Annotated in this window: 51 protein-coding genes and 1 pseudogene (2 of these 52 cut by a window edge); 25 read left to right on the forward strand and 27 right to left on the reverse strand. The window is 54.8% G+C overall.

What is annotated here, in order from left to right; all coding sequences use genetic code 11:
• A protein-coding gene (locus INT84_RS22540; RefSeq protein ID WP_194208546.1) for an AzlC family ABC transporter permease crosses the window boundary here: on the reverse strand, nt 1-533 show its 5' portion. 130 nt of this gene lie to the left of the window's left edge; the window shows 533 of its 663 coding nt (coding positions 1-533); the start codon lies at nt 531-533; the stop codon falls past the left edge of the window.
• A gap of 103 nt (nt 534-636) precedes the next feature.
• On the opposite strand from INT84_RS22540, the gene INT84_RS22545 reads away from it, so the two are divergent.
• The 4 genes from INT84_RS22545 (at nt 637) to INT84_RS22560 (ending at nt 5784) form a co-directional block, all read left to right on the forward strand.
• Entirely contained in the window at nt 637-1185 is a 549-nt protein-coding gene (locus INT84_RS22545; RefSeq protein ID WP_194208547.1) for a helix-turn-helix domain-containing protein, read from the forward strand.
• A gap of 61 nt (nt 1186-1246) precedes the next feature.
• Entirely contained in the window at nt 1247-2242 is a 996-nt protein-coding gene (locus tag INT84_RS22550) for a substrate-binding domain-containing protein (RefSeq protein ID WP_194208548.1), read from the forward strand.
• Nucleotides 2243-2355: 113 nt separating this feature from the next.
• A complete protein-coding gene (locus INT84_RS22555; protein WP_194208549.1) occupies nt 2356-4479 on the forward strand; it encodes an alpha-galactosidase in 2124 nt (707 codons plus the stop codon).
• Nucleotides 4480-4521: 42 nt separating this feature from the next.
• Complete coding sequence (locus INT84_RS22560) at nt 4522-5784, forward strand: MFS transporter (protein WP_194208550.1); 1263 nt, start codon at nt 4522-4524, stop codon at nt 5782-5784.
• A gap of 6 nt (nt 5785-5790) precedes the next feature.
• Here INT84_RS22560 and INT84_RS22565 read toward each other — a convergent pair whose 3' ends face one another.
• From INT84_RS22565 to INT84_RS22575, 3 genes are all read right to left on the reverse strand, one after another.
• Nucleotides 5791-6519: a GntR family transcriptional regulator gene (locus INT84_RS22565; protein WP_194208551.1), complete on the reverse strand. Its 729-nt coding sequence runs from the start codon at nt 6517-6519 to the stop codon at nt 5791-5793.
• A gap of 168 nt (nt 6520-6687) precedes the next feature.
• Nucleotides 6688-7935, reverse strand: a complete 1248-nt coding sequence (locus INT84_RS22570) for a PTS sugar transporter subunit IIC (protein ID WP_194208552.1) — start codon at nt 7933-7935, stop codon at nt 6688-6690.
• Between the two features lie 36 nt (nt 7936-7971).
• The gene (locus tag INT84_RS22575) at nt 7972-9282 is read right to left on the reverse strand and encodes a 6-phospho-beta-glucosidase (RefSeq protein ID WP_194208553.1); all 1311 of its coding nucleotides are present in this window, start codon (nt 9280-9282) and stop codon (nt 7972-7974) included.
• A gap of 452 nt (nt 9283-9734) precedes the next feature.
• On the opposite strand from INT84_RS22575, the gene INT84_RS22580 reads away from it, so the two are divergent.
• Nucleotides 9735-11135 carry a carbohydrate porin gene (locus INT84_RS22580; protein ID WP_194208554.1) on the forward strand — a complete coding sequence of 467 codons (1401 nt, stop codon included), beginning with the start codon at nt 9735-9737 and terminating at the stop codon, nt 11133-11135.
• A 191-nt stretch (nt 11136-11326) separates the two neighbouring features.
• On the opposite strand, the gene rhaM is transcribed toward INT84_RS22580, so the two are convergent.
• From rhaM to rhaB, 5 genes are all read right to left on the reverse strand, one after another.
• The gene (rhaM, locus tag INT84_RS22585; RefSeq protein ID WP_194208555.1) at nt 11327-11641 is read right to left on the reverse strand and encodes an L-rhamnose mutarotase; all 315 of its coding nucleotides are present in this window, start codon (nt 11639-11641) and stop codon (nt 11327-11329) included.
• Complete coding sequence (gene fucO / locus INT84_RS22590; RefSeq protein WP_194208556.1) at nt 11638-12786, reverse strand: lactaldehyde reductase; 1149 nt, start codon at nt 12784-12786, stop codon at nt 11638-11640. The genes rhaM and fucO overlap by 4 nt, the downstream gene beginning before the upstream one ends.
• A 130-nt stretch (nt 12787-12916) precedes the next feature.
• On the reverse strand, nt 12917-13747 hold the full coding sequence (gene rhaD, locus INT84_RS22595; RefSeq protein ID WP_194208557.1) for a rhamnulose-1-phosphate aldolase: 831 nt from the start codon (nt 13745-13747) through the stop codon (nt 12917-12919).
• A gap of 225 nt (nt 13748-13972) precedes the next feature.
• Nucleotides 13973-15232, reverse strand: coding sequence for an L-rhamnose isomerase (rhaA, locus tag INT84_RS22600; RefSeq protein WP_194208558.1), 1260 nt, complete (start codon nt 15230-15232; stop codon nt 13973-13975).
• Nucleotides 15229-16698 carry a rhamnulokinase gene (gene rhaB / locus INT84_RS22605; RefSeq protein WP_194208559.1) on the reverse strand — a complete coding sequence of 490 codons (1470 nt, stop codon included), beginning with the start codon at nt 16696-16698 and terminating at the stop codon, nt 15229-15231. The genes rhaA and rhaB overlap by 4 nt, the downstream gene beginning before the upstream one ends.
• A gap of 289 nt (nt 16699-16987) precedes the next feature.
• Between rhaB and rhaS the strand changes: the two genes are divergently transcribed.
• The 8 genes from rhaS to INT84_RS22645 all read left to right on the forward strand — a co-directional run bounded on the left by rhaS (nt 16988) and on the right by INT84_RS22645 (nt 27178).
• Nucleotides 16988-17824, forward strand: a complete 837-nt coding sequence (rhaS, locus tag INT84_RS22610; RefSeq protein WP_194208560.1) for an HTH-type transcriptional activator RhaS — start codon at nt 16988-16990, stop codon at nt 17822-17824.
• Between the two features lie 75 nt (nt 17825-17899).
• Complete coding sequence (gene rhaR, locus INT84_RS22615; RefSeq protein WP_194208561.1) at nt 17900-18772, forward strand: HTH-type transcriptional activator RhaR; 873 nt, start codon at nt 17900-17902, stop codon at nt 18770-18772.
• A gap of 115 nt (nt 18773-18887) precedes the next feature.
• Nucleotides 18888-19340 (forward strand): hypothetical protein, encoded by a 453-nt coding sequence (locus tag INT84_RS22620; RefSeq protein ID WP_194208562.1) that lies wholly within the window; start codon nt 18888-18890, stop codon nt 19338-19340.
• 11 nt (nt 19341-19351) lie between these two features.
• The gene (locus INT84_RS22625; protein WP_194208606.1) at nt 19352-19666 is read left to right on the forward strand and encodes a PTS fructose transporter subunit IIB; all 315 of its coding nucleotides are present in this window, start codon (nt 19352-19354) and stop codon (nt 19664-19666) included.
• Nucleotides 19659-20777: a PTS fructose transporter subunit IIC gene (locus INT84_RS22630; protein WP_194208563.1), complete on the forward strand. Its 1119-nt coding sequence runs from the start codon at nt 19659-19661 to the stop codon at nt 20775-20777. The genes INT84_RS22625 and INT84_RS22630 overlap by 8 nt, the downstream gene beginning before the upstream one ends.
• A 97-nt stretch (nt 20778-20874) precedes the next feature.
• Nucleotides 20875-23484 (forward strand): glycoside hydrolase family 38 C-terminal domain-containing protein, encoded by a 2610-nt coding sequence (locus INT84_RS22635; RefSeq protein WP_194208564.1) that lies wholly within the window; start codon nt 20875-20877, stop codon nt 23482-23484.
• Nucleotides 23477-25948 (forward strand): phosphoenolpyruvate--protein phosphotransferase, encoded by a 2472-nt coding sequence (gene ptsP, locus INT84_RS22640; protein WP_194208565.1) that lies wholly within the window; start codon nt 23477-23479, stop codon nt 25946-25948. The genes INT84_RS22635 and ptsP overlap by 8 nt, the downstream gene beginning before the upstream one ends.
• A 51-nt stretch (nt 25949-25999) precedes the next feature.
• Entirely contained in the window at nt 26000-27178 is a 1179-nt protein-coding gene (locus INT84_RS22645; RefSeq protein WP_194208566.1) for an MFS transporter, read from the forward strand.
• 36 nt (nt 27179-27214) lie between these two features.
• Here INT84_RS22645 and rhaT read toward each other — a convergent pair whose 3' ends face one another.
• On the reverse strand, nt 27215-28249 hold the full coding sequence (rhaT, locus tag INT84_RS22650) for an L-rhamnose/proton symporter RhaT (protein ID WP_194208567.1): 1035 nt from the start codon (nt 28247-28249) through the stop codon (nt 27215-27217).
• A gap of 288 nt (nt 28250-28537) precedes the next feature.
• Between rhaT and sodA the strand changes: the two genes are divergently transcribed.
• Together sodA and kdgT are read left to right on the forward strand one after the other, a co-directional pair.
• The gene (gene sodA, locus INT84_RS22655) at nt 28538-29158 is read left to right on the forward strand and encodes a superoxide dismutase [Mn] (RefSeq protein ID WP_176919637.1); all 621 of its coding nucleotides are present in this window, start codon (nt 28538-28540) and stop codon (nt 29156-29158) included.
• A gap of 284 nt (nt 29159-29442) precedes the next feature.
• On the forward strand, nt 29443-30441 hold the full coding sequence (kdgT, locus tag INT84_RS22660; protein WP_194208568.1) for a 2-keto-3-deoxygluconate transporter: 999 nt from the start codon (nt 29443-29445) through the stop codon (nt 30439-30441).
• A 52-nt stretch (nt 30442-30493) separates the two neighbouring features.
• Here the strand turns inward: kdgT and INT84_RS22665 are convergent, their stop codons facing one another.
• On the reverse strand, nt 30494-31390 hold the full coding sequence (locus INT84_RS22665; RefSeq protein ID WP_194208569.1) for a dihydrodipicolinate synthase family protein: 897 nt from the start codon (nt 31388-31390) through the stop codon (nt 30494-30496).
• 149 nt (nt 31391-31539) lie between these two features.
• On the opposite strand from INT84_RS22665, the gene yiiM reads away from it, so the two are divergent.
• Nucleotides 31540-32214 (forward strand): 6-hydroxyaminopurine reductase, encoded by a 675-nt coding sequence (yiiM, locus tag INT84_RS22670; RefSeq protein ID WP_194208570.1) that lies wholly within the window; start codon nt 31540-31542, stop codon nt 32212-32214.
• Between the two features lie 30 nt (nt 32215-32244).
• Here the strand turns inward: yiiM and cpxA are convergent, their stop codons facing one another.
• Together cpxA and cpxR are read right to left on the reverse strand one after the other, a co-directional pair.
• Complete coding sequence (cpxA, locus tag INT84_RS22675; RefSeq protein WP_176919640.1) at nt 32245-33618, reverse strand: envelope stress sensor histidine kinase CpxA; 1374 nt, start codon at nt 33616-33618, stop codon at nt 32245-32247.
• Nucleotides 33615-34313 (reverse strand): envelope stress response regulator transcription factor CpxR, encoded by a 699-nt coding sequence (gene cpxR, locus INT84_RS22680; RefSeq protein ID WP_103676845.1) that lies wholly within the window; start codon nt 34311-34313, stop codon nt 33615-33617. Before cpxR ends, cpxA begins: the two co-directional genes overlap by 4 nt.
• Nucleotides 34314-34463: 150 nt before the next feature.
• Here cpxR and cpxP point away from each other — a divergent pair, with 150 nt between their 5' ends.
• The 3 genes from cpxP (at nt 34464) to pfkA (ending at nt 37196) form a co-directional block, all read left to right on the forward strand.
• Nucleotides 34464-34955, forward strand: a complete 492-nt coding sequence (gene cpxP, locus INT84_RS22685) for a cell-envelope stress modulator CpxP (RefSeq protein WP_194208571.1) — start codon at nt 34464-34466, stop codon at nt 34953-34955.
• 190 nt (nt 34956-35145) lie between these two features.
• Entirely contained in the window at nt 35146-36039 is an 894-nt protein-coding gene (gene fieF, locus INT84_RS22690) for a CDF family cation-efflux transporter FieF (protein ID WP_194208572.1), read from the forward strand.
• A gap of 194 nt (nt 36040-36233) precedes the next feature.
• Nucleotides 36234-37196, forward strand: coding sequence for a 6-phosphofructokinase (pfkA, locus tag INT84_RS22695; protein ID WP_194208573.1), 963 nt, complete (start codon nt 36234-36236; stop codon nt 37194-37196).
• Nucleotides 37197-37378: 182 nt separating this feature from the next.
• Here pfkA and INT84_RS22700 read toward each other — a convergent pair whose 3' ends face one another.
• The 9 genes from INT84_RS22700 to priA all read right to left on the reverse strand — a co-directional run bounded on the left by INT84_RS22700 (nt 37379) and on the right by priA (nt 46986).
• Nucleotides 37379-38089, reverse strand: a complete 711-nt coding sequence (locus tag INT84_RS22700) for a hypothetical protein (protein ID WP_194208574.1) — start codon at nt 38087-38089, stop codon at nt 37379-37381.
• A gap of 26 nt (nt 38090-38115) precedes the next feature.
• A complete protein-coding gene (locus tag INT84_RS22705; protein WP_194208575.1) occupies nt 38116-38832 on the reverse strand; it encodes a hypothetical protein in 717 nt (238 codons plus the stop codon).
• A gap of 59 nt (nt 38833-38891) precedes the next feature.
• Complete coding sequence (gene rraA / locus INT84_RS22710) at nt 38892-39377, reverse strand: ribonuclease E activity regulator RraA (RefSeq protein WP_194208576.1); 486 nt, start codon at nt 39375-39377, stop codon at nt 38892-38894.
• Nucleotides 39378-39469: 92 nt separating this feature from the next.
• Entirely contained in the window at nt 39470-40396 is a 927-nt protein-coding gene (menA, locus tag INT84_RS22715) for a 1,4-dihydroxy-2-naphthoate polyprenyltransferase (protein ID WP_194208577.1), read from the reverse strand.
• Between the two features lie 191 nt (nt 40397-40587).
• Nucleotides 40588-41919 (reverse strand): HslU--HslV peptidase ATPase subunit, encoded by a 1332-nt coding sequence (gene hslU / locus INT84_RS22720; RefSeq protein WP_194208578.1) that lies wholly within the window; start codon nt 41917-41919, stop codon nt 40588-40590.
• 9 nt (nt 41920-41928) lie between these two features.
• Nucleotides 41929-42459 (reverse strand): ATP-dependent protease subunit HslV, encoded by a 531-nt coding sequence (hslV, locus tag INT84_RS22725; protein WP_049839591.1) that lies wholly within the window; start codon nt 42457-42459, stop codon nt 41929-41931.
• 90 nt (nt 42460-42549) lie between these two features.
• Nucleotides 42550-43509, reverse strand: coding sequence for a cell division protein FtsN (gene ftsN, locus INT84_RS22730; protein WP_194208579.1), 960 nt, complete (start codon nt 43507-43509; stop codon nt 42550-42552).
• 93 nt (nt 43510-43602) lie between these two features.
• Nucleotides 43603-44631 carry a DNA-binding transcriptional regulator CytR gene (gene cytR / locus INT84_RS22735; protein ID WP_194208580.1) on the reverse strand — a complete coding sequence of 343 codons (1029 nt, stop codon included), beginning with the start codon at nt 44629-44631 and terminating at the stop codon, nt 43603-43605.
• Between the two features lie 156 nt (nt 44632-44787).
• Entirely contained in the window at nt 44788-46986 is a 2199-nt protein-coding gene (gene priA, locus INT84_RS22740) for a primosomal protein N' (protein ID WP_194208581.1), read from the reverse strand.
• A gap of 205 nt (nt 46987-47191) precedes the next feature.
• On the opposite strand from priA, the gene rpmE reads away from it, so the two are divergent.
• The 3 genes from rpmE (at nt 47192) to INT84_RS22755 (ending at nt 50077) form a co-directional block, all read left to right on the forward strand.
• Entirely contained in the window at nt 47192-47404 is a 213-nt protein-coding gene (rpmE, locus tag INT84_RS22745; RefSeq protein WP_176919650.1) for a 50S ribosomal protein L31, read from the forward strand.
• A 367-nt stretch (nt 47405-47771) separates the two neighbouring features.
• Complete coding sequence (locus INT84_RS22750; RefSeq protein ID WP_176919651.1) at nt 47772-48452, forward strand: oligogalacturonate-specific porin KdgM family protein; 681 nt, start codon at nt 47772-47774, stop codon at nt 48450-48452.
• Between the two features lie 83 nt (nt 48453-48535).
• Nucleotides 48536-50077, forward strand: coding sequence for an MFS transporter (locus tag INT84_RS22755; protein WP_194208582.1), 1542 nt, complete (start codon nt 48536-48538; stop codon nt 50075-50077).
• Between the two features lie 310 nt (nt 50078-50387).
• Here INT84_RS22755 and INT84_RS22760 read toward each other — a convergent pair.
• The 3 genes and pseudogenes from INT84_RS22760 to metJ all read right to left on the reverse strand — a co-directional run.
• Nucleotides 50388-50501: pseudogene (locus tag INT84_RS22760) on the reverse strand (TIGR02117 family protein); the annotation flags it as partial.
• Between the two features lie 110 nt (nt 50502-50611).
• Nucleotides 50612-51220, reverse strand: coding sequence for a YiiX family permuted papain-like enzyme (locus tag INT84_RS22765; protein ID WP_194208583.1), 609 nt, complete (start codon nt 51218-51220; stop codon nt 50612-50614).
• A 57-nt stretch (nt 51221-51277) separates the two neighbouring features.
• The gene (gene metJ / locus INT84_RS22770; RefSeq protein WP_049839584.1) at nt 51278-51595 is read right to left on the reverse strand and encodes a met regulon transcriptional regulator MetJ; all 318 of its coding nucleotides are present in this window, start codon (nt 51593-51595) and stop codon (nt 51278-51280) included.
• 262 nt (nt 51596-51857) lie between these two features.
• Here metJ and metB point away from each other — a divergent pair, with 262 nt between their 5' ends.
• A complete protein-coding gene (gene metB, locus INT84_RS22775) occupies nt 51858-53018 on the forward strand; it encodes a cystathionine gamma-synthase (RefSeq protein ID WP_194208584.1) in 1161 nt (386 codons plus the stop codon).
• A 2-nt stretch (nt 53019-53020) separates the two neighbouring features.
• The gene (gene metL / locus INT84_RS22780; protein ID WP_194208585.1) at nt 53021-55453 is read left to right on the forward strand and encodes a bifunctional aspartate kinase/homoserine dehydrogenase II; all 2433 of its coding nucleotides are present in this window, start codon (nt 53021-53023) and stop codon (nt 55451-55453) included.
• Here metL and INT84_RS22785 read toward each other — a convergent pair.
• A complete protein-coding gene (locus INT84_RS22785; RefSeq protein ID WP_194208586.1) occupies nt 55428-55682 on the reverse strand; it encodes a hypothetical protein in 255 nt (84 codons plus the stop codon). The two genes, metL and INT84_RS22785, sit on opposite strands and share 26 nt — an antisense overlap.
• Here INT84_RS22785 and metF point away from each other — a divergent pair.
• Complete coding sequence (metF, locus tag INT84_RS22790; protein ID WP_194208587.1) at nt 55668-56558, forward strand: methylenetetrahydrofolate reductase; 891 nt, start codon at nt 55668-55670, stop codon at nt 56556-56558. The genes INT84_RS22785 and metF overlap by 15 nt on opposite strands.
• A gap of 34 nt (nt 56559-56592) precedes the next feature.
• Here metF and INT84_RS22795 read toward each other — a convergent pair whose 3' ends face one another.
• Nucleotides 56593-57671, reverse strand: partial view of a serine dehydratase subunit alpha family protein gene (locus tag INT84_RS22795; RefSeq protein ID WP_194208588.1) — the 3' portion only. Its footprint extends 232 nt past the window's final position; 1079 of the gene's 1311 nt are visible here — the last part of the coding sequence; its start codon lies beyond the right edge, outside the window — the gene reads right to left on this strand; the stop codon is at nt 56593-56595.

The raw sequence follows: 57671 nt of genomic DNA on the forward strand, positions 1-57671 counted from the left end.
GCTGGCAGAACGAGCGCCAGCAGAATGGCGGGAAATACCGCGTCCAGGCCGATGGTTTCCGGCGCAGGCAGGAGCTTACCTACCGCCGCGCCCAACAGCGTACCGACCGGCCAGAACAGCGCGACGCCAATGCCGCACAGCCAGAAGGCGGCTTTACGTTGCTCCGGCGTAGGCTGGGACAGACCAAATACCACGCTCTCGTCATTCATAATGTGGCAACCAATCAGGCTCATCACGCCTTTGCCAACCAGATCGCGCACGGTAACGCCGAACGGAAAATGACGGGCATTGACCAGCAGTCCCGCGATGGCCGCCGCCAGCGGATTACCGCCGCTGGCCACAATGCCGATAAACATAAACTCCGAGGCCCCGGCCAGCACAACGACAGAAAGCAACAGCGGTAGCCACAGCGGAAAGCCGTAGGCCATCGCCAGCGAACCGTAGGAGGCACCGACGACACCGACGGCCAGACAAACCAGAAAAATGGCTTTTATGGTGTCGCTTTTCAGGCTGGAGAAGAACGAGAGAGACATACTATTATCGCCATAACGAACAGGTATCCATTATAATGAACACATCAATATCGTTTTTCAAGACGAACGTTTCGTTCGGTAAATAAAACAGTGGAGTGGCTTTATGACGCAGCCAATCAGCACCATTGCCAAAAGCCTGGTCCGTGAGCGCCTGAGAACCGGACTATCGCTGGCGGAAATCGCGCGTCGTGCCGGGATCGCCAAATCAACGCTTTCCCAGCTGGAATCGGGTAATGGTAATCCCAGCCTGGAAACGCTCTGGTCACTGTGCGTGGCGCTGGATATCCCCTTTGCCCGCCTGCTTGAACCGCAGCAGCATAAAACGCAGGTTATCCGGCGGGGCGAGGGCACCAAAGTGGTGGCGGAGCAGGCGCATTATCAGGCGGTGTTGCTGGCAACCTGCCCGCCGGGTGCGCGTCGCGATATCTATCTTCTGCTGACGCAGCCCGGTGCAGATCGTATCTCGCATCCGCATCCTTCCGGCTCGGTCGAGCATATTATCGTCACCCAGGGACGCGCGCTGGTCGGCTTAACCGAAGCCCCGGAAGAGTTAAACGAAGGCGACTACATCTGCTATCCGGGTGACCAGCCCCACGTATTTAAAGCGCTGGAACCGGACACCCAGGCCATTCTCGTCGCCGAACAGAACTGACGCTGGATCCCTTTTCCCGGTTGCGGGACACTATCATGCAAATCAGCCTGTGCAGGTACGTATGTCACTTAAAGCCATTGCGAAAGAATTGCAGCTCTCCGTCACCACGGTGAGTCGCGCGTTAAACGGATACGACGATGTTTCCCGGGAGACGCGCGCGCGCGTCGAAGCGGAAGCGCAGCGGCGTGGCTACCGTCCGAACACCTTTGCCCGCCGTTTGAAAATGGGCAAAATTGACGCGGTAGGGCTGGTGTTTCCCGTGCGTCCTGCGCCGCTGAGCAACAGCGTTTTTATGGAGATGGTCGGCGAAATCAGTCACGAACTGGCACGTTATGAAATCGACCTGCTGCTGATGGCCGATGACGACGAGGCCGATAAACATGGCTTCATGCGGATGGTGCAGAGTCGGCGCGTTGACACGCTGATCGTCGCACATACCCTGGACCACGATCCACGCCTTGAGCAGTTACAGCGTGCCGGATTCCCGTTTCTCGCGCTGGGCCGCAGCCAGCTTCCCCGGCCCTATGCCTGGTTTGACTTCGATAACTATGCCGGGACGTATCAGGCCACGCGCCACCTGATTGCGCAGGGCCATCAACGCATTGCGCTGCTAAGTGAACGTAATAATCAGGCCTTTATTACCCAGCGGCGCAACGGTTATCTGGATGCGTTGCGCGAAGCGGGCCTTTCTGACGCATGGCTACGCGTCGTGCCGCCTTCTCGTCGCGCGGGTTATAACGAAACGCAGGCACTGCTCGCGCTGCCTGAACCCCCTACCGCCATCCTCACCGACTGCAATACGCACGGCGATGGTGCTGCGATGGCGCTGTCCTATAGGGGAAGGCTGGAGGGTGACAACCGCGTGGCGCTTATCGTCTACGATGGCCTGCCACAGGACAGTATCGTGGAAACCGACGTTGCCGCCGTGATCCAGTCGACGCGACAAGGCGTGGGCAAGCAGATTGCGGCGATGGTCCGCCAGCTTATCGCCGGAGAAGATCTCTCTCAGTTGCAGGTGCTGTGGCAACCTGAATTCACGCCGGGCGTTACCGCCTGATTTTCCCTCTGTATGCGTAAAATTCTAACTTGATCACAGATCCGAAACGTTTTGGTTGTTGTCCGAAACGTTTCGGATCAACAGTAAGACATCCCGACGACAGGAGATGTCTGATGCAAGATTCGATTTTACGCCTTGAAAGCGCCACCGTAGATGTAGTGATAAAAACCCACCCCTTCGCCGAAATTCTCTACTGGGGAGCGCATCTTAAGCACTTTTCGCCGAAGGATGCCGCCAGTCTGGTTCGCCCTGTGGCGAATGGCAGGCTGGATGTGGATATTCCGTTAACCCTGATGGCAGAGCCAGGGCACGGTCTGTTCGGTACGCCGGGCATCGAAGGCCACCGACAGGGACTGGATGGCTCACCGATGTTTAAAACGGTGAACGTTGAGCGGCAGGGGCAGGCGCTGACGATCCTCGCCGAAGATGAGCTGGCGGGGCTGCGCCTGGTCAGTGAAATTAATCTCGATACCAGCGGTGTGCTGGTGGTGCGCCATGGGGTGACCAACCTGCGTACGCAGGCGTGGCAGGTGGACAGGCTGGCGGTAACGCTGCCGGTGGCCGAACGCGCCCGCGACGTGATGGCCTTTCACGGTCGCTGGATCCGCGAATTTCAGCCGCATCGCCTGACCCTTGAACATGACAGCTTCGTGCTGGAAAGCCGCCGGGGACGCAGCTCGCATGAACATTTCCCGGCGCTGATGACCGGCACGTCAGCGTTCAGCGAAATGCACGGCGACGTCTGGGGCGTACACCTCGGCTGGAGCGGCAATCACCGCCTGCGGGCAGAGGTAAAAACTGACGGCCGTCGTTACGTACAAGCCGAAGCGTTGTACCTGCCGGGCGAAATGGCGCTGGAAGAGGGGGAAACGCTGTGGACGCCACGGCTGTACGCCAGCTACTCCGCGCAGGGCCTTAACGGCATGAGCCAACAGTTCCACCGCTATCTGCGCGAGCACCTCATCCGCTTCCCGGATAATAAACCGCGCCCGGTGCATCTCAATACCTGGGAGGGGATCTACTTCGACCACGATCCGGCGTACATCATGAAAATGGCGGACGATGCCGCCGCGCTGGGCGTAGAGCGTTTTATTATCGACGATGGCTGGTTCAGGGGCCGTAATGATGATTACGCAGCGTTAGGCGACTGGTATCTGGATGAGAAGAAATATCCGCAGGGGCTGAAACCCGTTATCGACCACGTTAAGGCGCAGGGCATGGAGTTTGGCATCTGGGTGGAGCCTGAAATGGTTAACCCGGACTCAGATTTATACCGCGCGCATCCGGAGTGGGTGCTGGCGATGCCGGGGTATCCGCAGTTGCGTGGCCGTCATCAACTGGTGCTGAACCTGAATATTCCGCAGGTTTTTGATTACCTGCTTGAGCGCATGAGCTGGCTGCTCGGCGAGCACGAGATTGACTACGTGAAGTGGGATATGAACCGGGAAATCGTTCAGCCTGCGCATGAGGGCAAAGCGGCGGCCGATGCGCAAACCCGCCAGTATTACCGTCTGCTGGATACCCTGCGTGCCCGCTTCCTGCATATTGAATTTGAATCCTGCTCCTCCGGCGGCGGTCGTATCGACTACGAGGTGTTGACCCGCTGTCATCGCTTCTGGCCCTCGGACAATAACGACGCGCTGGAGCGTAATACCATTCAACGCGGCATGAGCTACTTCTTTCCGCCGGAGGTGATGGGCGCGCATATTGGCAACCGCCACTGTCACGCCACCTTCCGCCAGCACAGCATTGCGTTTCGCGGCCTGACCGCGCTGTTTGGGCACATGGGGCTGGAGCTGGACCCGGTCAGCGCCGATGCGCAGGAGCGTGAGGGCTACCGGCATTATGCCGCGCTTTACAAACAGTGGCGCGGGCTTATCCATAGCGGGACGCAGTGGCGGCTTGATATGCCGGACACGACCACGCTGGCGCAGGCGATAGTGGGGCAGGATCGGCGTCAGGCGCTGCTGCTGGTGAGTCAACTGGCGATGCCGGATTACACCCTGATGTCACCGCTGCGGATGGCGGGGCTGGACGCCGATGCACAGTACCGCATTACGCTGCTCGATCACCCGGATATCAGCATTACCGGTGAGGGCGGGCATACCATGCGCAAGCTGCCGGAGTGGATGCTGACGCCGCAAACCGTCAGCGGTGAATGGTTGATGCAGGCGGGAATATCGTTGCCGATTCTGGATCCCGAAAGTGCCATCCTGATTGGCTTCGAACGCGTGTAAGCGTGTAGGGTCGCGCAGGCGGCCCTTATCTGAGGAATAAAAATGAATACCACGATCTGTACCCACAAAAACAATCCGAATTTCTGGATTTTTGGCCTGTTCGTTTTTCTCTACTTTTTTATTATGGCCACCTGCTTTCCCTTTCTGCCGATCTGGCTGTCCGACATTATCGGCCTGACCAAAACGGACACCGGGATTGTGTTCTCCTGCGTCTCCCTGTTTGCGATTAGCTTCCAGCCGGTGCTCGGGGTGATTTCCGATCGGCTGGGGCTGAAAAAGAACCTGCTGTGGGTTATCGCGATTGCCCTTTTTCTGTTTGCGCCCTTTTTTCTCTACGTCTTTGCGCCGCTGCTGAAAACCAATATCTGGCTCGGTGCGCTGGCCGGAGGGATTTATATCGGTTTTGTTTTCTCTGCGGGGTCAGGCGCGATGGAAGCCTATGTGGAGCGTGTAAGCCGTAACAGCAATTTTGAATACGGCAAGGCGCGGATGTTTGGCTGCCTGGGCTGGGGGCTGTGCGCCTCAACGGCGGGAATGCTGTTCAGTATTAATCCTGAATGGGTGTTCTGGATGGGATCGGCGGCAGCGCTTCTGCTGATGCTACTGCTGCTGGTGGCGAAACCCCGGCAGAATCAGACCGCGCAGGTCATGGATGCCCTCGGCGCGAACCAGCCGCAAATCAACGCCAGAATGGTCTTTAGTCTGTTCCGCCAGCGTAAAATGTGGATGCTGGTGCTGTATGTCATTGGTGTCGCCTGTGTTTACGATGTTTTCGACCAGCAATTTGCGACCTTTTTTAAATCCTTTTTTACCACGCCGGAAGCGGGTACTCGCGCCTTTGGTTTCGCCACCACCGCAGGCGAGATCTGTAATGCGATAATTATGTTCTGCTCGCCGTGGATCATTAATCGCATCGGGGCAAAGAATACGCTACTAATTGCCGGACTGATTATGACGGTGCGTATTGTCGGCTCGTCATTCGCGACCACGGCAATGGAGGTCGTCGCGCTGAAGATGTTGCATGCGCTGGAAGTGCCGTTCCTGCTGGTGGGCGTGTTTAAATACATTACCGGGGTATTCGACACCCGGCTTTCCGCGACGATTTATCTGATTGGATTCCAGTTTGCCAAGCAGCTGGCCGCGATTTTCCTGTCCGCTTTTGCGGGAAATATGTATGACCGCATCGGCTTCCAGGATACCTACCTGATCCTCGGCTGCTTTGTGCTGGCGATGACGGTGCTGTCAGCGTTTACTTTATCCGGCACGCCGCTGATTAATCCGCTGAAAAACCGGGTTGCCCAGTAATGTCCGCTATTTCCCCACCCAGTTATTTTTGATTTTAAACTTATCGGCACGGTTATAACTAAACGAGTAGTTAAACGCCGTGCCATCCTCAAGTTTGGTCACGCCGGAGACTTTAAGCATCGGACGGCCCGGCTGAATGGAGAGAAGTGCCGCCAGTTCCTCGCCAAACAAATCGCCTTCAATCACCGAGCTATAAAACTTTATCTTCTTGCCCGTGGTGTGCTCGATATATTCGTAAAGCGAGCCTTCCTCGAGGATCCGCGAGGGAATAACAGGGATAACGCCGCGATTAATCCATGAGTCCTCTACCAGTACCGGCTCGTCATCAATCAGGCGAACGCGGCGGATAAAGTGCACCGGTTCGCCTTCGTTGATCTCAAGTTGGCGGGCAACGGTTTTATCGGCGGGAAGAAGCTGGTGGCAAACCAGACGGCTGGAGACTTTTGCCTGCTCCCGAAACTCCCGGGAAAAGCCCTGTACGGAATCGCTGGTGCCATCATTGAGCATGAAAACATCGTCTTCAATCGCACGGGTGACGAACATGCCTTTTCCGTGGATACGCTCGATAAACCCTTCCTGCTCAAGCATATGCATCGCTTTTTGCAGCGTAACCCTGGTAACGCCGTGCGTGACGGCCAGCTCGCGTTCTGACGGGATTTTCTCGCCGACCTGCCATGTATTGCTCAGGATCTGTTTTTTAATCGCGTTTTTTATCTGAATATAGCGAGCGGTCATCGTGCCGGATCTTGATAGAGAAAAAGAGAGCCAGTGTAACATTAACGTCGTGGCGGGAAATCAAAAGCGCATCACATCTGAAGTGATTTTATCGCTAACGTATTGAAATTAAATTGAATGTAGGCCGGGTAAGCGAAGCGCCACCCGGCAGAATGGAACAGAAAAAAATTACGCCCCGGCGCTGGCTAATGCAGCTTCTTCTTTCTCAGTAGCCAGTTGTTTACGCTCAAGGATACGGAAGAAGGGGTAGTACATGACCGTTGAAATAATCACCATGCAGCCAGACCAGATGGCGGCCGGAATATTCCCGCCGGTAGCAAAGTAGCCGTTAAGGATCGGTGGCATAGTCCAGGGGATCTGGAATACCGGGCGACCAATAATGCCATACTGCATCAGCAGATAAGAGCAGGTGCAGATGACCATTGGCGTCAGGATCAACGGCAGCATCATGACCGGGTTGAAGACCATCGGCACGCCGAAGATCACCGGCTCATTAATACAAAAGATGGCCGGCCCAATGGAAATACGTCCCAGCGATTTGTAATAGCGGCTTTTGGATAAGAGCATCGCCAGTACCAGCCCCATCGTTGCGCCGGACCCTCCGGAGCAGATGAAGAAGTTATAAAACCCTTCAGCCGTAATGTGCGGCACCGGTTGATGTTGCAGATAAGCCTCGGTGTTTTCAGCAATAAACTTGAGAAATATCGGGCTGGTAATGCCAGAGAGCACGTTAGTCCCGTGAATACCGCAGCTCCACAGCAGTGAGATCAGCGCCACCAGAATGAGTATCCCCGGCAGGGTATCCAGACCCATGACCAGCGGGCTTAAGATCAGCGTGAAAAAGGCGTTGATATCAAAATTGAGCACCACCCGTATCAGCCAAATCAGGATCAGGCAGGCCATTGCGGGGGCCAGACTGATAAAAGACTGGAGCACCGCTGGCGGAACGCTGTCTGGCAGACGGATATAAATCTTCTTAACCACGAAAAAGCGGACGATATAGACCGTGATGACCGATAAAATAATTGCCGAAAATAACCCCGCCGCGCCGAAGTTATTGACGTTGATTTTATGGGCATCATCAAGCTGGGCGAGCAGGAAAACCGCCACTGTAATACAGCAGCAGCTCAGACAGTCCAGCTTGTAATATTTGGCAAGGTTGTAGCTGATGCCAATCGCCGCAATCAGACCAATCGCGCCAAAGGTGGCTTGCACCGGTACGCTGAGCATTTCGGCATACGGGCCGAGAAACTCGCTCCATCCGGGGATCGGCAAGTTGGCAATGATCAGGAACACGCTGCCTGCAATAATAAAGGGCAGGGTAAACGAGATCCCGTCACGTATAGCGACCATAATGACGTTATTACCCACCCGCATCAAAATGGGTAACAGTTTGTTTTCCAGAAATTTTTGCATAAAAAAATCCCTTTAATGAGATATTCTGCGGCCAGCTCAGAAAGCGTACTGCGGCAGGAAATCACGGTTTGCCGCCAGATAGTCATTAAGAATGTGCTGCGCGACCTCAACCGAAGGCACCAGCGGATGATTAACCAGTGCTAGTAGCGCGATGCTGGTATCGCCAGTCATTGCCGCCTCAACCGTCAACTCTTCAAACGCTTTTACGCTCTGAATCAGGCCACGAATACGCATGGGCAGACGACCATAAGCCAGCGGGTGCGCACCTAGTTTGTTAATAACCGCGCTGGTTTCGATCACCGCATCGTCAGGCAAGTCGGGCGTGGTTCCCTGGTTTGGTACGTTCACGACATGCACTTCGTGTTTGTTGTTATAGATTGAACTGATGATTGAGCACGCGGTGTCGGAGTACAACGCACCGCCACGGCTGGAGAGTTCGGCCGGTTTTTCGCACAGCGCCGGGTTCTTATACAGTTCCAGCAGGGAGTGCTCAATTTCCAGCGAGCGCTCGCCGCGCGTGCCGCCGTTTCTCTGATCTTCCAGTTCGTGCTCCACCATTTCCCGGTTCAGATAAAAATACTTCAGATAGGAGAGCGGATAGAGGTTCAGCGCGCGGATAAACTCCGGCGGCAGACCAAGATCGGGCACGTTTTTAAGCTTATTGGTGCCAGTCCCTTGCGCTAATTTTTCAATAAAATCGGCGGTAGTGTCGTTACCGTTCAGGAGAATGCGATCGGCAAAAATAAGATGGTTCAGGCCCATAACGCGCGCGGTAACCGCGTTACGCTCCACGCCGTAGGCTTTGGCGATATCCATCATCATGTTATTTGCACCGCTACAAATCCCCAGTGATTTGATGGGGCTGTATTTGGCGATGGCCTCGGTCACAATGCCGGCCGGATTGGTGAAGTTGATCATCCAGGCGTCAGGACACAACTCTTCCATATCCTTACAAATATCCAGCAACACAGGAATGGTGCGCTGGGCTTTCATAAAGCCGCCCGGCCCGGTGGTTTCCTGACCCAATACGCCATATTTCAGCGGGATTTTTTCATCGTTGATGCGAGCCGCTAACTGACCCACGCGGATTTGCGTCGTCACAAAATCTGCATCTTTAAGCGCTTCCCGGCGGTCGGTCGTCAGGTGAACCGTCATCGGGATGCCCGCCTTTTTCACCATCCTTTGCGCCAGCTGGCCCACAATCTCAAGTTTTTCTCTCCCGGCATCAATATCGACCAGCCAGTATTCCGTGACGGGAAGATCGGCATGCCGCCGAATAAAGCCATCAATCAGTTCCGGGGTATAGCCTGAACCACCACCAATCGTTACAACTTTCAACTTTTCCATGTGGCCTCTTATTTATTTAAACTGGCATATGCCAGATTTGAGGAAAATATACCAATCCATTACCGGTGAAATAGCGAGGTAGCTCACAAATTTCAAGAGGCATAAAAATGCAGTGAATACGAGGGGTTAAAAATTAATATATTCATCAAATAACTATTTCTAACTAATACATGCTTTATGTTTATAGTTCAATTTTATTTCGTTAAATAATGTTACCTTGCTCACGTTATTGTATTTTTCAATATTTACTTGAAGTGGCCTTGATAATACTCTGCCCCGGCCTGCGTTGGGTTGCACCTCTTATTTGATGGGTTGGGTTTCTTTTATGGGAGCCATTAATACGCTTTCAATTAAACAGGTAAATTATAAAAAAAACTATTCGCCAGAAATATATATCGACGCGCAAATATAGATTTTAAGAATTAATGGATCATTGAAAAGGAATGGTAATAATGAAGAAAACAACGCTTGCAATCACAATAGGATTATTGCTGGTTGCTAATAACGGGTTTGCCAAAACCCAAAGTATGACTCTGGAACAGCGTTTAGAACAGATGGAAGCACGGCTGGAAGCGGCAGAAAACCGCGCTGCACAGGCCGAGAATAAAGTTCAGCAACTGCAAATTAAGCAAGCCGCTGAGATAAAAGAAATTAAAGCTGCTCAGGGGAATACCCCGGTTAATGGTCAAACGCCTGCGGCAGAAACCAAAAAAAATGCCTCTTCACCTAACCTGCTGCTGTCGGGTTACGGCGATCTTAAAATCTATGGCGACGTCGAATTTAATATGGACGGCGAAAGCCGCCGTGGCACGCTGACGAAACTTAATGAAGATCATACCACTGAGCAGTGGGATATGGACGGTCGTATCCTGATCGGCTTCGACGGAATGCGTAAACTGGATGATGGCCGCTTTGCTGGCTTCTCCATTCAGCCGCTGGCGGATATGTACGGCACAATGAACCTTGATGATGCCTACTTCCACTTCGGTCAGGAAAATGACTGGAAAGTTAAAGTCGGCCGCTTCGAAGCCTTCGATATGTTCCCGCTTAACAATGATACCTTTGTTGAGCATTCCGGTAATACCGCGAACGATCTGTACTCCGATGGTCAGGGCTATATCTATATGATGAAAGAAGGCCGTGGTCGTTCGGATGCGGGCGGTAACTTCCTGCTGAGCAAACAGATCGACGACTGGTATTTCGAACTGAACTCCCTGATTGAAGACGGTTCAACGCTCTATGCAGACAGCGGCAATGTCCAGGGTGTCGATGGACGTAGCTACCATGGCCGCGAAATGTCGAAAGAGAAGAACGTCGTCTACCTGCGTCCGGTCGTTTCCTGGGCAGCGACTGATAAGCTGACGTTATCCGCCGCTATGGAGTCGAACGTTGTTAATAACGCCTATGGTTATTACGATAACAAAGGCGATCTTGTCGATCAGTCAGACCGTACCGGTTACGGCTTTACGATGACCTGGAACGGCCAGAAAGCCGATCCGTTTGATGGCGTTCTCTGGAACGTGAACACCGCGTATATGGATGCCGACAGCGAGCAGGACTTCACTGCCGCCACCAACGTTACGTGGAGAAACTTCGAACTGGGTTATATCTACGCGCATAACAAAATCGACGACTTCAGCGGCGTTGTGTGTGACAACGACTGCTGGATCACCGATGAAGGCACCTATGACATTCACACCGTTCACGCGTCGTACCTGATCCCGAACGTGATGGATATGCAGAACTTCAATATCTATCTGGGCGCGTACTACTCTAAAATCCAGAGCAGCGAAGAGATCTCCACCGACGACGATCGCTACGGCGCGCGCGTCCGCTTCAAATACTACTTCTAAGTGGGTTAAAGCAGAAAAAACGCCTGAATGTCAGGCGTTTTTTTATGGGTGTCTGGCAACGAATGTGCTGATGGCGTTGCCCGGCGGCGCTTCGCTTGCACGGGCCTACGGGGTACGTATAACTTATTGATGTTGATGGTTTTCGTAGGCCGGGTAAGGCGAAGCCGCCCCCCGGCAGAGGTACAGTGAGATCACGGCAGGTAAAAAACCGCCTTTAACTCGCTACTCACCGGGCTGTTATCCGGGTTGGCGGGCATCACGTCACGCATATATTTCCACCAGCGCTGGCAGATTTCTGTGTCGGCAACCGCATTCCAGCGTTCTTCAGACTCAATATCGACCGTCGCAAACAGCAGATTGCGTTGCTTATCAAGCCAGATGGCGTAGTGGTGCGCGCCGTGCGCCTTCAGCGTCTCTTCCAGCTCGGGCCAGATGGGATTGTGACGGCGCTGGTACTCTTCATGCGCGTCTGCATTGACCTGCATCACAAAGGCTTTGCAGATCATAACGCCTCCAGATACAGCTCGCGAACCTCGTCGCGGGTGGCGGTGCGCGGGTTGCAGGGCGCGCACGGATCGGCGAGGGCTTTGTCCAGCCAGCCTTCGATATCCGCTTTGGTGACCCCGAGTTGACTGAAGCCGGACGGAATGCCCACGCGCGCGCTCAGGGCGCGGATAGCGTTAATCGCTTCCTTGCTGGCAGCCTCCTCATTCATATCGCGCGTGTCCACGCCCATTGCCTGTGCGACGCGGGCAAAGCGGGCCACGGCGTTCGGGCGGTTAAAGTTTTCGATGATCGGTAAAAGAATGGCATTACAGACGCCATGCGGCAGGTTATGCGTCGCGCCCGGCTGATGCGCCAGGGCATGAACCAGACCGAGACCCGCGCTGTTAAACGCCATGCCGGCAAGGTACTGACCGAACGCCATCTGCTCGCGGGCTTGCAGATCGTGTCCATTGTCGACGGCTTTCGGCAGCCACTGCGTGATCAGGCGGATCGATTCCAGCGCATTGGCGTCGGTCAGCGGATGCGCACCAACGGAAACGTAGGCTTCTACCGCGTGCGTCAATGCATCCATGCCGGTAGCCGCCGTGACGGAGGCCGGAATTTCCAGCATCACGCTGGCGTCATCGACCGCAATATCCGGAATGATATTCGGATCGATAATGACTTCTTTCACCTGACGCTCGCTATTGATGATCACCGCGTTGCTGGTCATCTCAGCGGCGGTCCCGGCGGTGGTATTGATCGCCACCAGCGGCACGCCCGCATTTTTCACTTTACCAACGCCGGAGTAAGCGGTCGATGGCGCGGGGTTGGCGGTGAGGATTTTCACCGCTTTCGCGGTATCAATCGGGCTACCGCCGCCGAAGGCAATCAGGTAATCGCATTGCGCATCCTGATACGCGGCATAGCCTTTTTGTACCAGTGCTTCGGTCGGGTTGGGGAAGACCTCATCAAACAGATGGTACGACATCTGCTGCGCGTCCAGCGCGGTAAACAGGCTGTCCAGCAGGCCGAGTTTGACCAGTTGACTGTCGGTAACAATTAGCGCCTTGCCCCACTGTTTGTCTGCAACCAGTTTTACCATATCGCCAATGGCACCTGCGCCGTGCAGGCTGATTTTCGGAAGTGCCAACATAAAGCTCATGATCATTCTCCTTAATGACATCCTTCAGGCTGCCGGGTTCACCCTCATCACGAACTTATGCCTTAATGCAGCTTGAATGATGTTATGTGTGTAGTAATGGCCCCGTCTGAATACACGGGGCGCAGTGCGATTAAGCGTACAATTCTAATGCGCTTGCCATCGGGGTAACGCCAAAGCGTTTGCCAAGGGCAATCAACTCTTCACGGGTGATAGTCTGTTTCATGCCGCCCATGGAGATCACTTTCACCAGCACTTCTGCGGATTTTTCAGCGGTATCGATCAGGCCGAAGGTTTCATCCAGCGTCGGGCCGCTGCCGAACACGCCGTGGAAAGGCCACAGCACCAGCGAATGCTGCTGCATATCCCGCGCCGTCGCCTGGCCGATCTCATCAGTGCCCGGTACCATCCACGGCAGAATGCCGACGCCGTCCGGGAAGACCACCAGACATTCGGTGCTGCCTTCCCACAGCTTGCGGGTGATCAGCGCGCTGTCATTTTCCAGCACATAGGTGAGGGCGATCAGGTTGGTGGCATGGCAGTGCATGATCACCCGGTCTTTACCGTTGGTTGCCTTGATGCGCTCGCAGTGAGAAAGGAAGTGCGCCGGTAATTCTGAGGTTGGCACCGCGTCGTCGGTGAGTCCCCAGAGAATGTGGTAACCCGCGCCGTCGCTGTCCACTTTTACCACGCCGAGGCTGGCGGCTGGATCGAGCTGAACGTTGCGGAAGAATTTGCCGGAGCCGGTCACGATAAAGGCGGTATTGGCGAGCAGTGGCATCGGCTGGCTCAGCGCGATGTAGCGCGGCTGCGTGTGGAAATCTGCCTGGTAAGGCGCAACGTCGGCCTCATCCAGACGCAGTGTCAGGTTGCCGCCGTTGCGCTCGTCCCAGCCTTTCAGCCAGGCATCGGAGGTGGCTTTGATCATGCCCTGGACGAACCAGGAATGGGTAATGGTCTGCATCGTCTTCACTTTCCTTCAAAATGCCAGGTTGCGTTTTGCTTGCCGGGCATGGGTTATCTGTTGAGCTTTCCTGCCCGGTGGCGCTTTGCTTACCGGGCCTACGGGGTGTTGAGCTGTCATGCCCGGTGGCGCTTCGCTTACCGGGCCTACGGTTTGCCTGGTCGCCAGTCCATAACGTCGGGCGAATTTGTAGGCCGGATAAGCGCAGCGCCATCCGGCATGGGTTCATCCGCGCTGGCTTAGGATCTCTTTCTCGTACCCGCGCACGTTATCCAGCCACTGACTGCCGGCTGGCGTATCGTGACGCTGGCAATACATCTCCCACACCGCCTGCCACGGCAGGGATTTTTGTTCTTCCAGCAGCGCCAGACGCGCGGTGTAATCGCCCGCCTCTTCAAGCTGACGCAACTGATCGGTCGGCTCCAGCAGGGCGCGCAGCAGGGCTTTTTTCATATTGCGGGTACCGATCACCCACGCGGCGATGCGGTTGATCGACGCATCAAAGAAGTCGAGACCGATATGCACGCGGTCAAACAGGTCATGACGAATAATTTCGCTGGCGATGGCCTGGGTTTCGTCATCCAGCAACACCACATGGTCGCTATCCCAGCGGACCGGGCGGCTGACGTGCAGCAGCAGGCGTGGAACATAAAGCATGGCGGCGGAGATTTTGTCGGAGATCACTTCCGTCGGATGGAAGTGACCAGCGTCCAGACATAGCGCGGTCTGACGGCTGGTGGCGTACCCCATATAAAACTCGTTGGAACCGACGGTATAGCTTTCCGCGCCGATACCGAACAGCTTGCTCTCCACGGCATCAATATGATGCGCCGGGTCCAGCTTCTCGCTGATCACCTCATCCAGCGCTTCCAGCAGGCGCTGACGCGGGGCGAGGCGGTCGACGGTGACGTCTTTCATCCCGTCCGGAACCCAGATGTTCATCACTGACGGCGTGCCGAGTTGCTCGCCAAAGTATGCGGAGACGCGGCGGCTGGCCTTACAGTGATCGATCCAGAACTGGCGAATCTCAGGATTAGCATGCGAAAGCGTAAAGCCATCGGCGCTCAGCGGATGGGAGAAGCAGGATGGGTTAAAATCCAGGCCCAGCTTGTTGGCTTTAGCCCACTCCACCCAATTTTTAAAATGTTCCGGCTTGATCTGGTCACGCGCGACCGGCGTTTCAGCTTCATGATAAATCGCATGCAGATTAAGACGCTTCGGTCCGGGGATCAGGCTAAACGCCAGTTCCAGATCGGCACGCAGTTCGGCGGCATTACGCGCTTTGCCCGGATAATTCCCCGTGGCCTGAATACCGCCGGTCAGGCTGCCTTCCGGATTTTCAAACCCGGCAACGTCATCGCCCTGCCAGCAGTGCATGGAAACGGGCAGGCGATCGAGCTGGCGCAGGGCCTCCTCGACATTGATACCTACAGCGGCGAACCGCTGTTTCGCGAGTTCCCAGGCGTGTTCTAGTGGAGTGGTCATGCGCAAAGCTCCTTTGTCTGTCGTGTTGACTGAGATTGCGCGACGTAGCGAGCGATCTCATTATCAGGATGAGGGGTGAAAGTGGTCAGGTCGTGGTTAGCAACCACCACCTTGCGAAAATCAGTAACGTCGCTCAGTTCATCCAGCGTCATAAGCTGGACGCCAATATTGCCGAGCGTGGAGGCTTCAATCGGTCCGGCGATCACCGTAATGCCGCAGGCGTCGGCGCAAAGCTGATTGAGCAACTGGTTCTGGCAGCCGCCGCCGACAATATGCAGCTGGCTGAACGGCTTGCCGCGCAGAGCGGCCAGCTCGCCCAGCACGTCGGCATACAGGATCGCGAGGCTGTCGAAAATGCAGCGTGCCAGTTCGGCATCGCTGGTCGGCTCTGGTTGACCGGCCTCACGGCAGGCGGCCTGGATCTCCGCGCTCATGTTGCCCGGATTAATAAAACGATCGTCATTGGGATTGATGACAAAGCGGCAGGCGGGCAGCGCTTCGGTACGGGCAATCAGGCCCGGCAGATCGGTAACCTGTTGTTCAGCCAGCACCCGCTGGAGCAGCCACAGGCCCATGATATTTTTCAGCACCCGATAACGCCCTTCCGCGCCGCCTTCGTTGGTGATATTGGCAGCCAGCGCCTTGTCGCTGGTATACGGCGTTTTGCTTTCAAAGCCCATCAGCGACCAGGTGCCGGAGGAGATCCACGCCGCGTCTTTCCCTTCCAGCGGAACGGCAATCACCGCGCTGGCGGTATCGTGACTGGCGACTGCCACCACCGGAATGGCATTACCCTGTGGACAGGTCCAGTGACCGATCACATTGCCGGGATGCGTGGGTTTGCCGAACCACGCGGCGTCCACTCCCGTCCAGTCCAGCAGCGTTTCATCCCAGCTATCGGTATTGATATTGACCAGTTGAGTAGTGGTGGCGTTGGTATATTCCCAGTTCATCTGCCCGGTAAGACGGTAGCTGAAGTAATCAGGAATGAGCAGCGCATGAGCAACCTCTCGCGCCACCTCGGGTTGCTGTTGGACCAGCGCGTGAAGCTGATAAAGCGTATTAAACGGCAGGAACTGAATGCCGCTGCGGCGGTAAATTTCCGCCTTGCCGAGTTGATTAAGCGCCTGCGCCATCACGCCGTCGGTACGATCGTCACGGTAGGCGATGGGCAGACCGACGCGTTCGCCCTGGCGGTTCAGCAGTACGTAATCCACCCCCCAGGTATCCACGCCGATGCTGTCAATAACGATGCCCGCCTCGCACACGTTCTCCAGACCACGGCGGATCTCCGCCTCCAGGCTGTCGATATCCCAGCAGTCATAACCGTCCACTTTTTGCAGACGATTGACGAAGCGGTGCATTTCACGCAGCGTGAGGGTGCGTTGTTCGCGGTCATAGCGTGCAAGCATTACACGCCCGCTGGATGCGCCTAAATCGACAGCGACGCAATGGCGAAAAGTCATGATAGGGTCCTTCTGAGAGTCAATGCCCACAGTCTAAAAAAGGACGCCTGGTTCTACCTTCTTGTTACTGACAGGGGAAATTGGCCGCTGGCAAGAAAGCAAAGATGAACGTGAGGAAGCTCACATTTTGCTGCGAAAGGGGGATGTGACCGCCGCCGCATTTCTGATGCTTTCCGTCCATTTCTTGAAAAATCGGCAGTGTTTGCACGCTTTATCGTCAAAATTTCAAGATGAGAATGCGGGGCCTTAATTACTATCATGAGAATTCTTCTCACTGGTGGCGACTCTTATGACCGTACTTCACAGCGTGGATTTCTTTCCTTCGGGTAATTCGCCAGTGGCGATCGAGCCGCGTCTTCCGCAGTCGGCCTTCCCGGAGCATCATCATGACTTTCATGAAATAGTGATTGTCGAACATGGTACTGGCATTCATGTTTTTAACGGCCAGCCCTATACCATCAGCGGCGGGACGATCTGTTTTGTCCGCGATCATGACCGTCATCTGTATGAGCACACTGACAATCTGTGCCTGACTAACGTGCTATACCGCTCCCCGGATGCTTTTCAGTTTTTAAGCGGACTGAATTTGCTGCTGCCGCAGGAGCAGAACGGTCAATACCCTTCACACTGGCGCGTTAATCAGGCGGTGCTGACGCAGGTGCGGCAGCTTGTCAGCCAGCTTGAACCGAAAGACGACGCGGCGGATGCGCCGGAACGGGCAAACCGCGAACTGCTGTTTATGCAACTGCTGGTGCTGCTGCGTAAAAGCAGCCTGGCGGAAGGGGCGGAGGATAATGACGCTCGTCTCAACCAGCTGATCGCCTGGCTTGACGATCATTTTGCCGACGAGGTGTGCTGGGACGATCTGGCAGATCATTTTTCGTTGTCGCTGCGGACATTGCATCGTCAGCTCAAGCAATCCACCGGCCTGACCCCACAACGTTACCTGAACCGGCTGCGTTTGATTAAAGCGCGCCATCTGCTGCGCCACAGTGACGAAAGCGTGACGGATATCGCTTATCGCTGCGGATTCGGCGACAGTAACCACTTTTCGACCCTGTTTCGCCGCGAGTTTTCCTGGTCCCCGCGCGATATTCGTCAGGGACGCGACGAAATTCTTCAGTAACGCGAAGAGAATCAACGTTTTTGATCGACCGTCAGAAGATAATAGCCGGTCATTCGTCGTTGAGGTGATCCTGCTGTGGGCCAGTTAATTCTTCGTAAAGCCGACTTTTTCACCAGCGTCGGTCAGGCAGTCGCCGTTGCGGATCGCTATCCGCAAAACGTCTTTGCTGAACATACTCACGAGTTTTGCGAACTGGTGCTGGTATGGCGTGGCAATGGCCTGCACGTCCTCAATGACCGCCCGTACCGCATCACGCGCGGCGACCTGTTTTATATCCGCGCCGAAGACAAACACTCCTATGCTTCGGTCAACGACCTGGTATTACAAAATATTATCTATTGCCCTGACCGCCTGAAACTTAATTTCGACTGGGACGCGCATATTCCCGGCTTTAGCGGGCCTGAAAGGCGGGCGCACTGGCGGCTTGGCAGCACTGGAATGAGTCAGGCACGGCAGGTAATCGCGCAGCTCGAACACGAAAGCGCCCATCCTGATGTGCAGGTCAATGACATGGCCGAACTGCTCTTTGCACAACTGGTGGTGACCCTGAAAAGACACCGCTATACCACCGATAATTTGTCGGCAACGTCGCGCGAGCCGCTGCTGGATAAGCTGATCACCGCCCTGGCAGGAAGTCTGGACACGCCTTTCGTACTCGAAACCTTTTGCGAACAGGAGCAGTGCAGCGAGCGCCCCCTGCGCCAGCAGTTTCGCAGCCAGACGGGGATGACCATCAGCCAGTATCTGCGCCAGCTGCGGATTTGCCACGCGCAATATCTCTTGCAGCACACTGAAATATTGATTGGCGACATCGCCATGCAGTGCGGCTTTGAAGACAGTAATTATTTTTCCGTGGTATTTAACCGTGAAATAGGCATGACGCCGGGACAGTGGCGTCATCGCAGCCGTGACGGAACCGCCTCTAATATAAATATGATGAATGATTAACGGTAAATAACGACCGCAGTACCGCGCTAAAAATTAAAATAAATCTCTGTGCTATAAATCACATTTGTTGGCGAAAATTCTGTTTTATAATAGCGCATTCACTCATGGAGGTAGAATGTTAGCCATTATCATTTTGCTGTTTATATCCGCCGCTGCTTTTTTGTTATCGCGAGATAACAAAAGTAACGTCGCGCTTGATGATATTTGTTGGCTAAATTCACCTGACGATCTTTCTGACGTTGACCTGTTTTCTGCCGACTGTCCGCATTATCAAATGTCGCAGGAGTGGTCCCGTTTATGGGATTGTACCGGGCAGGCATTACGCGCCCGTTTCCACCGGCGCAAACAACGTCTTGCGGCGATTTCGCCGTCACCTTGCCAGCGCGTGTTATGTTGCCGTAAACGCGATGAACTGCGTTTTAGTTTCCGTATATCCAGCCTGCGCCAGCTAATCGCTTGCCGCCATGCCAGCGGTGCCGATTGCCATCACGCAGGCCAACCTGATTTCATCCACAAAGCACAATGCGCGTTTTCGCCATTGTGCTTTTTTTTGTCTGAACAAACCTGAGAGGCTGAATGATGTTTATTGTTTGTGTTGCTGCATGTCCGACCGGCGTTGCCCATACCTATATGGCAGCGGAAGCGCTTGAAATGACGGGGAAAAAACGGGGTCATGAGGTCAAAGTTGAAACCCAGGGCTGCATGGGCGCGGAGAATGAGATCCTTGACGAGGATCTGGCGCGGGCCGACGCGGTGATTATTGCCGCCGATGTCGCCATCAACGGCAAAGAACGTTTTGCAGGACTGGTTAAGCTGGAGTGCAGCGTCTCCGATCCGATTAAATTCGGGGATGCCGTTTTTGAAGCCGTTGAACAGGAGGTTGCGCATGGCTAAGTTTCAGGGAGGAGGCGGCAAGCCTTCAGTGGGCGCGGAAGTGAAAAACGCCATTATGACCGGCGTGTCGTGGATGTTGCCCTTTGTGATTGCCGGCGCGGTCATTATGGGGATCGCGCGTATTGGCGCGTCGATGTACGGCATTGATAATATCTGGGATGCCAGCCATGAGCAGGCGGCCAGCCTGGTTGTGCAGGTGCTGCACCGCTTCGACGGCTTCGGCGGACTGGCCCTGTCGCTGATGCTGCCGGTGGTGGCGGGTTATATCAGTTTTGCCCTCGCCAATAAGCCGGGTATCGCGCCGGGGATGGTGGGGGGATTACTGGCGAGCAGTCTGGGAACCGGCTTTCTGGGGGCGCTGGCCGCCGGTTTCGTCGCCGGGTATATCGTCCGGGCGCTCATCAAATACATCAAATTACCGAAAGCTCTGGCCTCTGCCGGGCCGATTTTTATCCTGCCGGTCGGTGGGACGCTGCTGACGTGCATTGTGATGGCGTTTGTTATTGGCACGCCGCTGGCGGCGCTTAATCACGGTATGGAGCACTGGCTGCTGTCGATGTCCGGTACCAATAAAGTGCTGCTGGCGGCGGTGATTGGCGGCATGGTGGGCTTTGACCTTGGCGGACCCGTGAATAAAGCGGCGGTCACCACGGCAATGGCGCTACTGGCTTCCGGGATTTACGATCCTAATACTGCTGCGCAGGTCGCCATCATCGTACCGCCTATCGGTCTGGGCGTTGCCACGCTACTGTGGGCAAAACGCTTCCCGGAATCGCTGCGTGAAGCGGGCAAGGCGTCCACGCTGATGGGGCTGATTGGCGTCTCGGAAGGGGCCATTCCGTTTGCGCTGTCCAATCCTAAAATCATCGTGGTTAACATGATCGGCTCTGCGGTCGGCGCGGCGATGGCGGTGGGAATGGGTGCGGTGAACCAGGCTCCCATTTCCGGGTTTTACGGCTGGCTGGCGGTAGAACAGTGGCCGATATATGTTCTCTCCATCGCCTGTGGCTCCGCGATTATCGCCTGTGGATCGCTGCTGGTATTTCGCAATGTACCGGGCGAAGCCATTAAAAAAGAAATGGCGGCACCAAAATTTAAAGCCAGTCGTTAATATAAAGAGATATTAACGGCGGTTCGCCACTAATCATGAAAATTAACGGATAGCTATCCGTGGTATTTTCTCGCCCCTAAAAAAGGCAGGAATAAAGATGAAAACAGTTCATTTGATCCAACATACGCACTGGGATCGCGAGTGGTATTTCACTGAAAATGATTCTCGGGTCGTGCTTTATTATTTTATGGCCGATTTACTTCAGCGCCTTGAGGCCGATGAGTCATTAGGCCCATTTATACTTGATGGGCAGACCGTGGTGCTGGAAGATTATTTTAACATCGCGCCCGAAAACCGTGCGCGGGTGCAAAAACTGATCGACGAGGGCAGGCTACTTATCGGTCCGTGGTACACCCAGACCGATTTCTTAGTGGTCGGCGCAGAATCCATAACCCGCAATTTGCTGCTGGGCATGGCGGACTGCAACGCGATGGGAAGCCGGATGTCCGTGGGTTACGTCCCCGACTCCTTCGGCCAGAGCGCCCAGTTGCCGATGTTCCTGACGCAGTTTGCGATGGATCGCGCGGTGATCTGGCGCGGCTGGTGCGAGCACGGCGTTGCTGCCAGCGAGTTTCGCTGGCAGAGCGCTGACGGCAGTTGCGTCACCACCGCCGTGCTGCCGTGGGGATATGGCTGTGCGAAATGGCTGCCCACCGACGCGCAAAAGGCATGGCAGGTACTGCCCGGTATTCTGCAAAAACAGGCGAAATTCAGCACCTCCGGGCACGTTTTGCTCCCCAACGGTAACGATCAGTCCCCCTTTGAGCATGGCGTTCCGGCAATGCTCGACGCGCTTAATACGCAGCAGTCTGACTACCATTTCGTGCGCAGCGATTTTAACCGCTACTTTGCGGCGCTGGAACGGACGGGAGTCGAACTGGCGACGTATCAGGGTGAGTTACTCAGTCCGAAATATATGCGTATTCATCGGGGCATTTTCTCGACGCGCATGGATATCAAGCAGGCTAACGTCCGGCTGGAGAACTTCCTCAGCCAGCAGCTTGAACCGTTATTGAGCGTGGTCTGGCAACTGGGGCTGCCTTATCCGCAAACGGCGGTGGAGAATATCTGGCGTGAGGCAATGAAATCCCACGCCCATGACAGTATTGGCGGCTGTAACGCCGATCGCGTCAATGCGATGGTGAAAGCGCGTTTAACCTCCGGCCATGAGTCCGCCAGCCAGCTTTTCGACCTCAACATGAAAATGCTGGCGGAAGGGATCGCCGCGCGGCAGCAGGGCAAAAAAATCATTGTCTTCAACCCGCTGCCTTACGCGCGCGACGGGCGGGTGGCGCTGACGATTTACGTGCCGGGCGCACATTTTGCCATCGTCGATGACGCGGGGCAGCCGTGCCGCTGGCAAATTGTTCAGGAAGAACAGCAGGATATGTCGGTGATTGTGCAGGAGCTTTCCAACAGTACCACCACGGTGTGGTATCGCAAATGCGACATTATCCTTGAGGCAAAAGCCCTGCCTGCCTGCGGCTATCAAACGCTTTATCTTCAGGAGGATGCGCCTGCCGGGTTTACCGTGCCGCAAGAAACGATTGCTGCGCTCGATAACCCGTGGCTGTGCCTGACGCTGACGGATGGGCATATCTCGCTGCTCGACAAACGCAGCGGCAAACAGTGGAACGCTATCCTGCGGCTGGTTGATGGCGGCGATGCGGGGGACAACTATAACTACTCCCCGCCGGAAGATGACTGGCGGGTGACCAGCGACGGCGCATTAGTCTCCGCCATCTGGCAGCGGGATGCGCTGGCCGATACGCTTAACCTGAGCTGGTGCATCGCTGCGCCGCAGGATCTGGCTGCCCGTCAGCAGCATCGGCGTAACGGGCAACTTAACGTCAGCATGACGATCGCCCTCGATCGCGATCGTCCGCTGCTGGATGTGCAGGTACGGATCGACAACACCCTGCGCGATCACCGGCTCCAGCTGGAGATCCCCACCGGCATCAGCGGGATGTTCCATTTTGCCGATCAACCCTTTGGCCTGATCCGCCGGGAAAACCGTCCGCAGGCGCTGGATATCTGGCAGCAAGAGCAGTGGACGGAAGCGCCCGCGTCGCTGTGGCCGATGCAAAGCCTGGCGATGATGCATGATGAGCAGCACGGCATGTGCGTGGTCACCGACGGGCTGCGCGAGTATGAAATCCCCGCTGACCGTCCCGATACGCTGGCGATTACCCTGCTGCGCAGCGTCGGCTGGCTGGGACAGCCGGATATGCCGTGGCGTCCGGGGCGCGCCTCCGGCATGGTGCTGCCTTCGCCGGACTCGCAGTTGCCTGGTCGTTTTGATTGTCATCTGGCGCTGGTGCCTCTGCATCAGGGGCCGGACGCGGCGTTCTGGCGTGACATTGAGAACTGGCGCACACCCGCTTCCGGCTGGCTGGACTCTGGCTGGTCGCGCTTTAAAACCAATCCTCACGGCATGCGCTTTCCGGCAGCGTACAGCTTGCTGCGCTGGGATACCCCGCTGCATTTCAGCACGCTGAAAAAAGCGCAGAACGAGGAGGCGCTGATCCTGCGCGGCTGGAATCCGGGCACCACACTACTCGACGGTGTCGAACCTGTACTCTCCAGCGACGTAGCGCGCGTGACGCTGGCAGAAACGCCGCTTTCCGGAAGTCATACCCCAGTCCAACCCTGTACGCCAGTCACCTGGCGGATCACCCCTGCGGAAAAAGGAAAATCCGATGCGTAAAATAGCGTTTGTGTGTCCCCTCGAAAATGGCCTTCATGCCCGGCCTGCGGCCGAGCTGCAACAGCGCGTGGCGGAATTTCACTCCCGTGTGACGCTGCATAATCTGCGTAACCAGCGGCAGGTCGATGCCGGAAGCGTACTGGCGCTCATCGGCGCAGATATACTTCACCACGATGCGTGCGAACTGCATATTGACGGTGAGGATGAGCAGGATGCCTGGCAGACGCTGAACGCGTTTATTACCCGCGAGCTGGCGGAATGCGACGGGCCGCTTGTCCCTGCGACGACGCATCACCAACAGCCTTTGCCCGTGTTTCTGGCGGCCACCACGGCCACCTGCCTGCGGGGTAACGGCGTCAGTCCGGGGCTGGCAAGCGGGGTGGCGGTGCCTCTGGGCGCGGTGGATTTGCCGCAGCTTGCTGAGCAGGAAGCGCCGGAAGACGCTGGCCTTCAGCAGCAGCGGCTGGCGCATACGCTGACGGTCACCCGCGCGCAGCTAAAAGAGGAGAGCCGCCAGGCGCAGGGCGAGGCCGCGTCGGTGCTCGGTGCGCATATTACCTTGCTCCAGGATGCGATGCTGGAAAAGGCGCTGCTGACACCTCCCGCCGCACGCAACGCACTGGCGGCGCTGGCGCGCGTGATTGACGGGCTATGCCAGCCATTACACGAAAGTCAGAGCCAGTATTTGCAGCAGCGGGCGCTGGATTTACAGGATCTCGGGCTGCGCCTGGCCGCGAATCTGACCGAACGGCCGCTGTTTACCCTGCCGGATTTACAGCAGGATTCCATCATCATCAGCGCCGGACTGATTACGCCGGGTCAGTTTCTCGCCCTGCGCGGTCCTCATCTGAAAGGTATTGTGATGGGCGAGGGCGGCGAAACCTCCCACACGGTGATCCTCGCCCGTTCCTTTGGCATCCCGCTCTTATGCGTGCCGAACGCGTCTGTGCCTGCGGGTGCCCCGCTGCTGATTGACACGCGTTATGACGTGCTGATCGTCGCGCCGGATGCCTGTGCTGAACAGTGGCGCGACATGGAAGAGGACAAAATCGCGCGCATTACCCGGCGGCTGGAACCGCTCGCCCGGATGGCAGGCGTCAGCCGCGACGGAGAACGCGTGAAACTGCTGGCGAATATCGCCCTGGCTGACGAAGCGGAAAATGCCTTCGCGGCGGGTGCGGAAGGTATTGGCCTGTTTCGCACCGAAATGTTGTTTTGTGAGCGAAGCACACCGCCGGATGAAGAAGAACAATATCAGGCGTACCGGCATGTACTGACGCTGGCGCAGGGTAAGAAAGTCGTGATCCGTACGCTGGATATCGGCGGCGATAAACCCTGCGATTATTTAAACCTGCCGCAGGAAGAGAACCCGTTCCTCGGCTGGCGGGCAGTACGCCTTTATCCGGCGTTTGAGGCCATTTTTACCAGTCAGGTACGGGCATTGCTGCGCGCCAGCGCGGCAGGGCCGCTGGATATCATGGTGCCGATGGTGGCGACGCTTGAAGAGATTAAATGGCTGCACGCCCGCTTTCATCAGGTAGCGGAACAGCTTCACGCGGAAGGCGTCGCCGTCGGCGAATGGCGCTTAGGTATCATGGCGGAGGTGCCTTCTGCGCTGTACCTGCTGGAAAGAGCGGCGAAATGGATCGATTTTGCCTCTATTGGCAGCAACGACCTGGTGCAGTATTTCCTCGCCTGCGACCGGGGCAATCCACACGTTCGCCATCTGTATAACTACTGCGATCCCGCTTTCCTGATGCTGCTTAACGAGATGGCCACGCGAACAAACGTGGAACTCTGCCTGTGTGGAGAAATGGGCGGCGATCCGGCGGTGATGCCGCTGCTGCTGGGCACAGGGCTGCGGCAGATCAGCATGTCCGCCGGACGAATTGCCGGGGCGAAAAAGCAGCTGGCCTCGCTGGAAATGGATGATTGCCGGAAGACGTTGCAGCGGGCATTGGCCTGTGAAAGCGCGGCGGAGGTGACATCCCTGCTGCATGAGACGTCGGCGGCCAGCGTGCTACCCGTTTTCGATCCGGCCCTGCTATTGCTGGATCGGGACGCCACCAGTAAGGCGGAAGTCATCAAGCTGCTCACGGATAATTTTGAGATTGAACAGCGGGTGCGTTCGGGGGTGGACGTCGAGACCGCCATCTGGCAGCGGGAAGCGGTTTTTTCTACCGCGCTCGGCTTTGCGGTCGCCATCCCGCACTGTAAATCCGCAGCGGTACTGAACAGCAGCGTGTCGTTAATGCGCCTGAAGACGCCGTTATCGTGGGGAGAGGGGGTAGACGTCTCGCTGGTGATTATGCTGACGGTGAGCGAACAGGAGAAGGGCGATCACATGAAAATCTTCTCGCGGCTGGCCCGCAAGTTGATGCATGACGATTTCCGCCAGCAGTTATTGCAGGGCAGAGATGCTAGTGACATGACCGCACTACTTGAGCGCGAACTGACACTCTGAGGCACGTTTGCCCGGTAGCGTGGCTATCGGGCAGTTAAGGATGGATTCGTTATGCTGCATCATCAAAAAAACACTTCCGGCGCTTTTGCGCTGCTCTCTGCCGTCTTTTTTTACTGGGGATTGCTGACCTCCATTAACAGCGCGTTAATTCCTTTTTTCAGAACGACGTTCTCGCTCTCGTGGCGCGACGCCATGCTGGTGAACGTTGCTTTTTATCTGGCCCCGTTTGTGATCTGTTTTCCGGCTTCACAGTGGATGAACCGCGTTGGCTATCGTCGGGCGCTGACCTTTGCTCTGTGTCTCGCCTGTGGTGGGGCGCTGGTGATTGTCTTTTCGCTATGGACGATGCTTTTCGCACTGTGTCTGGCGGGCATTTTCATTCTCGCGATGGGCGTGGCCGCCATGCAGGTAGTGGCAAACCCTTACGTCACCCGGCTGGGAGCGCCTGAAAACGCGCCCGGCAGGCTGAGCCTGGCGTCATCAATCAACTCCTGCGGCGCGACGCTTGCGCCGGTGCTGCTCGCGGGCGTGCTGGCTTTGACCGTTTCAGCCTCAACGACGGCGATTGCGGGCCTCTATATCGGATTGATGCTGGCCGGTCTGCTGTTATTCCTTTTGCTGCATAAAAGCCGGATGCACGACTTTCGCGATGCAACGATCGCGCAACCGGGGCGCTGGCGCTACCTGTGGCAACAGCCGCAGTTTCGTTCAGGCGTGGCCGGGATTTTTGTCTATGTCGGCGTTGAGGTCAGCCTCGGGACAACGATTCTGAGTTACCTCAATGAGGCGTCGCTGGGCGGTTTTTCTCGGGCAACGGCCACCTCGCTGGTGGCGTGTTATTGGGGTGGTGCATTAATCGGCAGGCTGCTGTATGGACTCTGCGCCCGCTATTGTCATCCCCGGCGGATGTATTGCTGCTGCGTGACCGGCGCTATCGTGCTGACGCTTGCGGCGATCGTGCTGGCCAGCCGTGCGGGAGGCTACTGCCTGCTGACGATTGGCGTGATGAACTCGGTGTTATATCCAATCATCTTTTCCCGCACCTTAAGCGGGTTGCAGGATGATGCCGCGCGGATCTCGGCCTGTTTAATCATGGCCGGCATTGGCGGCGGGGCGATCCCGTTTATTCAGGGTGCGGTCATTGATATCGCCGGCCTGAAGATGAGTTTTCTGGTGCCGGTATGCTGTTACCTGTTTCTGCTGTTCAACGGGGTCCGACATTCGTCGTAACCGACGTCCCCCTGCCGTGCCAGCAGGGGGCATCCGCTAACCCGCCATGCCCAGTCCGACAATATTCGCTGCGACGATAATCACCACGCAGCCGAGGCTCAGCACGCTGACCGGACGACGCCCGGCGTTATTCCACTCTTTCAGTACCAGACCGACAATCCCACCGCACAGCACGTAGAAACTCATATGCAGCATCCAGCTGACATAATCGTACTGCGCCGGAATACGCGCGTGGCCCCAGGCATAGAAGAAGAACTGCAAATACCACATTAACCCGCCGAGTGCTGACAGCAGGATATTGCTGACGATCAGCGGTTTTGCCAGCGAGAAGTCCGCTTTTACCGACAAATTTTTCACTTTTGCCAGACGAATAAAACAGAAGCCGAGGTTGATCAGCGCGCCGCCGCCCATAATCACCACGTAGCTTGGCAGCGCGACGTACAGGGAATCGACGCCCAGCGCCGCTGCCGCTTCATGCATCGGCTTCGCGGCGTTCATCGCAAACGACATGCCAGCGGAAAAGATCCCGCACATCACCGCCAGCAGGAGGCCTTTTTTCAGATTGAACTCTTCCGCTTCAATACCCATCTGGCGTTCTTTAAGCCGACCAGCATGGGTAACAATCCCCACGCCTACCAGCGCAACCAGCACGCCCAGCAGCGTCATGCGACCACCGCGGGTGTGGATCAGAATGTCGAAATTACCGTTCAGAATCGGCGTCATCAGCGTGCCGACAATCAGCGTGATGCCAATCGCGATGCCAATGCCCATCGACATGCCGAGGTAGCGCATGGTCAGGCCATAGTTGATGTTACCAATGCCCCACATCGCGCCAAAAAGAAACACTGGCAGCAGCGTGGAGGCACTAAAAGAACCGTAATACGCCCAGAAGTCAGGCAGCAGGATGGCGCTGATCGTCCAGGGCAAAATCAGCCAGGAAACGGTACCGCCGACCGACCACATGGTTTCCCACGACCAGCCTTTGACTTTTTTGAACGGGGCATAGAAACAGGCTGCACTGGCTGCGCCTATCAAATGCCAAAGAATACCCATCGTAATCATGTTACTCATGCATTTATCCTCATCTTTTTTATGGCCGGTAAAACCTCCCCGACCCGATGAGTGTAAAAATTGCACGGTAAAGTAACCTTCAGCGGATTGCCGCGTTGTGTCGCACACTGGCAATGAACCGAGTAATCGAATGAGCAAGCTCACAATTTTCGCTTCATAACCGAAAGTTATAACCTTATTAAAACTACGGCATTGATAAACATTTTCAATATCATTTAATTAACTATAATGAACCAACTGCTTACGCGGCGTTAACACATCTGCCGCCCGACAATAATGGAGATGATTATGAGCTATACACTGCCATCCCTGCCGTATGCCTACGATGCCCTTGAACCGCATTTCGATAAGCAGACGATGGAGATCCATCACACCAAACATCACCAGACCTATGTCAATAACGCCAATGCCGCGCTGGAAAGCCTGCCGGAACTGGCTAACCTGCCGGTAGAAGAACTGATTGCCAAACTGGATCAGGTTCCGGCGGACAAGAAAACCGTGCTGCGCAACAATGCCGGTGGCCACGCTAACCACAGCCTGTTCTGGAAAGGCCTGAAAAAAGGCACCACCCTACAGGGCGATCTGAAATCCGCTATTGAGCGTGATTTCGGCTCCGTGGAAAAATTCAAAGAAGAGTTTGAGAAAGCGGCCGCTACCCGCTTTGGTTCCGGCTGGGCATGGCTGGTGCTGAAAGACGACAAACTGGCTGTGGTTTCTACCGCTAACCAGGACTCTCCGCTGATGGGTGAAGCCGTCGCCGGCGTTTCTGGTTTCCCGATTGTGGGCTTGGATGTGTGGGAACATGCTTACTACCTGAAATTCCAGAACCGTCGCCCGGACTACATCAAAGAGTTCTGGAACGTGGTGAACTGGGACGAAGCTGCGGCGCGTTTTGCTGCAAAAAAATAAGTCTTCTGACTGATACTCTGCACTGAGGTGTAGAGAAAAAGCCTCCGCAGGCCCTGCCGCGGGGGCTTTTTTTATGTCTTGTTTCTGGGTGCTATGGTGATCTGCATCAAATAAAAAACAATGATCCATTAAAATAGAAACTGCGTTTCAATTTGTGTGTTCAGGATCACTTTTATAGTTTCCCTGAATGATTATCTTCCTTTCATCGATACGGGAGACCTTTCTGACTGAGGGGGTTCTCGTCCATAAAAATCGCCCCATTTTTATGCTTACAGGTGAAGAAGATGCAGATTAAACGCAAAATTGAAAAAATTCCGGGGGGCATGATGCTCGTCCCGCTGTTCCTGGGCGCGCTGTGCCATACCTTTGCGCCGGGGGCAGGAAAATACTTCGGATCGTTCACCAATGGGATGATTACCGGGACGGTGCCGATCCTGGCGGTCTGGTTTTTCTGTATGGGCGCATCGATTAAGCTGAGCGCGACGGGAACGGTACTGCGTAAATCCGGCACGCTGGTCGTAACCAAAATTGCCGTGGCCTGGCTGGTGGCGGCGATTGCCTCGCGCATTATCCCGGAGCACGGGGTTGAGGTGGGGTTCTTCGCCGGACTCTCCACGCTGGCGCTGGTGGCCGCGATGGACATGACCAACGGCGGGCTGTACGCCTCCATTATGCAGCAGTACGGCACCAAAGAAGAGGCGGGCGCATTTGTCCTGATGTCGCTGGAGTCCGGTCCGCTGATGACCATGATTATTCTGGGCACCGCAGGCATTGCGTCGTTTGAACCACACGTTTTCGTCGGCGCAGTCTTACCTTTCCTGGTTGGCTTCGCGCTGGGTAATCTGGACCCGGAATTACGGGAGTTTTTCAGCAAAGCGGTACAGACGCTGATCCCTTTCTTCGCCTTCGCGCTGGGAAACACCATTGATTTAAGCGTGATTGCACAAACCGGACTGCTGGGTGTTCTGCTGGGCGTGGCGGTTATTATCGTGACGGGTATCCCGCTGATTATTGCTGATAAACTGATTGGCGGCGGTGACGGTACGGCGGGAATTGCCGCATCCAGCTCGGCGGGTGCGGCGGTGGCAACGCCAGTCCTGATCGCGGAGATGATCCCGGAATTTAAACCGATGGCCCCTGCGGCGACGTCGCTGGTCGCCACATCGGTGATTGTGACCTCCATTCTGGTGCCGATCCTGACTTCCATCTGGTCGCGGAAGGTGAAAGCCAGAGCGGCAAAAGCCGAAGCCTCAAAAGCCAATGTGCTGGGAGCAGTAGAATAATAGGTAGCCTTTCTGAAAAAGCCCGGTTAGCGCTGCTGCCGGGCTTTTTCTTTTAGCTCTTGATATCAAATACCTCATCAATCGTGCGGCACTCGTGTTCGTTTAACGCACCTCCCGCATTCCGTGATACCCCGGTGCAATAGCCGAATTTACGCGATACCACGGTCTTAATCGTTGAGACAAAATCATCGCCAATCGCATATATGGACATATAGGTGCCGATGTTTTGTTGTATCTCACGCAACGTCTCCAGGTCGCCTTGCTTAAACGCCTCGCGAGCGCTGACAAATAGCTCTGGCATCACATTGTTTAAACCGGAGATCACGCCAGCGCCGCCCGCCAGCAGATTGGGGATGTAATATTCGTCATAGCCGGAGAGTACGGCAAAATCCTCACGTACGGCGCGGGTCGCCTGGATCATACTGCGGGTATGAGACTGGCAATCGACGGTATCTTTAATCCCGGCAAAGTGCGGGAATTCAGCGGCGAGGGTGGCAATCAGATCCGGTGTTAAATCGCAGCCGGTGCGAGCCGGAAAGTTATAGGCAAACCACTGGCCGCTGAGCGTGTTACCCAGCTGGCGGAAATAACTCAGCAATTGCTTCGGCGTTTGCCCGTAATAATAAGGCGGTAACACCATCACCGCATCGTAGCCAACGCGGTACGCCTCCTCAGCCATGCACTGAATATCGTTCATACAGGTCGATGACACGTTGGCAACCATCTTGAGCGAACTCATCGTCCTGGCCTCGCGAATTAAGGTTAATCGCTCTTCCAGGGTAAAAGAAGCAAACTCGCCGATGCTGCCCATCAACAAAATCACATCAATATTTGCCCTGGTCAGGCGTTGAAGATGCTGCTTCAGGCCGTTCAGGTCGAGCTTTCCGTCTTGATCCAGCGGCGTAATGGCAGGGCACCAGACGCCAGCAAATTGCGATTGTACCGTCACGTTGACTCCTTATTATGAAATGCTGTTTCAAAATCATTTTAATAAATAGCATGTCTGGCAACGCGCCATGTGAACGTGGTTCGCATTTTGGAAGGTGCGGGTAAAAAATATGTTTTAATGGAGCAAATTTGTCGGGAAGAGAGATACAGATGCGATATCCGGTTGAGGTGTTCACTGGCAGGGTTCAGGACTACGAAGGAAGCCGTCCCAGCGCCATTGCGAAGGTACAGGTGGCGGGCGAACTGACTCTGACGGAGCGGGGGCTGGCCGGTGATGAGCAGGCAGAAAGCAAAATCCACGGGGGACCCGACCGCGCGCTGTGCCACTATCCTCGGGAGCATTATCTTCACTGGGCGCGTGAGTTTCCTGAGCAGGAGGATCTGTTTGTGGCTCCGGCGTTTGGTGAGAATCTGTCAACCGAGGGGCTGAACGAAGAAAATGTATTTATCGGCGATATCTTCCGCTGGGGTGAGACCTTTATCCAGGTGACGCAGCCGCGCTCACCGTGCTTTAAGCTGAATTTTCACTTTGCTATCAGCGATATGGCGTCCATCATGCAGGCGAGCGGAAAAACCGGCTGGTTGTATCGGGTGATCGCGGGCGGGAAAGTCTCTGCTGGCGCACCGCTTACGCTGGCCTCGCGGGTGAGCGATGTCACCGTGTATGAAGCCGGGGTGATTGCGTGGTCAATGCCGTTTGATGATGAGCAGTATCATCGTTTGCTGTCAGCGGCAGGGCTGTCGGCCAGTTGGACGCGGACTATGCAGAAGCGGCGAGTTAGCGGCAAGATTGAGGATAATTCGCGTCGGTTATGGGGAAAATAGCCTTTCCCCAGCTTCACGCTGGGGAAGACCTTACGCCCGCTTATACAGCGGCAACCAAATCACCAGACGTAACCCGCCAAGCGGGCTGTCTTCGGCTTTGACCCAGCCACGGTGCTGCTGGATAGCAGTTTCAACAATCGCCAGCCCCAGACCGGTGCCGCCCGATTCGCGGTCGCGCGCTTCATCGGTACGGTAGAACGGGCGGAAAATCTGCTCCCGGTCTTCCGGACTGACGCCGGGACCGTCGTCATCAACGGTAATGGTGATGCCCTCTTTATCGACCGCGAAACCGACCGAAATGGTGGTGTGGGAATAGCGCAGCGCATTACGCACAATATTCTCCAGCGCGCTTTCCAGCGCGCTCGGGTTACCGTACAGCGGCCACGGGCCCGGCGGGTATTCGATAGTAAAGGATTTACCCATCTGCTCGGCTTCAAAGGCCGCGTTATCCAGCACTTCGCCCCATAGCTGATTAGCTTTCATAGTCTGGCTGACCAGGGCATTTTTTTGCTGGTTGCGCGACATCACCAGCAGATCGTTAATCATGCTGTCCAGCCGGTGCGCTTCGGTTTCAATACGCTCCAGCTCTTTACTCTCGCCGCTGCGACGCCGCAGCAGGGCGGTGCCGAGCTGAAGACGCGTAAGGGGCGTGCGAAGCTCATGAGAGATATCCGACAACAGGCGCTGCTGGCTGGTCATCATGCGCTCCAGCGCCGTCACCATCTGGTTAAAACTGGCCCCGGCTGCCTGAAACTCCTGCGGTCCGGCTTCCAGCTCCGGATGCTGGCGCAAATTGCCCTGCGCGACTTCATCCGCCGCGTTTTTCAGCTTACGCGCCGGGCGTGCCAGACTCCATGCCAGCCACAGCAGCAGCGGCGCGCTGACCAGCATCGTGACAATCAGCAGCAGTAGCGGACGGTCAAACAGCAGGTTGATAAAATCGGACTGTGAACTGCTGGCAGGGCGGATCAGGTACAGCTGGTAGTTATCTTCGCCATCGTGAATCGAAAACGGCCCGACCAGTTCAACCCGGCCATACTTTTTCTTTTGCGGTTGATCGGCATCATCCGACTGACCGATAAAGTTGCGGATGATCTGCATTTCATTGCGTTCGGCACCAATCACCCGGCCTTCACTGGTCACAAGGACCAGACGCTGCCCCGGCGGTGCCCATTTGTCGATCGCGCGGAACAGCCGACGCCACCACATCAAATCATTGGGTGGATCGTTGGCTAGCTCAGCTTCAACATGCTGCTCAATCATTACGCCCTGACGCTGTTCGCTTTCCAGCAGCTCGGTCATCTGGCGTGAATCCAGCTTGGGTAGCATCAATACCAGCATCAATACCAGCGCCAGCGTGAGCCAGAAGATAGCAAAGATGCGGGCGGTCAGGCTTCCAATCATGAAGCCGAAACCATCAGATACCCACGACCGCGCAGCGTTTTAAACCACGGATGCCCATCTTTCCGCTCCGGCAGTTTACGCCGTAGGTTAGAGATGTGCATATCGATAGCGCGATCAAACGGCGTCAGGCGTTTACCGAGCACTTCCTGACTTAAATGCTCGCGGGAGACCACCTGGCCTAAATGCTGGGCCAGCAGATAGAGCAGGGTAAACTCCGTACCGGTTAGCTCCAGCGTTTCACCGTCAAAACTGGCTTCCTGACGCCCCGGATTCAGGCTCAGGCCATCCACTTCGACCGTCGGCGAACCGTTATCGCTATTTTGCTGCTGCTCGCTCCAGTGCGAGCGGCGCAGGATAGCGCGTATCCGCGCGACCAGTTCACGATCGTTAAACGGTTTGGGCAGATAGTCGTCCGCGCCCAGTTCAAGGCCCAGCACGCGATCCAGCTCGCTGCCGCGTGCGGTTAACATAATTACGGGTGTCTGGTGTGTCTGGCGTAGCTCTTTAAGCGTGTCGATACCGTTTTTCTTCGGCATCATCACATCAAGTAAAAGCAGGTCTATGCTGTCATCAATCAACGTCAGCGCCTGTTCACCATCATGAGCGACTAAAACGTTAAAGCCTTCCATGTCGAGTAGCTCTTTAAGTAACGACGTGAGCTCCCGGTCATCATCAACTAACAGGATTTTATTCATTTTTTAAATACCTCCGAGGCAGAAATTACGTCATCGAAGCGCGCTAATCCATGACTTTACGTTGTTTTACACCGCCTGACGCTAGTTTGCAGCCTGAATCGTAGACTGTCTCTCGTGGAATCGCGAAACAAAGTTTTTTGGGAGCAAGTGATGCGCAAAGCTACCGCTGCCGTCATGGTCTCAACACTGGCGTTCAGTGCGTTAAGCCAGGCAGGTGAAGCCATCACAGGCGATAACTGGCACCCGACCGAAGGACTTACGCAGCGTAATAGTCAGCAGAGTCACATGTTTGACGGCATAAGTCTAACCGAGCATCAGCGCCAACAGATGCGGGACCTGATGCAGCAGGCCAGGCACGAGCAGCCGCCTGTTAATGTTAGCGAAATTGAGGCAATGCACCGCCTTATTACCGCAGAAAATTTTGATGAAAACGCTGTGCGCGCTCAGGCTGAAAAAATGGCGCAGGAACAGGTTGCCCGGCAGGTCGAAATGGCCCGCGTGCGCAACCAGATGTTCCTTCTGTTAACGCCGGAGCAGCAAGCGGTTTTAAATGAAAAGTATCAACAACGGATGGCGCAGATGCGCGATATTGCGCAGTTACAGCAGAGTCCTCCGTTTAAGCAGTTTAGTAGCAGTAAGTAGCATCCCAGTGACATACCCTGTTTTCCTTGCCATAGACACCATCCCTGTCTTCCCCTCCATGATGGAGGGGTTTTTTTTGCCTGTTTTTCGTGAATCGGTAAAAACACCGTAGCAAAGGAGGCGGCCTACCGCCTTTTTCTTCCTGACCCCGACCTACGTTATACTACCCGAGGGTTAAGCAGGAGAATCTATGAACCACTCTTACGGCCAACTGGTCAGCCGCGCAGCGATTGCCGCCACGGTGATGGCGTCCTGTTTGTTAATTATTAAAATCTTCGCATGGTGGCATACCGGCTCGGTCAGTATCCTGGCTGCACTGGTGGATTCGCTGGTCGATATCGCCGCATCACTCACTAATCTCTGGGTAGTCCGCTACTCGTTGCAGCCAGCCGACGATGAGCACACGTTTGGTCACGGCAAAGCCGAGTCTCTGGCGGCCCTGGCGCAAAGTATGTTTATTTCCGGCTCCGCGCTGTTTCTTTTCCTTACCGGCATTCAGCATCTGGCAAGTCCCGAACCGATGAACGCGCCCGGCGTCGGGGTGATAGTGACCATTATCGCGCTGATTAGCACGCTGATTTTAGTTACTTTTCAGCGCTGGGTGGTGCGAAAAACCCATAGCCAGGCAGTGCGTGCCGATATGCTTCATTATCAGTCTGATGTTATGATGAACGGAACCATTCTCATCGCCCTCGGTCTGTCATGGTATGGCTGGCATCGGGCGGACGCGCTGTTTGCGCTGGGGATTGGGGTTTATATCCTGTATAGCGCGTTACGTATGGGGTATGAAGCCGTACAGGCTCTGCTGGACCGCGCACTTCCTGATGCAGAGCGGCAGGAAATTATTGAGACTGTCACCGCCTGGCCAGGCGTGCGTGGCGCACATGACCTACGAACGCGGCAGTCAGGGCCGACCCGCTTTATTCAGATTCATTTAGAAATGGACGACAATCTGCCGCTGTTTGAGGCGCATCTCGTGGCCGAACAGATCGAGCAGGCGCTTTTACTTCGTTTTCCGGGATCGGACGTCATCATTCACCAGGATCCTTGTTCGGTAGTACCGCAGGAAGAACAACGGCTTTAAGCTTTTATCTTTCTTGTAAAAGTGTGGGCTGGATCGGCATTTTTTGTATAAATTAGCGCCGTTTGGTCTGACCTGAATCAATTCAGCAACAGAGGATTGATATACTATCGGCAGTATTCGTTACGTACTTTGGGTGAGCCTAAGTCCGTTTCCGGCATCAGATTTCATTTTGCATTCTAAGTTCAGAGGTAGTCATGATTAAGAAAATCGGTGTGTTGACAAGTGGCGGCGATGCGCCGGGCATGAACGCTGCGATTCGTGGCGTGGTCCGTGCAGCATTAACGGAAGGTCTGGAAGTGATGGGCGTTTATGACGGGTATCTGGGGCTATACGAAGATCGTATGATCCAGCTCGACCGTTACAGCGTTTCCGACATGATCAACCGTGGCGGTACTTTCCTCGGCTCCGCGCGTTTCCCGGAATTTCGTGAAGAACACATCCGTGCTGTGGCTATCGAGAACATGAAAAAGCGTGGCATTGATGCGCTGGTGGTTATCGGCGGTGACGGCTCTTACATGGGGGCAAAACGCCTGACCGAAATGGGCTTTCCGTGCATCGGCCTGCCGGGCACCATCGACAATGACATTAAAGGCACCGACTACACTATCGGTTACTTTACCGCACTGGGCACCGTTGTAGAGGCGATTGACCGCCTGCGCGATACCTCCTCTTCTCACCAGCGTATCTCCATCGTTGAAGTCATGGGCCGCTACTGCGGCGATCTGACGCTGGCTGCTGCCATCGCTGGTGGCTGTGAGTTCGTGATGGTGCCGGAAGTGGAATTCAGCCGTGACGATCTGGTCGCAGAAATTAAAGCCGGTATCGCGAAAGGTAAAAAACACGCTATCGTTGCCATCACCGAGCATATGTGTGATATCCACGAACTGGCGGATTACATTGAGAAAGAAACGCATCGTGAAACGCGTGCGACCGTTCTGGGTCATATCCAGCGCGGCGGTTCCCCGGTGCCTTACGACCGTATCCTGGCGTCCCGCATGGGCGCGTATGCCATCGATCTGCTGCTTGAAGGGCACGGTGGCCGCTGCGTAGGTATCCAGAACGAGAAACTGGTTCACCATGACATCATCGACGCCATTGAGAACATGAAGCGTCCGTTCAAAGGCGACTGGCTGGATACGGCGAAAAAGCTGTACTAAGTGGGTTAATGCCGGGTGGCGGCTGCGCCTTACCCGGCCTACAAAGCTTGCCATATCAGCGAGTTATGTATTTCCCGTCGGCCTGTGCAAGCGAAGCGCCGCCAGGCATAATTCCACGGTATAACGTTTGTGAGCAATCTGAATGGGCGCATCTGCGCCCATTTTGTTTCCTCGCTCTCAGCTTACAAAGCCGCGTCAGTGACTGAATTAAGGATCTCTTTGAACGTCTCGTAATCCTTAGCAAAGTTATCTTCATTGATGATAGCGGTGAGCTGAATAACACTGGTTTTGTCTAAGAGGTAAACATAGAGAACCTGCGTTTCCGTTTGGTTTTTAAGTTGTATAGCGACGTTCTGCAAACCACATTGAAAGTTTTGTGCCTTACACTGATAGACCTGGTAGATATCTTTGTCATATTTTTCCCCAAAAATATGACGTGAATATTGCTCAATATCTGTTAACGCATGTATTCCCAACTCATCCTGTGAATGGCGTTCCGCTATGATATGAATATTACCAGAGACCAGCATTTTGGTTTGCTTTAACTCTTGAATTTTCCATCCTCGATTGGGTACGGTGACGGTTATCTGAGCACCTGGCAAGGTTAAATGTCTGGGTAAGCTGTAGTTGACAAAAGAAAAAACATTTCCCAGTAACATAACACCGAGCACCCAGTTACTACAGCGAAAAAAGTTCACCTTTTTCGTTTTACTGAACATTATGGCGACGCCGTAAATGATGGCCTGAACCAGTAATGGTGCCAGGAAAACACCACCGATATATTCTCCCATGTTTCCTGCGTTATGCTCAGCATCGATTAATAATCTGGCATTTTTCAGATGAGCTAAGCCGAATGTTATAATCATCAGAATTATATAAATCGTGTAACGCATAAATATTCTCATATAAATAGGTACTTTTATTTTACCGGTCTGACGGTAAACATAATTTCCTTTACACTGTCGTAATATTGGCCAACATAGGGTAAATCGATAACTGCTATGATTTGTACGAAATGAGTTTTATCGAACAAAGACATCAAGAGCGTTCTTTTCTTTGTACCATCTTCCGCTATTTGGTTGAAGTCCTGATAACCACACCTGAATCCATCAACCGAGCAGGGATAAATGTTGAATCTATCTGCCTGATAATCCTGCTTGTATTTTATTTGTTGCCAGGTAAGAAGTTCGTTAAAATTGTGAATGTTACTCGCGTCCTGCGTGTCGGAGACTACTGATAGACCTGCATGGGTATCTTTCATAACGAGTGTCAGTCGATAACCATACGGAGCGGTCGTGACGGGCTTCCATTGCTTATCGGGAAAGGTAAGGGTGACAGGTGTGCCAGGAGCAGTGTAATTCCAGCTAAATCCGTCCGACAGCAGGATAGCGGCGCTGATGGAAAGTATCATTCCCATGACCCAGTTAATACCAATAATCATTTGGTAAGCTTGTGTTTTTCGGACAATAACACAGACAACAGCGGCAATAAGAAATGCAGAAGCCAGAGGATAAAAAAAGACGAGGTTAATATAGCTGAGGATTGCTCCGCTATCATCCGTGAGCAGCACCTTCCATTGAAGGTGTTTAATAATTATAACTGCAATATATAATGCAGCCAGAATAATAAATTTCATATATACGTCCATGTATAAAAAAGGGAAAGCGCGTTTCCCTTTTAATATATAAGATTCATTTACTCGATATCCAGCGGATCTTCCGACAAAATAATACCGGTATTGTCAGCATAAAGATGGTCGCCGGAGAAGAAGGTGACACCGCCGAAATTAACACGCACGTCGCTTTCACCAATGCCTTCACCCGTCGCACCTGCCGGAATGGCGGCGATGGCCTGAATACCGATGTCCAGTTCTTCGAGGTCATCGACCTGACGTACCGAACCGTACACCACAATCCCTTCCCATTCATTCTGCGCGGCGGTACGGGCGAGATCCGCATCAATCAACGCGCGACGGACAGAACCGCCGCCATCGATCAGCAGTACCCGGCCACGGCCATTCTGTTCGAGCAGATCGTACAGCAACCCGTTATCCTCGAAACATTTTACCGTGGTGATTTGACCACCAAACGACGACCGGCCACCAAAGTTGGTGAACAGCGGTTCCACGACGTTGACATCTTCCTGGTAGATGTCACAAAGTTCGGAAGTATCGTATTTCATAGGCTTAACGTTCCGTTGCTGCGAGAACCTTCAGTATATCGCGCCAGATGCGCTGTTGGCAAAATCAACAATTGTTAATTGATATTTGTCAGTTAATTCATCGTCTGGCTGAGGATAATCCCAACCACAAACAGCAGGTTAGTCAGCAGCGCGCCTTTAACGGTACGTTCCAGCATCGGGCGCATCGCCAGAGGATCGTGCTCACGCATGACGTAGCGGGCCTGCCTGAACAGCATGGGTGTCGCCAGAATAAACAGCCAGCCCCACGGGCTGTGCAGTGAAATCAGGTTGAAGAGGGCGAGACAAATCAGTGCGCCGAACAGCAACACGCTATGGTAGCGTCGCGCATTGACGGGTCCCAGACGTACCACCAGCGTGTTCTTACCATTCTCCCGATCGCTGGTAATGTCGCGCAGGTTATTGATATTCAGTACCGCTGTCGCCAGCAGTCCGCAGGCGGTAGCGGGCAGGATAATAGCCGGAATGAGACTGTGCGCCTGAAGATACCAGCTACCCATTACGCTCAGCCAGCCAAAGAAAATCAGCACCGAGAGATCACCCAGACCAATATAACCGTAAGGGCGATTGCCCATCGTATAGGTAATGGCGGCGATAATAGAGAGGCAGCCCAGCACCAGGAAACCGATAAAATCGGCCATCGTTTGATAGGCCATCGCGACCAGCGCCAGCCCGGATACACAGGTAAGAATAATGGTGACGATCAGCGCACGCTTCATCTGCTCCAGGGATATTGCTCCTTTTTGCATACCACGCAGCGGACCAATGCGATCGGGCTTGTCGCTGCCTTTGACCGCGTCGCCATAATCATTCGCCAGATTGGAGAGAATTTGCAGTAGTCCGGCGGTGACCAGTGCCATTATGGCAACCAGCGGATCAAAATGGCCCTGCCACCAGGCCAGCGCGGTGCCCACCACGATGGCGCTAAAGGCCAGCGGGAGCGTTTTAGGTCGCAGGCTTTCCAGCCATGCCTGGGTCGGACTCAAAGGTTGTTCAGTCATAATTCCGGCTAATAAAAATGGGGCTTATACCCGTCATACTTCAGGTCGCAGGTGCGTTGGCTACGTTCGCTCACTCCAGTCGCATAGTTATCTATGCTCCTGGAGATTCGCTCTCTTGCCGCCTTCCTGCAACCCGAATTATTTTGGGTATCGTAGCCCCATCTGAAGTGATGAAAACGTATTGAGCACGATTATAAGATAAAACGGCTCAGATCTTCATCCGCTACTAAAGCATCAAGGTGTTTACTCACATAGTCTGCATCGATAATGATGGTTTCACCGTTCAGATCGCTGGCGTCATAGGAGATATCCTCCATTAAACGCTCCAGAACGGTATGCAGACGACGAGCACCGATGTTTTCGGTGGTTTCGTTCACCTGCCAGGCCGCCTGAGCGATACGCTTGATACCGTCGTCGGTAAACTCAATGTTGACGCCTTCGGTTGCCATCAGCGCTTTGTACTGCACGGTGACGGAGGCATTTGGCTCGGTCAGAATGCGTTCGAAATCGCCGGTCGTCAGCGCCTGAAGTTCAACGCGGATCGGCAGACGACCCTGTAGTTCCGGGATCAGATCGGACGGCTTAGCCACCTGGAATGCGCCGGAAGCGATAAACAGGATATGGTCAGTTTTCACCATCCCGTGTTTCGTGGAAACCGTGCAGCCTTCCACCAGCGGCAGCAGGTCGCGCTGAACACCTTCACGGGACACATCCGGGCCATTGGACTCGCCACGCTTACAGATTTTGTCGATTTCGTCGATAAACACAATGCCGTGCTGTTCAACGGCGTCAACGGCTTCCTGTTTCAGCTCTTCCGGGTTAACCAGCTTCGCCGCTTCTTCTTCAATCAGCAGCTTCATCGCCTCTTTGATTTTCAGCTTACGCGGTTTTTGCTTCTGGCCGCCGAGGTTCTGGAACATTGACTGCAACTGGCTGGTCATCTCTTCCATTCCCGGAGGTGCCATAATTTCGACGCCCATCGGTGCGGCAGCGAGATCGATCTCGATTTCTTTATCGTCGAGCTGGCCTTCACGCAGTTTTTTGCGGAATGCCTGACGCGCGGCAGACGGCTCAGCCTGTTGTTCCGCCTGGCCCCAGTTGTTTTTAGCCGGTGGGATCAGTACGTCGAGAATACGCTCTTCCGCCATCTCTTCAGCGCGGAAACGGTTTTTCTCGATGGATTGAACGCGGACCATTTTGATCGCTGAGTCGGTCAAATCGCGGATAATCGAATCCACTTCTTTACCAACATAGCCAACTTCAGTGAATTTAGTCGCTTCCACCTTGATAAACGGCGCATTGGCCAGTTTAGCCAGACGGCGGGCGATTTCGGTTTTACCTACGCCGGTTGGGCCGATCATCAGAATGTTTTTCGGGGTGACTTCGTGACGCAGATCTTCATCAAGCTGCATACGACGCCAGCGGTTACGTAATGCGATAGCCACTGAACGCTTGGCGGCGTCCTGACCAATGATGTGTTTGTTCAGTTCGCTGACAATTTCGCGTGGGGTCATTTCAGACATGGGTGATCCTTACGCCTTAGACGGCAATTCTTCAATAGTGTGGAAGTGGTTGGTGTAGATGCAGATATCGCCTGCAATCCCCAACGCTTTCTCCGCAATGTCGCGTGCGCCAAGCTCGGTGTTTTCCAGCAGAGCGCGGGCCGCAGCCTGCGCATAAGGGCCACCGGAGCCAATCGCAATCAAATCATTTTCTGGCTGAACGACGTCGCCATTCCCGGTGATGATCAGGGAGGCGTTTTCATCGGCGACCGCCAGTAGCGCTTCAAGTTTGCGCAGCATACGGTCGGTACGCCAGTCTTTCGCCAGCTCAACGGCCGCTTTGACCAGATGACCCTGATGCATTTCCAGTTTACGTTCAAAGAGTTCAAAGAGCGTGAAGGCATCGGCGGTCCCGCCGGCAAAGCCTGCGATGACTTTGTCGTTGTAAAGACGACGTACTTTTTTGACGTTGCCTTTCATTACGGTATTGCCGAGCGTGGCCTGGCCATCACCAGCAATGACCACATGGCCGTTACGGCGTACGCTTACTATTGTTGTCACGAGATGCCCCCCTGGGTGCAAAAGCGGAATATGCGCCCCGCAGCGTTGCGGGGCTGAATGGAATTATAGATGGGGGGGATTTTAGGGGTTTCAACCCCTGACGGCGACGCGAATGCAGTTTGCGTGACCCGCCATCTTCAGGCGATTAAGCATACCGTCTGCGTTGTCCTTACCTTTAACCGGACCAATCACTACCCGATTAATACCGTTACTGTTGGTAATGTGGGAGTCAAAACCTTCAAACGCCAGTTGCGCGCGCACGGTTTCTGCTTGCTCAGCACCTTTAAACGCGCCGCACTGCATCAACCAGCGACGATCGTCTTTTTTCTCCGCCGTCTGCGCTGGCGCTTCCGCTTCGCGTGCTGCCGGGGTAGCAGGCTGTGTTTTAGGCTGCGTTGAGTTGGTATGCGCTGGCGTCTGGATCAGATCCTGATACGGTTGCTGCGACGTCGTTTGCTTCGGCGGCTGGCTTTGACGCGGTTGTTGCACAGGCTGCTCGGCTACGCGAGGTTGCGTGCGCGGCTGCTGTGCGGGCTGCGTGTTCGACCACTGCTGTTGCTGCTGTTGAGCCTGCACCTGCCGCTGACGTTCAAGCGTTTGCTGACGCTGCGCTGGCGTCTGTTCGTTCCACGGCACTTCGTTAAGCTGCGTCGGCTGCTGGCGCATATCCGCCTGCATCTGCTCCAGCAACTGACGCTGTTCGTCCGTTAGCTGGTCTGGATTTTTTACCTCACCGCCTGCCGAGGGTTCGGTAGGCGTGCGGATGCCGGGCTGACGGCTCTCCAGCTCTTTGATGTATTTCCAGCGTTCTTCAGGCTTCGGCGGCAAGCCGTTACCGGTGACCTGATGGCCCTGAAGCGCTTCTGATTCTTCTTTTTTATGGTGGGTAATAAAGTACAGTCCCCCAATAAAGGCGACCAGGACGGCCGCCGCAATCGCGACCATTGCTGGCGAAACAGCAGGCAGGTTCCGTTGCTTTTTCCGTGATGTGCTCTTTTTGCGCCGCGAAGAAGCCGGTTGGCTGCGGCGTACATAATCTCGTTGTGCCACTATCGTTTCGCTGTATTTATTTGTTATCAGTCCGCCATGTTACTTAAGCGACGGCCCTTTGACCAGACAGGGGAGTCTTAAAGCGGGTTTACTTTAAGACAATATATTACCCGTACTGCCACGTATAATCAGTTCACAATCCAGTAAGCGTGAACCACTGCTGACATTTTGCCCATGTAATTGATCAAGAAGTAGCAGCATAGCTTCCCGCCCAATCTCAAAACGCGGTTGCGAAACGGTGGTCAGCGGCGGATCGCAGAACTCAGACAGCGAGATATTATCAAAGCCGATAATCGACAAATCCTGCGGAACACGTAATCCCTGACGCTTTGCCCAGGATAGTGCTCCCAGCGCCATCACGTCACTGTGGCAAAAGACAGCCGTCGGCGGCTTCGGCAGGGCCAGAAGCTGTTCCAGCGCCCTGGCTCCGGCTTCATAGGTAAAATTGCCGCGGGCGATGTAGTGCGGGTCGACGGTAATACCGCTGCGGCGCAGCGCCTGAACATAGCCCTGTAACCGATAATGGCACAGCGGCATTTCTTCCGGCCCGGCAATGCAGCCGATGCGCTGATGACCCAGATCGTGAAGATAGTTTACGGCATCAAAGGCGGCGGTCAGATTATCGATATGTACCGTAGGCAATTCCAGCTCGGGAGCAAATTCATTCGCCATCACCATCGGCGGCAGATTGCGCTGCTCTTCAATACTGGCGTCGAACGGTAGCTTTGAACCGAGCAATAGCATACCGTCGATCTGTTTAGTGATAATCAGATCGATAAAGGTTTTTTCCTGCTGGTTCTGGTGGGCGCAATCGCCAATCAGCACCAGATAACCCTGTTCGGCGGCGGTAATTTCAATACCGCGGATGATCTCGCTAAAAAACGGATCGCAAATATCCGGTACGATCACCAGCAGCGTGCGAGACTCATTACGCCGGGTATTGCGGCCGAGTGCCTGGGGATAATAGCCCACGTCAATCGCCGCCTGCTCAACCCGATTTCGGGTAGACTGAGACACTTTTTCCGGGTTCATCAACGCCCGCGACACCGTCGCCGTCGACACTTTTGCTTTTAGAGCCACATCCTTCATCGTCGCCGAAGCAACCGCTTTCCTGGTCTTCACCTCTTCTCTCCTCGCAGACACCGCGCAGGCACAGAGACGTCCTCTGTCTCTGACATCACCCACATTTTTATCAGATAGTTATCTGAAGAGTTACAGAAATTTCATGAAAAGTGTGATGAACGTTAAATTTCTCGATCCGCCTCGCATCGTTGTGGGTTAACCCTCAATCGGATCGACATCGAGAACCCATTTTACCCGTCGTGATTCTGGCAGCGTGTTGATCAGCGCCAGTGTCCCGCTGACTACCTGTTGCAGGCGCACGCGCGAAGGATGTTGCAGCAGAATTTGCCAGCGATAACGTCCGCCGCGCTTGGGCGCGAGCGCCGGGACTGGACCGAGGATCCATAGCTTATCGTCGGCCAGCGGACTGGCCTGCAACAAATTGCGCAACTGTTGCAGGAAAACGGGAGCCTGCTGGTTATTGTGGTCCTCCGCACGGATTAACACGTGACTGGTCCACGGCGGCAGTTGCATGGTCTGACGTTCCGCCAGCGCCTGTTGTGCGAAGGCGTCATAACCCTGGTGCAGCAGCGTCTGTAATAAAGGATGTTCCGGGTGGTGGGTTTGCAGGATCACTTCACCCTGTTTCCCGGCACGCCCGGCACGGCCTGATACTTGCGTATAGAGCTGAGCGAAGCGCTCTGCGGAGCGGAAATCCGCCGAGAACAGCGCGCCATCGACGTCCAGCAGCGCCACCAGCGTGACGTCCGGGAAGTGATGCCCCTTCGCCAGCATCTGCGTGCCAATCAGGATGCGTGCGCCGCCGCGATGCACCTCGGCCAGATACTGCTCCAGCGCGCCTTTGCGGCTGGTGGTATCGCGATCGATACGCGAAATCGGCACGCCGTCAAACAGCGGGGTCAGCGCCTGTTCAAGCTGCTCCGTGCCCATTCCTACCGGCACCAGATGTGTCGAGCCGCAGGAGGGACACTGACGCGGGATGGGCCGCTGGCTATCGCAGTGGTGGCAGCGCAGATGGTGCTGCGCCTGATGCAGGGTGTAGTAGTGATCGCAGCGCGGACACTCGGCGATCCATCCGCAGTCGTGGCATAGCAGCGCCGGCGCGAATCCCCGGCGGTTAAGAAACAGGATCACCTGGTTATCGGCCTGAAGATGCTGGCGCATACGGGCGATAAGCGCCGGAGACAGCCCGGCCTGAAGCTGCTGGCCTTTTAAGTCGAGCACATGCTGGCTGGCGGGTCGCGCATTACCGGCGCGGCGCGTTAGCTGAAGCTGGCGATACTTTTTCTGACGCACGTTGTGCAACGTCTCCAGCGCGGGCGTTGCGGAGCCGAGGATAATCGGGATTTGCTCGCTGTGCGCCCGATACACGGCCAGATCGCGCGCGTGGTAGCGCCAGCCCTCCTGCTGTTTATAGGAGCTGTCATGCTCTTCATCAATAACAATGACGCCAAGGTTTTTAAACGGCGTAAACAGCGACGAGCGGGTGCCGATGACAATCGCCGCCTCGCCGTTTTTTGCTTTCAGCCAGGCGGAGAGGCGCTCGCTGTCGTTAAGCGCCGAGTGCAGCACCTCGACCGGGGCATTAAAGCGCTCGCGAAAGCGGGCGATGGTCTGCGGTGTGAGGCCAATCTCCGGCACCATCACCAGCGCCTGCTTGCCCTGGGCCAGCACGTTCTCCAGCACGCTCAGATACACCTCTGTTTTACCGGAGCCAGTAACGCCCGCCAGCAGCCAGGCGGAGAAGCTGTCCGAGGCGCTGTGGATTGCGCCGACGGCGGTAGCCTGCTCGGTATTGAGCCGCAGACGCTCGCCTGTCACCGCGTAACCAGTACGCCAGTCGCTCAGGGCGGGCGCTTCACTGCTCAGTTCGCTCAGCCCTTTGGTCCGCAGCGCCTGCAATGCCGCGTCGTTAAACTCCAGTTCGGCAACCTGATGCCGCCAGATTTTCCCCTGACGCAACGCCGCCAGCGCCTGCTGCTGTTTGGGCGAGCGTTTCAGGCTATTAATATCGACCGCCTGACCCTGCTCAGTGGCAAACCAGTACCATAGCGGCGCGGCGCTGGCGGCTTTCCCCTGGCGCAGGAGAATGGGCAGGGCGTGAAAAAGCACGTCGCCAACGGGATGATGATAATAATCCGCCGCCCAGAGCAGTAAGCGCCAGACGGAGGTCGAAAACACCGGCTCGCTATCCAGCACTTCGACCACCGCTTTTAAGTCGTTAAGCGGCAGTTCACTTTTCTCACTGACCGATACCACAATCCCGATGCGCTCCTGCTGCTTGCCAAACGGCACGCGCACGCGACAGCCCGCCTTCACCGACATCTCTTCCGGTAAGAGATAGTCAAAAGTGCGGGGTAGCGGAACGGGCAGCGCAACGTGAGCAACGGGCATAACATCATCCTGACTTGAAAACTGGCGGGATAGTATACACATTACCAGAGGCGGCGAGCGGATCAGTTTGCATACGCTGGTTAAATTCTGTATGATTCGCCCCCTTTGGTGCGCTAAACGTGTATCAAAAACAACTACCATTAACATCGCGTGGTGTCTGGCGTTAGGGCTGGAAGAGCGACGCGGCCTTAAACTGAGGTTTTCCATGAAACAAGATATTCACCCGAATTATGTAGAAATTACTGCAAACTGCTCTTGCGGTAATGTGATCAAAACCCGCTCTACCGTGGGTCACGATCTGAACCTGGACGTGTGCAGCAAATGCCACCCGTTCTTCACTGGCAAGCAGCGTGACGTTGCTACCGGTGGCCGTGTTGACCGCTTCAACAAGCGTTTCAGCCTGCCGACCAGCAAGTAAGTTTTGCTGTCAGAAAAAAGCGCCGCAAGGCGCTTTTTTTGTCTCTGAATTTCCCTACCGCCGACGATTTTCCCTTTGGTGTATAATAAGTGTTATAAAAAAGTATCATTTTATACAAATGAAACACCGTTCCTCATTTAATGATAAATTGTTTTTATTATTGATCTGCGTCTTTTCGATCTTTCATTTTCTGCCACCAATTTTATTTTGTGGCAAAATCCAAAAGGTTTTTATCAGTGCTCTGCCATAGACTTTCTGGCGTTCCTTAATCTAATTATCAGACCTCAACGTTTCACTGCGGTTTTCACATTGATGAAACTCACAGGTTTATTCTATTGCTGGGATCTCATTTTTGAGAGGGTTTGTCATGAAGTCAAAATATGCCTTATTACTTCTTCCATTATTATCTTGTGCCGCTCATGCGGGTTATGTTGATTACCGCCATGAATATTATGACGACGGGCGTAACTATGACCGTGTTTATATGTCGCACCGTTTTGCAACAGGTTTCGGCGTTGCCGTAGAAGCTATTTCTCGTTCCGATGATGCGCAATCTAACGATGCGTGGAACAATATGGAAAGTAACGGTAACGAGTATACGGCAAGCTACCAGTTTACCTGGCAGGATCTGGTCTGGCAGCCGGGCGTCGCTGTTGAAACTGGCGATAACATCACGATTTATAAGCCATATATCCGCGTTCAGTACAACATCAATGACCACTGGTGGACCGCATTCCGCTATCGTCAGGAGTACGCGCGCAGAAACACTGACGGTAAAGATGACCGTATGGTTTACCGCCCTGAAGCCTGGCTCGGCTATAACGTGGCTGACTGGATGTTTGAGCTGAACGGCATTTATAAAATCGCCGATAGTGAAGATTTATATAATAACAAAAAAGAAGATTATGAACTTAACTTCCGCGTGGCCCATAAATTTGGTTCCTGGGTGCCTTTTGCTGAAATTGGTAACGTCTCTTCAGGCTATAACACTACCACTACAGATGACCGTCAAACCCGTTATCGCGTAGGTATTGGCTATAACTTCTGATCGTTAATGTAATAATGCATAACTATTTATATACGGCTGCTATGCCGTATATATTTCCAATGCTTAAATATCAGGGTATACAGATGAATAAGCGTAAAGTTGGTATTGTAAATTATCTGGCGTACGGCTCGGGCGATTGCCTTGGGGCAGGTACGACAGCACTTACCGCAGCATGGTTGCTTTATTTCTACACCACGTTTTGTGGATTAACGCCGATTGAAGCGACCTTTATTTTCGCGATGGCGAGGATCCTGGATGCCGTCGTCAGTCCATTGATGGGATACCTTACTGACAATTTCGGCGGTACGTGGTTAGGCAAGCGTTTCGGTCGTCGCAAGTTCTTTATTTTACTGGGTATTCCCTGCGTATTTACCTATAGCTTAATGTGGATGGGTCATATGAGCTATTGGTATTATCTGGTCACGTATCTTCTGTTTGATGTGGTTTACACCATGATCCTGGTACCGTATGAAACGCTGGTGCCGGAAATGACCGATGACTTCAAACAAAAAACCAAATTCTCTGGCGCGCGTATCGGTATGGCGCAGCTGTCAGCGATCCTTGCTGCGTTTCTGCCGGGCGTGTTGCTCAATCACTTCGGTAAAGACAATGCCATCTCCTTCTTCTACGCCAGCCTGGTGTTCTCCATCATGTGTGCCGTCGTGCTGACCCTGGTATGGTGCTTCACCTGGGAGCGCGATCGCAGCGAAGAAGAACTGACTGCGCAGGCGCAAAAACTTACCCTCGGGCAAAGCCTGCATCGGTTAGTTATCGAACTGAGTTCCACGTTCCGCATTCGCATTTTCCGTCAGCATCTCGGGATGTACCTGGGCGGCTATATCGCCCAGGATGTCTTTAACGCCGTGTTTACCTACTACGTGGTGTTTGTCTTGATGCAAAGCCCGACGCTGGCCTCGGACCTGATGGGGACGATGGCGATTCTGCAATTTGTTGCGGTGATGGCGATGATCCCGCTGTGTATCCGCTTCGGACAGGCTCCGTCATACCGGGTTGTTGTGACGCTATTCGGTTTGTGCTCGCTCTCTTATGCCGCACTTTATTATAGCGGGATGAGCGACAATTATTCCCTGCTGCTGCTTATCTCCGCGATTGCCGGACTGGGGCGTGGCGGCATCAACTATATTCCGTGGAATATCTATACCTACATTGCCGATGTGGATGAAGTTATTACCGGTCAACGCCGCGAAGGTATTTTCGCCGGTATTATGACGTTGACGCGTAAAGCCTCGCAGGCAGGCGCGGTGATGCTGGTGGGGATCCTGATGCAGATGTCCGGGTTTGTTTCCGGACAGTCCACGCAGTTGCCGGGCGTGAGTCATACTATCTTAATGATCCTCAGCGTCGGCACCGTCTGCGTATTGCTGATTGGCTTCCTGATTTCGCTGAAGTTCCGTCTGAACCTCAAAACGCACAGCGTGCTGCGTGAAGAGACGCTGAAAATGCGCGAGGCGGGTCGCCTGACGCCGGAGGCGATCACCCCGGAAGCGCGCCAGACGGTTGAAATGCTGGCCGGTATGCCTTACGAGAAGCTGTGGGGTAACAATACGATTGGCTATCTTAATCAGCGGAAGGCGTTGCAAGGGCAGAGTGTGTCACACCCATAATATCGTCAGGAAAAGGCAGAGGAGGTCTCTGCCTTAGACGGGTGATAAACGTGATAACGTGGAATAATGCCTGGCGGCGCTTCGCTTGCACAGGCCTACGGATTGCGAATAACCTGTTGATAGGGCTGGTTTTTGTAGGCCGGGTAAGGCGAAGCCGCCACCCGGCAAAACGGCACATACACTAATAAAAAGTCTCTTTATAATTTATATAGTTCATCGGCGCTAAGAACCACTTCGCCGATGTAAACCGGAATGTCTCCACTTATGGATGGGCATTCAACGTCCAGGTTTATCTCTTCTTTGATGTTTATTAATTCGCAACCTTCAAAAACCCCATCACGCTGCCTGACGTTAGTTTCAAAGACGGATTAATATTCACGCCTGCGCTTTCCAGCCCCTTTGCCGTCCATTTATTACAGGTATTATCTGAGCGTCGCCGGGTAAGGTGCTGACGACCGACGTTACCGCCTGCGGAAAGGTAGTGCAGCCGCACAGCAACAAACACATCCCTGTGACAGAAGTTTTCATAAACATTCACCACGAAAAAAGCGGCCATTTCTTATCAACGGTCTCCAGCTGCGGCGCATCAAATACCGCCTGCGGGGAGATCACCGTTTCATCCAGCGGAATAGCCTTTCCGTAGCGCTCTTTGATTTTGGCCTGAACGGCGGGAGAGCTCAGATCGAACTCCTTCATCTTTTGCAGCTTTCCGACCTGCATGTTCAGCGCATGAAAATAGACCTTCCATACAACTTCAGAACAATACTGGCGATCGTCAGACCAGGCGAAAAATAAATCATACGGTTTGCCCAGATAGCCTTTCGCCGTTTGTGCCAGTTTTTTCTGCTGCTGTGCGGACAGCCCACCGTTAACGCGACGAATGACATACTTGCCATCTTCGCCGCGGGCGATAAATTTTTGCAGCGGGGTATAAACGACCGGGCCAATCGCCTCGAACACATACGGCTTTTTATTGCGGATGACGACCATGCCCGTATGGCTATAGTCCGAATGAGTCGCTAACTGGATGGCTTTACTCTGCGAGGAGCGGGAGATCTGAAAAATGATATCGCCCGTCTGCGGCTCATAGGCCAGCGCGGGGTAACAGACAGCCAGCCCGAGGGCCAGAAGATATTTTTTCATACGGTTTCCCTGTAAACGAGCAGGGCGGTTCGACATCCATGAACCGCCGTTAAAGCATCAGTACTCCCACGTCTCCGGGTCGATCCCCAGCTCGCGCATGATCACTTTCGCGTCTTCCGGAATTTCGTCGCTGCGCTCTTTACGCAGATCGGCATCATTCGGTAACGGTTGACCGGTAAAGGCGTGCAGGAACGCTTCGCAGAGCAGTTCACTGTTGGTGGCATGACGCAGGTTATTCACCTGACGACGCGTGCGTTCATCGGTGAGGATTTTTAACACCTTCAGAGGAATGGAAACCGTAATTTTTTTTACTTGCTCACTCTTCTTACCGTGCTCAGCGTATGGGCTGATATATTCGCCGCTCCATTCAGCCATGAGTTACCTTGATCCTCTCACTATTAATAAAGGGCCGAACGTAGGTTCAGGCCGTAATTGCGCGTAGTTTACCTTAGTGAGAACGCTCTGACACGAGGTAAGCATTCTCAGATGTGCGCTAATGCATATAATTTTAACGGCTATTTGCCGTTTGCTCAATCTATACGCAAAGAAGTTTAGATGTCCAGATGTATTGACGTCTATTATAACAATGTTTACTCTGGTGCCTGACTTTTCATCGACTTTGCCAGGATGATTCACTATGACGCGTAAACAGGCCACCATCGCAGTGCGTAGCGGGTTAAATGACGACGAGCAGTACGGCTGCGTTGTTCCCCCGATCCATCTTTCCAGCACCTATAACTTCACCGGTTTTAATGAGCCGCGCGCTCACGACTATTCGCGTCGCGGTAATCCTACCCGCGACGTGGTACAGCGTGCGCTGGCCGAGCTGGAAGGGGGTGCGGGTGCGGTGCTGACCAATACCGGCATGTCGGCCATTCTTCTGGTGACGACAGTATTTCTGAAGCCGGGCGATCTGCTGGTTGCGCCGCATGACTGCTATGGCGGCAGCTATCGTCTGTTCGACAGTCTGGCAAAACGCGGATGCTACCGGGTTCTGTTTGTCGATCAGGGCGATGAAAAGGCGTTGCAGGCGGCGCTGGCTGAAAAACCGAAGCTGGTATTAGTCGAAAGCCCCAGTAATCCATTGTTACGCGTCGTGGATATTGCGAAAATCTGTCAGCTGGCGCGCGACGCTGGCGCGTTGAGCGTGGTGGATAACACCTTCCTGAGTCCGGCGCTGCAAAATCCGCTGGCGCTGGGAGCCGATCTGGTATTGCATTCATGTACTAAATACCTGAACGGTCATTCGGACGTGGTTGCGGGCGTAGTCATCGCCAAAGATCCTGAGCTTGTCACCGAACTGGCATGGTGGGCGAATAATATCGGCGTAACCGGCGGGGCGTTTGACAGCTATCTGCTACTGCGCGGTCTGCGCACGCTCTCGCCACGTATGGAAGTGGCCCAGCGCAACGCGCAGGGGATCGTTGAATACCTGAAAACACAGCCGCTGGTGAAAAAGTTGTATCACCCGTCGCTGCCGGAAAATCAGGGGCATGAGATTGCGGCACGCCAGCAGAAAGGATTCGGGGCGATGCTGAGTTTTGAACTGGATGGCGATGAGCAAACATTGCGTCGCTTCTTAAGCGGGCTGTCACTGTTTACGCTGGCGGAGTCTTTAGGTGGGGTTGAAAGTTTAATCTCCCACGCTGCCACCATGACGCACGCGGGTATGGCACCGGAAGCACGTGCCGCCGCCGGGATCTCCGAGACGCTGTTGCGTATCTCGACCGGTATTGAAGATGGTGAAGATTTAATTGCCGATCTGGAAAATGGCTTCCGGATCGCATCGAAGGGGTAAACATGAGTGTGATAGCGCAGGCAGGGACGAAGGGTCGTCAACTGCATAAATTTGGTGGCAGTAGTCTGGCAGATGTGAAGTGTTATCTGCGTGTCGCGGGCATTATGGCGGAGTATTCGCAGCCCGGCGATATGATGGTCGTCTCTGCGGCAGGCAGCACCACCAACCAGTTGATTAGCTGGCTGAAGCTCAGCCAGACCGATCGCCTCTCTGCGCATCAGGTTCAACAATCGCTGCGTCGTTATCAGAGCGAATTGATTACCGGTCTGTTGCCTGCGGGCATTGCTGACGGATTAATCAGCGCCTTTATTCACGATCTTGAGCGCCTGGCGGGATTGCTGGATAGCGGTATTAACGATGCCGTCTATGCGGAAGTGGTGGGCCACGGTGAAGTTTGGTCAGCGCGTTTAATGTCGGCGGTGCTTAATCAGCAAGGGCTGGAGGCTGCCTGGCTGGACGCGCGTGAGTTCCTGCGTGCCGAACGCGCCGCGCAGCCGCAGGTCGATGAAGGTCTATCCTGGCCGCTGCTGCAAGAGTTACTGATACAGCATCCCAATAAGCGCCTGGTCGTGACTGGATTTATCAGCCGCAACAACGCGGGCGAAACCGTGCTGCTGGGGCGTAATGGTTCTGACTATTCCGCCACGCAAATCGGCGCGCTGGCAGGCGTTTCCCGCGTCACCATCTGGAGTGATGTAGCTGGCGTTTATAGCGCCGACCCGCGCAAAGTCAAAGATGCCTGCCTGCTGCCGCTGCTGCGTCTGGATGAAGCCAGCGAACTGGCGCGTCTGGCGGCCCCGGTTTTGCACACCCGTACCTTGCAGCCGGTGTCCGGCAGCGATATCGATTTACAGTTGCGCTGTAGCTATACGCCGGATCAGGGTTCAACCCGTATTGAGCGCGTGCTGGCATCGGGGACTGGCGCACGTATCGTGACCAGTCATGATGATGTTTGTCTGATTGAATTCCAGGTGCCCGCCAGTCAGGACTTCAAACTGGCGCATAAAGAGATCGACCAGCTGCTGAAGCGTGCGCAGGTGCGTCCGCTGGCGGTGGGGGTGCATAACGATCGCCATCTGTTACAGTTCTGCTATACCTCTGAAGTCGCCGATAGCGCGCTGAAAATTCTCGACGAAGCGGGTCTGCCGGGGGAACTACGCCTGCGTCAGGGGCTGGTGCTGGTAGCAATGGTCGGCGCGGGCGTCAGCCGTAATGCGCTGCATTGCCACCGTTTCTGGCAGCAACTGAAAGGGCAACCGGTCGAGTTTACCTGGCAGTCGGAAGAGGGCATTAGCCTGGTGGCCGTGCTGCGTACCGGCCCGACGGAAAGTCTGATCCAGGGGCTGCACCAGTCCATCTTCCGTGCGGAAAAACGTATCGGTCTGATACTGTTCGGCAAAGGCAATATCGGATCGCGCTGGCTGGAGCTGTTTGCTCGCGAGCAAAGCACGCTCTCGGCGCGCACCGGCTTTGAGTTTGTGCTGGCGGGCGTGGTGGACAGCCGCCGCAGCCTGCTCAACTACGAGGGGCTGGATGCCAGTCGCGCGCTGGCATTCTTTAACGATGAGGCTATTGAGCAGGATGAAGAGTCGCTGTTCCTGTGGATGCGTGCCCACCCGTATGATGATTTAGTGGTGCTTGATGTGACCGCCAGCGAGCAACTGGCCGATCAGTATCTGGATTTTGCCAGCCACGGTTTCCATGTTATTAGTGCCAATAAACTGGCGGGTGCCAGCAGCAGCGATAAATATCGTCAAATCCGTGATGCGTTTGAGAAAACCGGACGCCACTGGCTGTACAACGCCACCGTGGGTGCGGGCTTGCCAATCAACCATACGGTGCGCGATCTGATCGACAGCGGCGATACTATTTTGTCGATCAGCGGAATTTTCTCCGGCACCCTCTCCTGGCTGTTCCTGCAATTTGATGGCACCGTGCCGTTTACCGATCTGGTCGATCAGGCGTGGCAGCAGGGGCTGACAGAGCCAGACCCGCGGGTCGATCTCTCCGGTAAAGACGTCATGCGCAAGCTGGTGATCCTGGCGCGCGAAGCGGGATACAACATCGAACCTGACCAGGTGCGTGTGGAGTCGCTGGTGCCGTCGCATTGCGAAGAGGGGTCGGTCGACCACTTCTTTGAGAACGGCGATGAACTGAATGAGCAGATGGTGCAGCGGCTGGAAGCCGCGCGCGAAATGGGCCTGGTGCTGCGCTACGTGGCCCGTTTCGACGCCAACGGCAAGGCGCGCGTCGGCGTGGAAGCGGTACGTCCGGAACATCCGCTGGCGGCGCTACTGCCGTGCGATAACGTGTTCGCCATCGAAAGCCGCTGGTATCGCGATAACCCGCTGGTGATCCGTGGACCGGGCGCTGGTCGTGATGTGACGGCCGGAGCGATTCAGTCGGATATTAACCGGCTGGCGCAGTTGCTGTAATTTTATCGCCCGGCAGCGCTGCGCCTGCCGGGTTTTCTCCTGCTTCCGTCATTGCATCCTGAATCTTTTTCACCTTCGCTGAGTAATCCTCACGCTTCGCAATCATTTTCCTGTTGACGCCATCCCGCTTTTCCGTCATTTTTACATCTGGACGTCTAAACGGATAGATGTTCGCAACGCCCATAATAATGACACGCGATTGATGAGGTAAGGTATGAGCTTTTTTCACGCCAACCAGCGGGAAGCGCTGAATCAGAGCCTGGCGGAAGTCCAGGGTCGGATTAATGTTTCGTTTGAATTTTTCCCGCCGCGCACCAGTGAAATGGAGCAAACCCTGTGGGCCTCTATCGATCGCCTGAGCAGCCTGAAACCCAAGTTTGTTTCCGTAACTTACGGAGCCAACTCGGGTGAGCGCGACCGCACGCACAGCATTATCAAAGATATCAAAGAGCGTACCGGGCTGGTTGCTGCACCGCACCTGACCTGTATTGACGCCTCGCGTAATGAACTGCGCGCGATCGCGCAGGATTACTGGAATAACGGTATCCGCCAGATTGTCGCGCTCCGTGGCGATCTACCGCCGGATGGCGGCAGGCCGGAGATGTATGCTGCCGATCTGGTGGGGCTGCTGAAAGAGGTTGCGGATTTCGATATCTCCGTGGCTGCCTATCCGGAAGTTCATCCGGAAGCGAAAAGCGCCCAGGCTGATCTGCTCAACCTGAAGCGTAAAATCGATGCCGGGGCCAACCGCGCGATCACTCAGTTCTTTTTCGATGTTGAGAGCTACCTGCGCTTTCGCGATCGCTGCGTGTCGACCGGGATTGACGTGGAGATCGTGCCCGGCATTCTGCCGGTGTCGAACTTTAAGCAGGCGAAAAAATTTGCCGATATGACCAACGTGCGTATCCCGGCATGGATGTCGCAAATGTTTAACGGTTTGGATAACGACGCCGAAACCCGCAAGCTGGTCGGTGCCAATATTGCGATGGATATGGTGAAAATTTTAAGCCGTGAAGGCGTTAAGGATTTCCACTTCTATACCCTGAACCGCGCGGAGATGAGTTACGCCATCTGTCATACGCTGGGCGTGCGGCCAGCGGAGTAAAGAAGACCGGGCAGTTTGCACCGCCCGGTTAAGGTTAGTGCGCTTTATTTGCCATGATTTCAATAATCTGCCGGTCGGTTTGCTGCATTGACTGACAGGCCAGCGCACACAGGTTGGCGATGGATTGCTCAACGTCGTGCGCCACAATCCCTTCATTCCCGGTGACGGCGGTGTTGTCCAGCGCCATCAGTACCGCTTTCCATGCCGCCGACGCGCTGGTAGAAACCTTCATCGCACAGCTATTCGACGCACCGTCGCAGATCATACCGCTGACATCACCAATCATATTGCTGATAGCCATGGCGATAGTCTCGTAACGCCCGTCCACCAGCCATGCCATACCTGCCGCTGCGCCCATGGAGGCCGTCGTGGCAGCGCACAGCGCTGATAACGTTGGTAACTGGTGATGAATATAAATCGCGCTCAGGTGCGAGAGCATCAGCGCGCGCGCCAGTTTTTCCTCGTCGGCATTGAAGTATTCCGCCACCACCATGACCGGCAGAGTGGCGGCGATCCCCTGATTGCCGGAGCCGGAGTTACTCATCGCGGGTAGCGTTGCGCCTCCCATCCGCGCATCGGAGGCGGCGCTGGTACGGATCACAATCGCGGTGGAGAGATCGTTAGCCAGTAATCCCTTAGCGCACTGTTTTTCCAGCGTCGCGCCGATATGCAGCCCCCACTGACCGTTTAATCCCTCCTGTGACAATGCGCCGTTTAAACGGGCAGCCTCAAGGATAAAGAGGATATGCTTCAGAGGGACAAGATTCGCAAAGCGCAAAATGTCTGCCAGCGAGGCACCGGAAAGTGCGGCAAGCGGCGAGTCTGTTAACGCCTGCTGCGAGTGCTCGTCCAGGCTAAACAGCCGCCCGTTCTGGTTTTCAATAGCGACGATGCGGGTATGGCCGCCGATAATCGTCGTGCTGGTCCATGTCTCACCGCACCAGACCCTGACGCGAGAGTAAAGAATATCGTCGCAAGGTTCCTGAATCATCACGCGCACTTTCCCTGCCGCTAATAGCGCTTTGGCATCGGCCACGGCCTCAGGCGGCGCGGCTTTCAGGACTTCCAGTCCTGCGTCGGCATCGCCCCCCAGCGCTCCCAGCGCAGCGGCAA

Source organism: Superficieibacter sp. 1612_C1 (assembly GCF_015234305.1).
Lineage (GTDB): Bacteria > Pseudomonadota > Gammaproteobacteria > Enterobacterales > Enterobacteriaceae > Superficieibacter.

Excerpts from the sequence above, each read along its gene's own strand:
- INT84_RS22545 (WP_194208547.1), top strand. The coding sequence starts at position 637 with ATGACGCAGCCAATCAGCACCATTGCCAAAAGCCTGGTCCGTGAGCGC.
- INT84_RS22550 (WP_194208548.1), top strand. The coding sequence starts at position 1,247 with ATGTCACTTAAAGCCATTGCGAAAGAATTGCAGCTCTCCGTCACCACG.
- INT84_RS22555 (WP_194208549.1), top strand. The coding sequence starts at position 2,356 with ATGCAAGATTCGATTTTACGCCTTGAAAGCGCCACCGTAGATGTAGTG.
- INT84_RS22560 (WP_194208550.1), top strand. The coding sequence starts at position 4,522 with ATGAATACCACGATCTGTACCCACAAAAACAATCCGAATTTCTGGATT.
- INT84_RS22565 (WP_194208551.1), bottom strand. The coding sequence starts at position 6,519 with ATGACCGCTCGCTATATTCAGATAAAAAACGCGATTAAAAAACAGATC.
- INT84_RS22570 (WP_194208552.1), bottom strand. The coding sequence starts at position 7,935 with ATGCAAAAATTTCTGGAAAACAAACTGTTACCCATTTTGATGCGGGTG.
- INT84_RS22575 (WP_194208553.1), bottom strand. The coding sequence starts at position 9,282 with ATGGAAAAGTTGAAAGTTGTAACGATTGGTGGTGGTTCAGGCTATACC.
- INT84_RS22580 (WP_194208554.1), top strand. The coding sequence starts at position 9,735 with ATGAAGAAAACAACGCTTGCAATCACAATAGGATTATTGCTGGTTGCT.
- rhaM (WP_194208555.1), bottom strand. The coding sequence starts at position 11,641 with ATGATCTGCAAAGCCTTTGTGATGCAGGTCAATGCAGACGCGCATGAA.
- fucO (WP_194208556.1), bottom strand. The coding sequence starts at position 12,786 with ATGAGCTTTATGTTGGCACTTCCGAAAATCAGCCTGCACGGCGCAGGT.
- rhaD (WP_194208557.1), bottom strand. The coding sequence starts at position 13,747 with ATGCAGACCATTACCCATTCCTGGTTCGTCCAGGGCATGATCAAAGCC.
- rhaA (WP_194208558.1), bottom strand. The coding sequence starts at position 15,232 with ATGACCACTCCACTAGAACACGCCTGGGAACTCGCGAAACAGCGGTTC.
- rhaB (WP_194208559.1), bottom strand. The coding sequence starts at position 16,698 with ATGACTTTTCGCCATTGCGTCGCTGTCGATTTAGGCGCATCCAGCGGG.
- rhaS (WP_194208560.1), top strand. The coding sequence starts at position 16,988 with ATGACCGTACTTCACAGCGTGGATTTCTTTCCTTCGGGTAATTCGCCA.
- INT84_RS22620 (WP_194208562.1), top strand. The coding sequence starts at position 18,888 with ATGTTAGCCATTATCATTTTGCTGTTTATATCCGCCGCTGCTTTTTTG.
- INT84_RS22625 (WP_194208606.1), top strand. The coding sequence starts at position 19,352 with ATGTTTATTGTTTGTGTTGCTGCATGTCCGACCGGCGTTGCCCATACC.
- INT84_RS22630 (WP_194208563.1), top strand. The coding sequence starts at position 19,659 with ATGGCTAAGTTTCAGGGAGGAGGCGGCAAGCCTTCAGTGGGCGCGGAA.
- INT84_RS22635 (WP_194208564.1), top strand. The coding sequence starts at position 20,875 with ATGAAAACAGTTCATTTGATCCAACATACGCACTGGGATCGCGAGTGG.
- ptsP (WP_194208565.1), top strand. The coding sequence starts at position 23,477 with ATGCGTAAAATAGCGTTTGTGTGTCCCCTCGAAAATGGCCTTCATGCC.
- INT84_RS22645 (WP_194208566.1), top strand. The coding sequence starts at position 26,000 with ATGCTGCATCATCAAAAAAACACTTCCGGCGCTTTTGCGCTGCTCTCT.
- rhaT (WP_194208567.1), bottom strand. The coding sequence starts at position 28,249 with ATGAGTAACATGATTACGATGGGTATTCTTTGGCATTTGATAGGCGCA.
- sodA (WP_176919637.1), top strand. The coding sequence starts at position 28,538 with ATGAGCTATACACTGCCATCCCTGCCGTATGCCTACGATGCCCTTGAA.
- kdgT (WP_194208568.1), top strand. The coding sequence starts at position 29,443 with ATGCAGATTAAACGCAAAATTGAAAAAATTCCGGGGGGCATGATGCTC.
- yiiM (WP_194208570.1), top strand. The coding sequence starts at position 31,540 with ATGCGATATCCGGTTGAGGTGTTCACTGGCAGGGTTCAGGACTACGAA.
- cpxA (WP_176919640.1), bottom strand. The coding sequence starts at position 33,618 with ATGATTGGAAGCCTGACCGCCCGCATCTTTGCTATCTTCTGGCTCACG.
- cpxR (WP_103676845.1), bottom strand. The coding sequence starts at position 34,313 with ATGAATAAAATCCTGTTAGTTGATGATGACCGGGAGCTCACGTCGTTA.
- cpxP (WP_194208571.1), top strand. The coding sequence starts at position 34,464 with ATGCGCAAAGCTACCGCTGCCGTCATGGTCTCAACACTGGCGTTCAGT.
- fieF (WP_194208572.1), top strand. The coding sequence starts at position 35,146 with ATGAACCACTCTTACGGCCAACTGGTCAGCCGCGCAGCGATTGCCGCC.
- pfkA (WP_194208573.1), top strand. The coding sequence starts at position 36,234 with ATGATTAAGAAAATCGGTGTGTTGACAAGTGGCGGCGATGCGCCGGGC.
- INT84_RS22700 (WP_194208574.1), bottom strand. The coding sequence starts at position 38,089 with ATGCGTTACACGATTTATATAATTCTGATGATTATAACATTCGGCTTA.
- INT84_RS22705 (WP_194208575.1), bottom strand. The coding sequence starts at position 38,832 with ATGAAATTTATTATTCTGGCTGCATTATATATTGCAGTTATAATTATT.
- rraA (WP_194208576.1), bottom strand. The coding sequence starts at position 39,377 with ATGAAATACGATACTTCCGAACTTTGTGACATCTACCAGGAAGATGTC.
- menA (WP_194208577.1), bottom strand. The coding sequence starts at position 40,396 with ATGACTGAACAACCTTTGAGTCCGACCCAGGCATGGCTGGAAAGCCTG.
- hslU (WP_194208578.1), bottom strand. The coding sequence starts at position 41,919 with ATGTCTGAAATGACCCCACGCGAAATTGTCAGCGAACTGAACAAACAC.
- priA (WP_194208581.1), bottom strand. The coding sequence starts at position 46,986 with ATGCCCGTTGCTCACGTTGCGCTGCCCGTTCCGCTACCCCGCACTTTT.
- rpmE (WP_176919650.1), top strand. The coding sequence starts at position 47,192 with ATGAAACAAGATATTCACCCGAATTATGTAGAAATTACTGCAAACTGC.
- INT84_RS22750 (WP_176919651.1), top strand. The coding sequence starts at position 47,772 with ATGAAGTCAAAATATGCCTTATTACTTCTTCCATTATTATCTTGTGCC.
- INT84_RS22755 (WP_194208582.1), top strand. The coding sequence starts at position 48,536 with ATGAATAAGCGTAAAGTTGGTATTGTAAATTATCTGGCGTACGGCTCG.
- INT84_RS22765 (WP_194208583.1), bottom strand. The coding sequence starts at position 51,220 with ATGAAAAAATATCTTCTGGCCCTCGGGCTGGCTGTCTGTTACCCCGCG.
- metJ (WP_049839584.1), bottom strand. The coding sequence starts at position 51,595 with ATGGCTGAATGGAGCGGCGAATATATCAGCCCATACGCTGAGCACGGT.
- metB (WP_194208584.1), top strand. The coding sequence starts at position 51,858 with ATGACGCGTAAACAGGCCACCATCGCAGTGCGTAGCGGGTTAAATGAC.
- metL (WP_194208585.1), top strand. The coding sequence starts at position 53,021 with ATGAGTGTGATAGCGCAGGCAGGGACGAAGGGTCGTCAACTGCATAAA.
- metF (WP_194208587.1), top strand. The coding sequence starts at position 55,668 with ATGAGCTTTTTTCACGCCAACCAGCGGGAAGCGCTGAATCAGAGCCTG.